At 71.7% G+C, this 53253-nt stretch carries 63 protein-coding genes, 1 pseudogene and 1 riboswitch (2 of these 65 running past the window's edge); of the genes and pseudogenes, 41 read left to right on the top strand and 23 right to left on the bottom strand.

Going from position 1 to position 53253, the window contains the following annotated elements:
- Both HQQ79_RS12785 and HQQ79_RS12780 read right to left on the bottom strand, forming a co-directional pair.
- On the bottom strand, nucleotides 1-523 hold the 5' end (the start) of the coding sequence (locus HQQ79_RS12785; protein ID WP_173034729.1) for an MDR family MFS transporter. The gene continues 959 nt to the left of window position 1, outside the view; 523 of the gene's 1482 nt are visible here — the first part of the coding sequence; its start codon is at nucleotides 521-523; its stop codon lies off the left edge, out of view.
- 166 nt (nucleotides 524-689) lie between these two features.
- Complete coding sequence (locus HQQ79_RS12780) at nucleotides 690-971, bottom strand: acylphosphatase (RefSeq protein ID WP_035808828.1); 282 nt, start codon at nucleotides 969-971, stop codon at nucleotides 690-692.
- A 144-nt stretch (nucleotides 972-1115) separates the two neighbouring features.
- Here HQQ79_RS12780 and HQQ79_RS12775 point away from each other — a divergent pair, with 144 nt between their 5' ends.
- From HQQ79_RS12775 to HQQ79_RS12745, 7 genes are all read left to right on the top strand, one after another.
- Entirely contained in the window at nucleotides 1116-1823 is a 708-nt protein-coding gene (locus tag HQQ79_RS12775) for an NUDIX domain-containing protein (RefSeq protein ID WP_035808830.1), read from the top strand.
- An 8-nt stretch (nucleotides 1824-1831) separates the two neighbouring features.
- The gene (nadA, locus tag HQQ79_RS12770) at nucleotides 1832-3103 is read left to right on the top strand and encodes a quinolinate synthase NadA (protein WP_173034727.1); all 1272 of its coding nucleotides are present in this window, start codon (nucleotides 1832-1834) and stop codon (nucleotides 3101-3103) included.
- A 32-nt stretch (nucleotides 3104-3135) separates the two neighbouring features.
- Nucleotides 3136-4872: an FAD-binding protein gene (locus tag HQQ79_RS12765; RefSeq protein WP_173034725.1), complete on the top strand. Its 1737-nt coding sequence runs from the start codon at nucleotides 3136-3138 to the stop codon at nucleotides 4870-4872.
- A complete protein-coding gene (gene nadC, locus HQQ79_RS12760; protein WP_173034723.1) occupies nucleotides 4869-5792 on the top strand; it encodes a carboxylating nicotinate-nucleotide diphosphorylase in 924 nt (307 codons plus the stop codon). Before HQQ79_RS12765 ends, nadC begins: the two co-directional genes overlap by 4 nt.
- A 2-nt stretch (nucleotides 5793-5794) precedes the next feature.
- Nucleotides 5795-6934, top strand: a complete 1140-nt coding sequence (locus tag HQQ79_RS12755) for a cysteine desulfurase family protein (RefSeq protein ID WP_173034722.1) — start codon at nucleotides 5795-5797, stop codon at nucleotides 6932-6934.
- Between the two features lie 79 nt (nucleotides 6935-7013).
- Nucleotides 7014-7280, top strand: coding sequence for a hypothetical protein (locus HQQ79_RS12750; protein ID WP_111233264.1), 267 nt, complete (start codon nucleotides 7014-7016; stop codon nucleotides 7278-7280).
- Nucleotides 7281-7498: 218 nt separating this feature from the next.
- Nucleotides 7499-7789, top strand: coding sequence for a hypothetical protein (locus HQQ79_RS12745; RefSeq protein ID WP_173034720.1), 291 nt, complete (start codon nucleotides 7499-7501; stop codon nucleotides 7787-7789).
- A gap of 22 nt (nucleotides 7790-7811) precedes the next feature.
- On the opposite strand, the gene HQQ79_RS12740 is transcribed toward HQQ79_RS12745, so the two are convergent.
- Nucleotides 7812-8279 carry an MSMEG_6728 family protein gene (locus tag HQQ79_RS12740; protein WP_071247521.1) on the bottom strand — a complete coding sequence of 156 codons (468 nt, stop codon included), beginning with the start codon at nucleotides 8277-8279 and terminating at the stop codon, nucleotides 7812-7814.
- An 88-nt stretch (nucleotides 8280-8367) separates the two neighbouring features.
- Between HQQ79_RS12740 and HQQ79_RS12735 the strand changes: the two genes are divergently transcribed.
- The gene (locus HQQ79_RS12735; RefSeq protein WP_173034718.1) at nucleotides 8368-8964 is read left to right on the top strand and encodes an NAD(P)H-dependent oxidoreductase; all 597 of its coding nucleotides are present in this window, start codon (nucleotides 8368-8370) and stop codon (nucleotides 8962-8964) included.
- Nucleotides 8965-9143: 179 nt separating this feature from the next.
- Here HQQ79_RS12735 and aroQ read toward each other — a convergent pair whose 3' ends face one another.
- Complete coding sequence (gene aroQ, locus HQQ79_RS12730) at nucleotides 9144-9587, bottom strand: type II 3-dehydroquinate dehydratase (protein WP_027466301.1); 444 nt, start codon at nucleotides 9585-9587, stop codon at nucleotides 9144-9146.
- 143 nt (nucleotides 9588-9730) lie between these two features.
- Here aroQ and HQQ79_RS12725 point away from each other — a divergent pair, with 143 nt between their 5' ends.
- On the top strand, nucleotides 9731-11401 hold the full coding sequence (locus tag HQQ79_RS12725) for a sodium:solute symporter family protein (protein ID WP_173034716.1): 1671 nt from the start codon (nucleotides 9731-9733) through the stop codon (nucleotides 11399-11401).
- 22 nt (nucleotides 11402-11423) lie between these two features.
- Nucleotides 11424-11759: a hypothetical protein gene (locus HQQ79_RS12720; RefSeq protein ID WP_071247515.1), complete on the top strand. Its 336-nt coding sequence runs from the start codon at nucleotides 11424-11426 to the stop codon at nucleotides 11757-11759.
- Between the two features lie 221 nt (nucleotides 11760-11980).
- Here HQQ79_RS12720 and HQQ79_RS12715 read toward each other — a convergent pair whose 3' ends face one another.
- Nucleotides 11981-12625, bottom strand: coding sequence for a DUF3800 domain-containing protein (locus tag HQQ79_RS12715; protein WP_139179221.1), 645 nt, complete (start codon nucleotides 12623-12625; stop codon nucleotides 11981-11983).
- Here HQQ79_RS12715 and HQQ79_RS12710 point away from each other — a divergent pair.
- Genes HQQ79_RS12710 through HQQ79_RS12700 form a run of 3 tightly spaced genes read left to right on the top strand, consistent with a single transcriptional unit; the run spans nucleotide 12606 to nucleotide 14418 of the window.
- Nucleotides 12606-13022, top strand: a complete 417-nt coding sequence (locus HQQ79_RS12710) for a VOC family protein (RefSeq protein WP_173034715.1) — start codon at nucleotides 12606-12608, stop codon at nucleotides 13020-13022. The genes HQQ79_RS12715 and HQQ79_RS12710 overlap by 20 nt on opposite strands.
- A gap of 37 nt (nucleotides 13023-13059) precedes the next feature.
- On the top strand, nucleotides 13060-13680 hold the full coding sequence (locus HQQ79_RS12705) for a DNA-3-methyladenine glycosylase I (protein WP_173034713.1): 621 nt from the start codon (nucleotides 13060-13062) through the stop codon (nucleotides 13678-13680).
- A gap of 57 nt (nucleotides 13681-13737) precedes the next feature.
- Nucleotides 13738-14418, top strand: a complete 681-nt coding sequence (locus HQQ79_RS12700; RefSeq protein ID WP_173034711.1) for a DJ-1/PfpI family protein — start codon at nucleotides 13738-13740, stop codon at nucleotides 14416-14418.
- 201 nt (nucleotides 14419-14619) lie between these two features.
- Here the strand turns inward: HQQ79_RS12700 and HQQ79_RS12695 are convergent, their stop codons facing one another.
- Together HQQ79_RS12695 and HQQ79_RS12690 are read right to left on the bottom strand one after the other, a co-directional pair.
- Complete coding sequence (locus HQQ79_RS12695; RefSeq protein ID WP_173034709.1) at nucleotides 14620-15114, bottom strand: GNAT family N-acetyltransferase; 495 nt, start codon at nucleotides 15112-15114, stop codon at nucleotides 14620-14622.
- Nucleotides 15111-15935 (bottom strand): LysR family transcriptional regulator substrate-binding protein, encoded by an 825-nt coding sequence (locus HQQ79_RS12690; protein WP_173034707.1) that lies wholly within the window; start codon nucleotides 15933-15935, stop codon nucleotides 15111-15113. Before HQQ79_RS12690 ends, HQQ79_RS12695 begins: the two co-directional genes overlap by 4 nt.
- Before the next feature lie 33 nt (nucleotides 15936-15968).
- Between HQQ79_RS12690 and HQQ79_RS12685 the strand changes: the two genes are divergently transcribed.
- A complete protein-coding gene (locus HQQ79_RS12685) occupies nucleotides 15969-16358 on the top strand; it encodes a DUF5997 family protein (protein ID WP_017888549.1) in 390 nt (129 codons plus the stop codon).
- Nucleotides 16359-16398: 40 nt separating this feature from the next.
- Nucleotides 16399-16905 (top strand): hypothetical protein, encoded by a 507-nt coding sequence (locus tag HQQ79_RS12680; RefSeq protein WP_017888550.1) that lies wholly within the window; start codon nucleotides 16399-16401, stop codon nucleotides 16903-16905.
- Between the two features lie 50 nt (nucleotides 16906-16955).
- On the opposite strand, the gene HQQ79_RS12675 is transcribed toward HQQ79_RS12680, so the two are convergent.
- Nucleotides 16956-17405 (bottom strand): phage holin family protein, encoded by a 450-nt coding sequence (locus HQQ79_RS12675; protein ID WP_173034705.1) that lies wholly within the window; start codon nucleotides 17403-17405, stop codon nucleotides 16956-16958.
- 174 nt (nucleotides 17406-17579) lie between these two features.
- Nucleotides 17580-19055: an MFS transporter gene (locus tag HQQ79_RS12670; RefSeq protein ID WP_071247493.1), complete on the bottom strand. Its 1476-nt coding sequence runs from the start codon at nucleotides 19053-19055 to the stop codon at nucleotides 17580-17582.
- A gap of 119 nt (nucleotides 19056-19174) precedes the next feature.
- Between HQQ79_RS12670 and HQQ79_RS18960 the strand changes: the two genes are divergently transcribed.
- Both HQQ79_RS18960 and HQQ79_RS19190 read left to right on the top strand, forming a co-directional pair.
- A complete protein-coding gene (locus tag HQQ79_RS18960; RefSeq protein ID WP_111022213.1) occupies nucleotides 19175-19741 on the top strand; it encodes a TetR/AcrR family transcriptional regulator in 567 nt (188 codons plus the stop codon).
- 9 nt (nucleotides 19742-19750) lie between these two features.
- On the top strand, nucleotides 19751-20278 hold the full coding sequence (locus HQQ79_RS19190; protein WP_027466312.1) for an Lrp/AsnC family transcriptional regulator: 528 nt from the start codon (nucleotides 19751-19753) through the stop codon (nucleotides 20276-20278).
- 16 nt (nucleotides 20279-20294) lie between these two features.
- On the opposite strand, the gene HQQ79_RS12655 is transcribed toward HQQ79_RS19190, so the two are convergent.
- Entirely contained in the window at nucleotides 20295-20726 is a 432-nt protein-coding gene (locus tag HQQ79_RS12655; protein WP_173034703.1) for a GNAT family N-acetyltransferase, read from the bottom strand.
- Nucleotides 20727-20837: 111 nt separating this feature from the next.
- Between HQQ79_RS12655 and HQQ79_RS18425 the strand changes: the two genes are divergently transcribed.
- From HQQ79_RS18425 to ribH, 5 genes and pseudogenes are all read left to right on the top strand, one after another.
- Nucleotides 20838-22157 (top strand): hypothetical protein, encoded by a 1320-nt coding sequence (locus HQQ79_RS18425; RefSeq protein WP_216852504.1) that lies wholly within the window; start codon nucleotides 20838-20840, stop codon nucleotides 22155-22157.
- An 87-nt stretch (nucleotides 22158-22244) separates the two neighbouring features.
- Complete coding sequence (locus HQQ79_RS12640; protein WP_173034699.1) at nucleotides 22245-23951, top strand: hypothetical protein; 1707 nt, start codon at nucleotides 22245-22247, stop codon at nucleotides 23949-23951.
- A gap of 128 nt (nucleotides 23952-24079) precedes the next feature.
- A riboswitch (FMN riboswitch) is annotated at nucleotides 24080-24214 on the top strand.
- A gap of 94 nt (nucleotides 24215-24308) precedes the next feature.
- The gene (locus tag HQQ79_RS12635; RefSeq protein ID WP_071247477.1) at nucleotides 24309-24962 is read left to right on the top strand and encodes a riboflavin synthase; all 654 of its coding nucleotides are present in this window, start codon (nucleotides 24309-24311) and stop codon (nucleotides 24960-24962) included.
- Nucleotides 24962-25594 (top strand): annotated as a pseudogene (gene ribB, locus HQQ79_RS12630) (3,4-dihydroxy-2-butanone-4-phosphate synthase); the annotation flags it as partial. The gene HQQ79_RS12635 and the pseudogene ribB, both read left to right, overlap by 1 nt.
- 53 nt (nucleotides 25595-25647) lie before the next feature.
- Nucleotides 25648-26127: a 6,7-dimethyl-8-ribityllumazine synthase gene (gene ribH / locus HQQ79_RS12625; RefSeq protein WP_027466317.1), complete on the top strand. Its 480-nt coding sequence runs from the start codon at nucleotides 25648-25650 to the stop codon at nucleotides 26125-26127.
- Between the two features lie 122 nt (nucleotides 26128-26249).
- On the opposite strand, the gene HQQ79_RS12620 is transcribed toward ribH, so the two are convergent.
- The gene (locus HQQ79_RS12620; protein WP_017888559.1) at nucleotides 26250-26420 is read right to left on the bottom strand and encodes a hypothetical protein; all 171 of its coding nucleotides are present in this window, start codon (nucleotides 26418-26420) and stop codon (nucleotides 26250-26252) included.
- A 66-nt stretch (nucleotides 26421-26486) separates the two neighbouring features.
- Complete coding sequence (locus HQQ79_RS12615) at nucleotides 26487-27035, bottom strand: TetR/AcrR family transcriptional regulator (RefSeq protein WP_027466318.1); 549 nt, start codon at nucleotides 27033-27035, stop codon at nucleotides 26487-26489.
- A 155-nt stretch (nucleotides 27036-27190) separates the two neighbouring features.
- Here HQQ79_RS12615 and HQQ79_RS12610 point away from each other — a divergent pair, with 155 nt between their 5' ends.
- From HQQ79_RS12610 to HQQ79_RS12590, 5 genes are all read left to right on the top strand, one after another.
- On the top strand, nucleotides 27191-29227 hold the full coding sequence (locus HQQ79_RS12610) for an aldo/keto reductase (protein WP_173034695.1): 2037 nt from the start codon (nucleotides 27191-27193) through the stop codon (nucleotides 29225-29227).
- Nucleotides 29206-30213 carry a LacI family DNA-binding transcriptional regulator gene (locus tag HQQ79_RS12605; RefSeq protein ID WP_173034693.1) on the top strand — a complete coding sequence of 336 codons (1008 nt, stop codon included), beginning with the start codon at nucleotides 29206-29208 and terminating at the stop codon, nucleotides 30211-30213. The genes HQQ79_RS12610 and HQQ79_RS12605 overlap by 22 nt, the downstream gene beginning before the upstream one ends.
- Before the next feature lie 213 nt (nucleotides 30214-30426).
- Complete coding sequence (locus HQQ79_RS12600; RefSeq protein ID WP_173034691.1) at nucleotides 30427-31950, top strand: MFS transporter; 1524 nt, start codon at nucleotides 30427-30429, stop codon at nucleotides 31948-31950.
- A gap of 236 nt (nucleotides 31951-32186) precedes the next feature.
- Entirely contained in the window at nucleotides 32187-32696 is a 510-nt protein-coding gene (locus HQQ79_RS12595; protein ID WP_027466322.1) for a flavin reductase family protein, read from the top strand.
- 44 nt (nucleotides 32697-32740) lie between these two features.
- Nucleotides 32741-33355, top strand: a complete 615-nt coding sequence (locus HQQ79_RS12590) for a superoxide dismutase (RefSeq protein WP_173034689.1) — start codon at nucleotides 32741-32743, stop codon at nucleotides 33353-33355.
- Between the two features lie 109 nt (nucleotides 33356-33464).
- On the opposite strand, the gene HQQ79_RS12585 is transcribed toward HQQ79_RS12590, so the two are convergent.
- On the bottom strand, nucleotides 33465-34088 hold the full coding sequence (locus HQQ79_RS12585; protein ID WP_173034687.1) for a TetR/AcrR family transcriptional regulator: 624 nt from the start codon (nucleotides 34086-34088) through the stop codon (nucleotides 33465-33467).
- Nucleotides 34089-34245: 157 nt separating this feature from the next.
- Here HQQ79_RS12585 and HQQ79_RS12580 point away from each other — a divergent pair, with 157 nt between their 5' ends.
- Nucleotides 34246-35217, top strand: coding sequence for a carbohydrate kinase family protein (locus HQQ79_RS12580; RefSeq protein WP_173034685.1), 972 nt, complete (start codon nucleotides 34246-34248; stop codon nucleotides 35215-35217).
- Between the two features lie 72 nt (nucleotides 35218-35289).
- Here the strand turns inward: HQQ79_RS12580 and HQQ79_RS12575 are convergent, their stop codons facing one another.
- The 5 genes from HQQ79_RS12575 to upp form a co-directional block, all read right to left on the bottom strand.
- Entirely contained in the window at nucleotides 35290-36762 is a 1473-nt protein-coding gene (locus HQQ79_RS12575) for a serine hydrolase domain-containing protein (protein ID WP_173034683.1), read from the bottom strand.
- Entirely contained in the window at nucleotides 36759-38108 is a 1350-nt protein-coding gene (locus HQQ79_RS12570) for a deoxyribodipyrimidine photo-lyase (protein WP_173034681.1), read from the bottom strand. Before HQQ79_RS12570 ends, HQQ79_RS12575 begins: the two co-directional genes overlap by 4 nt.
- Nucleotides 38105-38617 carry a MarR family winged helix-turn-helix transcriptional regulator gene (locus HQQ79_RS12565; protein ID WP_173034679.1) on the bottom strand — a complete coding sequence of 171 codons (513 nt, stop codon included), beginning with the start codon at nucleotides 38615-38617 and terminating at the stop codon, nucleotides 38105-38107. Before HQQ79_RS12565 ends, HQQ79_RS12570 begins: the two co-directional genes overlap by 4 nt.
- A gap of 258 nt (nucleotides 38618-38875) precedes the next feature.
- Entirely contained in the window at nucleotides 38876-39643 is a 768-nt protein-coding gene (locus HQQ79_RS12560) for a winged helix-turn-helix domain-containing protein (protein ID WP_173034677.1), read from the bottom strand.
- Between the two features lie 739 nt (nucleotides 39644-40382).
- The gene (gene upp, locus HQQ79_RS12555) at nucleotides 40383-41018 is read right to left on the bottom strand and encodes a uracil phosphoribosyltransferase (RefSeq protein WP_110861591.1); all 636 of its coding nucleotides are present in this window, start codon (nucleotides 41016-41018) and stop codon (nucleotides 40383-40385) included.
- Between the two features lie 76 nt (nucleotides 41019-41094).
- On the opposite strand from upp, the gene HQQ79_RS12550 reads away from it, so the two are divergent.
- The gene (locus HQQ79_RS12550; RefSeq protein WP_071247896.1) at nucleotides 41095-41529 is read left to right on the top strand and encodes a nucleoside deaminase; all 435 of its coding nucleotides are present in this window, start codon (nucleotides 41095-41097) and stop codon (nucleotides 41527-41529) included.
- Here HQQ79_RS12550 and HQQ79_RS12545 read toward each other — a convergent pair.
- Nucleotides 41510-42466, bottom strand: a complete 957-nt coding sequence (locus tag HQQ79_RS12545; RefSeq protein WP_027466331.1) for a cation diffusion facilitator family transporter — start codon at nucleotides 42464-42466, stop codon at nucleotides 41510-41512. The two genes, HQQ79_RS12550 and HQQ79_RS12545, sit on opposite strands and share 20 nt — an antisense overlap.
- A 64-nt stretch (nucleotides 42467-42530) precedes the next feature.
- On the opposite strand from HQQ79_RS12545, the gene proC reads away from it, so the two are divergent.
- Nucleotides 42531-43361, top strand: coding sequence for a pyrroline-5-carboxylate reductase (proC, locus tag HQQ79_RS12540; protein WP_173034675.1), 831 nt, complete (start codon nucleotides 42531-42533; stop codon nucleotides 43359-43361).
- 87 nt (nucleotides 43362-43448) lie between these two features.
- Here proC and HQQ79_RS12535 read toward each other — a convergent pair whose 3' ends face one another.
- Nucleotides 43449-44144, bottom strand: a complete 696-nt coding sequence (locus tag HQQ79_RS12535) for a TrkA family potassium uptake protein (RefSeq protein ID WP_216852501.1) — start codon at nucleotides 44142-44144, stop codon at nucleotides 43449-43451.
- The gene (locus HQQ79_RS12530; RefSeq protein WP_027466334.1) at nucleotides 44137-45570 is read right to left on the bottom strand and encodes a TrkH family potassium uptake protein; all 1434 of its coding nucleotides are present in this window, start codon (nucleotides 45568-45570) and stop codon (nucleotides 44137-44139) included. Before HQQ79_RS12530 ends, HQQ79_RS12535 begins: the two co-directional genes overlap by 8 nt.
- A 74-nt stretch (nucleotides 45571-45644) precedes the next feature.
- Here HQQ79_RS12530 and HQQ79_RS12525 point away from each other — a divergent pair, with 74 nt between their 5' ends.
- The 5 genes from HQQ79_RS12525 (at nucleotide 45645) to HQQ79_RS12505 (ending at nucleotide 47354) form a co-directional block, all read left to right on the top strand.
- A complete protein-coding gene (locus HQQ79_RS12525; protein ID WP_051596885.1) occupies nucleotides 45645-46160 on the top strand; it encodes a helix-turn-helix transcriptional regulator in 516 nt (171 codons plus the stop codon).
- Between the two features lie 159 nt (nucleotides 46161-46319).
- On the top strand, nucleotides 46320-46514 hold the full coding sequence (locus HQQ79_RS12520) for a helix-turn-helix domain-containing protein (protein ID WP_017888579.1): 195 nt from the start codon (nucleotides 46320-46322) through the stop codon (nucleotides 46512-46514).
- Nucleotides 46515-46623: 109 nt separating this feature from the next.
- Nucleotides 46624-46722, top strand: a complete 99-nt coding sequence (locus HQQ79_RS12515) for an AURKAIP1/COX24 domain-containing protein (protein WP_003792170.1) — start codon at nucleotides 46624-46626, stop codon at nucleotides 46720-46722.
- An 87-nt stretch (nucleotides 46723-46809) separates the two neighbouring features.
- Nucleotides 46810-47064 carry a glutaredoxin family protein gene (locus tag HQQ79_RS12510; RefSeq protein WP_071247435.1) on the top strand — a complete coding sequence of 85 codons (255 nt, stop codon included), beginning with the start codon at nucleotides 46810-46812 and terminating at the stop codon, nucleotides 47062-47064.
- Nucleotides 47061-47354: a Dabb family protein gene (locus HQQ79_RS12505; RefSeq protein WP_111038117.1), complete on the top strand. Its 294-nt coding sequence runs from the start codon at nucleotides 47061-47063 to the stop codon at nucleotides 47352-47354. Before HQQ79_RS12510 ends, HQQ79_RS12505 begins: the two co-directional genes overlap by 4 nt.
- Before the next feature lie 117 nt (nucleotides 47355-47471).
- Here the strand turns inward: HQQ79_RS12505 and aspS are convergent, their stop codons facing one another.
- Nucleotides 47472-48812 carry an aspartate--tRNA(Asn) ligase gene (aspS, locus tag HQQ79_RS12500; protein ID WP_173034673.1) on the bottom strand — a complete coding sequence of 447 codons (1341 nt, stop codon included), beginning with the start codon at nucleotides 48810-48812 and terminating at the stop codon, nucleotides 47472-47474.
- Between the two features lie 171 nt (nucleotides 48813-48983).
- Here aspS and HQQ79_RS12495 point away from each other — a divergent pair, with 171 nt between their 5' ends.
- Nucleotides 48984-49322, top strand: coding sequence for a hypothetical protein (locus tag HQQ79_RS12495; RefSeq protein WP_173034671.1), 339 nt, complete (start codon nucleotides 48984-48986; stop codon nucleotides 49320-49322).
- A complete protein-coding gene (locus HQQ79_RS12490; protein ID WP_173034669.1) occupies nucleotides 49319-49546 on the top strand; it encodes a hypothetical protein in 228 nt (75 codons plus the stop codon). The genes HQQ79_RS12495 and HQQ79_RS12490 overlap by 4 nt, the downstream gene beginning before the upstream one ends.
- Here the strand turns inward: HQQ79_RS12490 and HQQ79_RS12485 are convergent.
- Nucleotides 49523-49897, bottom strand: coding sequence for a MerR family transcriptional regulator (locus tag HQQ79_RS12485; protein WP_035809074.1), 375 nt, complete (start codon nucleotides 49895-49897; stop codon nucleotides 49523-49525). The two genes, HQQ79_RS12490 and HQQ79_RS12485, sit on opposite strands and share 24 nt — an antisense overlap.
- 68 nt (nucleotides 49898-49965) lie before the next feature.
- Between HQQ79_RS12485 and HQQ79_RS12480 the strand changes: the two genes are divergently transcribed.
- The 4 genes from HQQ79_RS12480 to HQQ79_RS12465 all read left to right on the top strand — a co-directional run.
- Nucleotides 49966-51459, top strand: coding sequence for a SulP family inorganic anion transporter (locus HQQ79_RS12480; protein ID WP_173034667.1), 1494 nt, complete (start codon nucleotides 49966-49968; stop codon nucleotides 51457-51459).
- A 67-nt stretch (nucleotides 51460-51526) separates the two neighbouring features.
- Nucleotides 51527-52183 (top strand): histidine phosphatase family protein, encoded by a 657-nt coding sequence (locus HQQ79_RS12475; protein WP_173034665.1) that lies wholly within the window; start codon nucleotides 51527-51529, stop codon nucleotides 52181-52183.
- Nucleotides 52180-52818 carry a TlpA family protein disulfide reductase gene (locus HQQ79_RS12470; RefSeq protein WP_367948097.1) on the top strand — a complete coding sequence of 213 codons (639 nt, stop codon included), beginning with the start codon at nucleotides 52180-52182 and terminating at the stop codon, nucleotides 52816-52818. The genes HQQ79_RS12475 and HQQ79_RS12470 overlap by 4 nt, the downstream gene beginning before the upstream one ends.
- Before the next feature lie 45 nt (nucleotides 52819-52863).
- A protein-coding gene (locus tag HQQ79_RS12465; RefSeq protein ID WP_173035302.1) for a cytochrome c biogenesis CcdA family protein crosses the window boundary here: on the top strand, nucleotides 52864-53253 show its 5' portion. 309 nt of this gene lie beyond the right edge of the window; 390 of the gene's 699 nt are visible here — the first part of the coding sequence; the start codon lies at nucleotides 52864-52866; its stop codon lies beyond the right edge, outside the window.

The following is a 53253-nucleotide window of genomic DNA, read 5'->3' as shown; positions in this document are numbered from 1 at the left end:
ACGCGTTGAGGATCAGGCCGGAGATCGTCGGGCCGATGGCCGGAGCGACCGAGATGACGATCGAGATGTTGCCCATGATGCGGCCACGGTGCGCGGGGTCGACGAGGGTCAGGACCGTCGTCATCAGCAGCGGCATCATGATCGCGGTGCCGCTGGCCTGCACGATGCGGCCGACGAGCAGGACGGTGAAGCCCGGCGCGAGCAGGGCGATCAGCGTGCCGACCGAGAACAGGCCCATCGCCCAGACGAACACCGGTCGGGTGTTGAAGCGCTGCAGCAGGAACCCGGTGATCGGGATGACGACCGCCATGGTGAGCAGGAAGCCGGTGGTCAGCCACTGGCCGGTCGCGGCGCTGATGTCCAGGTCGTCCATGAGCCGGGGCAGGGCCACGCCCATGATGGTCTCGTTGAGGATGACGACGAACGCAGAGACGAGCAGCAGCCCGATCACGAGTCGGGTCTCGGCAGCGGACGGCTGCGAGACGCTTCCCGTGCGGGGGGCGGAATCGACGGCCTGGGTCATGCGGGTGCTCCTGTGGGTCACGACGGGTGGAACGGGTGTGGCGCAGGACGCGCAGACAGGCCAACTCCCTGAGTGGATGCGATTATTCCGCTTCGCTCCGACATCCGCAGGTGAACGATCGGTGCCGAGCACGCCGAGCGCCGGCACCGCTCCCACGCACGTCCGCTCAGTGCAGGATCGCGAACCCGTCGGCGTCCCCGTGCGGCACGACCGACCGCAGGGTGACGTCGGTCACGGTCGCTGACGGCGGCCCGGTGCGCAGGCACTCGACCAACGAGTCCACAGCGACCGAGGGTCCCTCTGCCTCGACCTCCACCGTGCCGTCCCAGAGGTTCCTCGCGTAGCCGACGAGGTCGAGCCCGTCGGCCTTCCGAGCGGTCCAGTACCGGAAGCCGACCCCCTGGACCGTCCCCGACACCACGGCATGCACCCTCGTCACCGTCGTCATGTCCTCCACGCTAACCGCGGCGGCCTCCCGGGAGTTTTCGGCCCCGTGACGATCTGTTTCCGGCTCGTGACGAGCGCACCGCGTCGGCAGTGATAGTGTCATCCCAACCCGAACACTTCGAGTCAGATTGACACTATCTCCACCATGGACGAAGCAGGCATCCGCGTTGCGGTCTCCACCGTGATCGTCGCACTGCGCCCGCACCCCGATACCGGGGCCCCGGCGCTGTGGATGCCGCTCGTCCGTCGCGTCGCCGAACCGTTCGAGGGTTCCTGGGCGCTCCCCGGCGGCTGGGTCGGCGACGACGAGGGCCTCGAGGACTCCGCGGCCGCCCGACTGCGCGAGACGACGAACGTCCAGCCGCGGTACCTCGAGCAGCTGTACGCGTTCGGTGACGTCGGACGCTCCCCGAGCCGCGTGGTGTCGATCGTGTACTGGGCGCTCGTGCACCCGGACGAGGCGAACGTCGTGCCCGACGACTGGAACGTCCGGTGGTTCCTGGCCGACGAGCACCCGCCGCTCGCCTTCGACCACGACCGCATCGTCGAGTACGCCCTGTGGCGGCTGCGCAACAAGATGTCGTACTCGCGGATCGCGCAGGCGTTCCTCGGCGACCGCTTCACCCTCGCCGAACTCCGGGGCGTGTACGAGGCAGTGCTCGGCCGAGCACTCGACCCCGCGAACTTCCGTCGGCAGGTCGAGAAGACCGACGCGGTCCTGCCGACCGACGAGACCACGAGCGGGGGCCGGCACCGTCCGGCCCGGCTGTACCGCTCGAACCCCGACCTGGCCTACGCGGACAACGGCCCGCTGCAGACCGGGGCCGATCAGCACCAGCAGCGGAACCGATAGGAAACCCCGTGTCCATCGCCACGACGATCGAACTCATCTCCAACGGCAGGGCCGCAGGCAGCACCTGCACGCCCGACCTCGCGATGCCGACGTGGGACTTCGACTCCCGCCCCGGGTACGGCCCGGGGTCGTCGATGTCCGACGTCATCCCGACGAGTGCCCCGCGCCAGGGTGTCCTGCCCGACGAGTACAAGACGGCCCCGACCGACGAGCTCCACGAGCGCATCGAGCGGGCGAAGGCCACCCTCGGCGACCGGGTCGTCGTCCTCGGGCACTTCTACCAGCGCGACGAGGTCGTCCGGCACGCGGACTTCCTCGGCGACTCGTTCCAGCTCGCGAACGCCGCCCTGACGAAGCCCGACGCCGAGGCGATCGTGTTCTGCGGGGTGCACTTCATGGCCGAGACCGCCGACATCCTGGCGCGCGACGACCAGCGCGTCATCCTGCCGAACCTGGCCGCCGGCTGCTCGATGGCCGACATGGCCGACATCGACAGCGTCGAGGCCGCTTGGGCGGAGCTGACGGCGGTGTACGGCACCGAGCCCGACGCCGACGGCCGCGTCCCCGTGATCCCGGTCACCTACATGAACTCCGCCGCCGACCTCAAGGCCTTCTGCGGTCGGAACGGTGGCATCGTCTGCACCTCGTCGAACGCCGCGACGGTGCTCGAGTGGGCCTTCGAGCGCGGGCAGCGCGTCCTGTTCTTCCCCGACCAGCACCTCGGCCGCAACACCGCGAAGGCGATGGGCATCAGCACCGACCTGATGCCGATGTGGAACCCGCGGAAGCCCGGTGGGGGCAACACCGCCGCGGACCTGCTCGAGGCGAAGGTCATCCTCTGGCACGGCTTCTGCTCGGTGCACCGCCGCTTCACGGTCGACCAGATCGACCAGGCCCGCCGCGAGCACCCGGGTGTGCAGGTCATCGTGCACCCGGAGTGCCCGATGGCCGTCGTCGACGCCGCCGACCACGCCGGCAGCACCGACCTGATCCGGAAGACCGTCGCCGCGGCCACTCAGCCGACCACCTTCGCGATCGGCACCGAGATCAACATGGTGAACCGGCTCGCCGCCGAGTACCCGCAGCACACGATCTTCTGCCTCGACCCGGTCGTCTGCCCCTGCTCGACGATGTACCGGATCCACCCGGGCTACCTCGCCTGGGTGCTCGAGGCACTCGTCCGCGGCGAGGTCCTCAACGAGATCGTCGTCCCCGCCGACGTGCAGGCCGACGCCAAGGTGGCGCTCGAGCGGATGCTCGCCGCCAAGCCCCGCGGCTGAGACGCGGACCCGACCGAACGAGGGAGACCACCGTGCACGTCGTCATCGTCGGCTCCGGCATCGCCGGCCTGACCGCAGCGATCCGCGCCAGTGCCCTGCACGACGTCACCCTGGTGACGAAGGGGGCGCTCGCCGACAGCGCCACCGCGTACGCCCAGGGCGGGATCGCGGTGGCGCTCGGCGCCGACGACTCCGCGGCGCTGCACCAGGCCGACACCCACGTCGCCGCGGCGGGCAGCGCCGACGCCCGGGCCGTCGAGGTCCTGTGCACCGACGGCCCGGCCCGCGTCCGCGACCTGCTCGCCCTCGGGGTGCCCTTCGACCGGTCGTCGGACCCGGCGACCCTCGACCGGTACGGCGACGACCTCGCCCGCGGTCGTGAGGCCGCGCACGGCCGGTGGCGCGTCGTGCACGCCGACGGTGACGCGACCGGAGCCGCCATCGAACGCACCCTCATCGCGGCGCTGCACCGCCGACACGTCACGATCCTGGAGCGCACGAGCCTGACCGACCTGGTCGTCCGCGGCGGCGTGGTCGTCGGCGTCGACGTCCTCGACCTGCTCGGGGAACCCCGCCGGCTCGACGCGGACGCCGTCGTCATCGCGTCCGGGGGAGCCGGACACCTGTACCGCGAGACGACGAACCCCCTGGTCGCGACCGGTGACGGGGTCGCCGCCGCCTGGCGCGCCGGCGCCGTCCTCGCCGACCTGGAGTTCGTCCAGTTCCACCCGACGCGGCTGGCCGTCCCCGGTGGCGGCCTGGTGTCCGAAGCCGTCCGCGGTGAAGGTGCCGTCCTCCGCGACGCCGCCGGGCACCGCTTCATGGCGGACGTGCACCCGGACGCCGAGCTCGCCCCGCGTGACGTCGTCGCCCGGGGAATCGCCGCCGCGGTGCGCGACCAGGGCGGCGCGCCCGTGCTCCTCGACGCCACCGGCCTCGACGCCGGGTTCCTGGTCACGCGGTTCCCCGGACTCACCCGGGCCACCCGCGCCGCCGGGTTCGACTGGACCCGCGAAGGCGTCCCCGTCGCACCGGCCGCGCACTACTCGATGGGCGGCATCGCGACCGACGCCGAGGGCCGCACCAGCCTGCCCGGACTGCTCGCCGTCGGCGAAGCCGCCTGCACCGGGGTCCACGGTGCCAACCGGCTCGCGTCGAACTCCCTGCTCGAGGGACTCGTCTTCGCGGTCCGCGCAGCGGACGCGGTCGCCGCACCGCGACCCGGCCTGCTCCGCCTGCGCGGGGACGCCGGCCTCCTCGTGACCAGCGTGCCCCGAGCGGCCGACGCGATCCGCGCCTCTCCCCACCTGCTCGGCCGTCACGCCGCTCCGCAGGCTCCGCAGCGCGCCGGAACCGGTAGGCGTGGGCCCAGTCCGACCCTGCCTGGAGGCGCGACCCGCCTCGACGACGACGGTGCCGTCCGACAGGCGGTCCAGTCCGTCATGACGGACCGGGTCGGGCTGCTCCGTGACGCCGTCGGGCTGGCCAGCGCCCGCCGCGACCTCGACGCGCTGACGGCGCCGACCGGCGGCGGTGTGCGCGAGCACGAGGACCGTGCGCTCCTCGACCTGGCCCGACTCGTCGCGCTCGCCGCCGAGGCCCGCACCGAGTCCCGCGGGGCGCACGCCCGCACCGACCACCCGGACACCGACCCCACCGCCCCGGCCTCGTACGCCTGGGTCGCCGACCACCCCGACGCACACCCCGACGAGCACACGGACGAACGCGCCGACGGCTCCGCAACCGTCCCGCAGGAGGTACCCGCATGACCACCGACCCCGGCACCATGCCGCCGCACGCGCTCCGTCGCGTGATCGAGACCGCCCTCGAGGAGGACGCGCCCTGGGGCGACGTCACCAGCGAGACCCTGATCCCCGCGGAGGCGACCGCGACCGCGACCCTCGGTGCGCGCGAGCCGGGCGTGCTGAGCGGCGGGGCGGTGTTCGTCGCCGTGATGCACGCCGTCGACCCGTCGATCCAGGCCGTGGTCCACGTCGCCGACGGCACGCACTTCGCGGCGGGCGACGTCCTCGCGACCGTGACCGGGTCGGCGCGGGCCGTGCTGCGGGCCGAACGGGTCGCCCTCAACCTGGTCCAGCGGATGTCGGGCATCGCGACGACCACCGCGGCCCACGTCGCGGCCGCCGCGGGCACCGCTGCGCGGATCGTCGACACCCGGAAGACGACGCCGGGCCTCCGAGCACTCGAGCGGTACGCCGTCCGGTGCGGTGGCGGACACAACCACCGCACCTCGCTCTCCGACGCCGTGCTCGCCAAGGACAACCACCTGGCGGTGCTCCTGGCCGGCGGGATCGGCATCGGCGACGCGATCGCCCAGGCCCGCCAGCGGCTCGGGCACACCGTGCACGTGGAGGTCGAGGTGGACCGCATCGACCAGATCGAACCCGTCGTCGCGGCGGGGGTCGACACGATCATGCTCGACAACTTCACCCCGGACGAACTCGTGACCGGGGTCGGCATCGTCGCCGGGCGCGCGCTCGTCGAGGCCTCGGGAGGCGTGTCGCTCGACACCGTCGCGGCGATCGCGGCGACAGGCGTCGACGTCATCTCGGTCGGGGCGCTGACCCACTCGGCGCGGGCGCTCGACCTCGGGCTCGACATCGACGTCGCGGTGCCCGAGCACGTCGCGGTGCCGACGGAGCGCGTCGCGGTGCCCGTGCAGGACTAGTCGTGTTCTACCTGGACCGCGCCGCCACCACCCCGGTCCGCCGCGAGGTGCTCGAGGCGCTGTGGCCCTACCTGACGGGGGTGTTCGGCAACCCCTCGTCGACGCACGGCGTCGGGGACGAGGCCGCGCGGGGACTCACCGCCGCACGGGCCGCCGTCGCCGGGGTGCTCGGGTGCCGGCCCGCCGAGGTCGTCTTCACCACCGGCGGCACCGAGGGGGCGAACACCGCGATCAAGGGGATCGCCCTCGCCGCGCCCCGCGGTCGGCACGTCGTCACGAGCGCCATCGAGCACGAGGCGGTGCTGGAGAGCTGCGCGTACCTCGCCCGCTTCCACGACTTCGACGTCACCGTGCTGCCCGTCGGGCCGGACGGCCGCGTCGACCCGGCGGCGCTGCGAGCGGCCCTCCGCGCGGACACCACGCTCGTCTCGATCGCGCACGCCGACAACGAGATCGGCACCGTGCAGGACGTGCCGGCCCTCGCGGCGGTGGCGCACGAGGTCGGGGCACGGTTCCACACCGACGCCGTGCAGTCCGCGCCCTGGCTGCCGATCGGTCTCGGGGCCCTGGGCGTCGACGCGCTGTCGTTGTCGGGGCACAAGCTCGGCGCCCCGAAGGGCACCGGCGTGCTCGCCGTGCGCTCCGGCGTCCCGCTCGAGCCGCTGCTGCACGGCGGGGGACAGGAGCGGGGGCGGCGGTCCGGCACCGAGGACGTGGCCGGTGCCGTGGCGGTGGCGACCGCCCTCGGGCTGGCGGCGGAGACGGTGCGGTCGGGGGAGGGCACCGCGACCACCGTGCGCGACGCGGTGCTCGACGGCGTGCTCGCCGCGGTCCCCGGCGCGTTCGTCACCGGGTCGCGGGAGCACCGGCTGCCCGGGCACGCGTCGTTCTGCTTCCCGGGCGTCAACGGCGAGACCGTCCTGCTCGAGCTGGAGCAGCGCGACGTGGTGTCGTCGTCGGGCAGTGCCTGCGCCGCGGGCAGCACCGAGGCCTCCCACGTGCTCACGGCGCTCGGGATCCCCGAGGACGTGGCGCGCACCGCGCTCCGCCTGACGTTCGACGCGGCCCTGACGGCCGACGACGTCCCGGCCGTCGTCGGGGCCGTGGCCGACGCCGTGGCGACCGTCCGCGCTCTCGGCTGAGGTGTACTAGACGTTCTACTCCATCTCTGGGTACGTGTCCCCCCTTCTGCGGACAACCGATCTGCGTCAGAGTGTCGTCATGGCAAACGCGATGATGACCCGGACACGACGGGACGACCGCTTCCGAGCGGTGCAGCTCCTGCCGGCGCCGGCCACCCTCGTCGCGCTCGCCCTGGCAGCGCAGCACGACCTCGGCACGGCCCCGCTCGGGATCATCGCCGTGGTCGGAGCGCTCGCGACCGCCGGGAGCGCCCTGCTCCCGATGGTCCGGCCAGCCGCCGCCCACCGGTCGATGCCCGCACCGACCGAGACGGACCGGTACCGAGAGGACACCGAACACCCTTGAGGTCCACCACCGTGCGGTTCCCCTGAACCGAGCCGCGCGGTGGACCCAGACCGGATGTCGACCCCCTGATCGACGTCCGGCGCGGGGCGCGACGTTCCCCCTGTCGTCGTGTCCCGCCGTACACCGCGATCCCGCCGTGGGTCGACGTCCGCACCCCTGAGCGGCGTCGGTTCCCCTGCAGCCCACGGCGGGATCCGGTTCCCCGGTAGCGTCGTCGCATGCCCTCGTACCGCGTGACCCTGGCGATCGGCGCCCTCGCGCCCGGCACGGCACCGGACGCCGTCCTGCCCGCCGCTGCCGCCCTGGTGCGCGAACACGCCGTGGTCGAGGCCGAGGACGTCCGGCTGCTCCGTGGCGTCCCGTGCGCGGTCGTGCGCTTCGAGGCCGAGGACGACCGTGTCGCCGCGGGCGTCCGTGACGCCGCCGTCGACGGGTTGCGGGACGTGGTCGAGATCCGCTCCGACGTCGTCACCCGGCGCGAGGGTGGTCACTGGATCCCGGTCGCCTGACGGTCGGGCGCTTGCCTGACGGTCAGACGGTGTGCGTCGCCGGTTCGGGGGTCCCCGGCCAGACGTAGTCCAGGTCGTCCGGTACGTCGGGGAACAGCTCCCGGTAGTGCTCCGGCGCCTTCTGCACGAGCTTCGACCGGTGCGAGACGTGCAAGGCCTCGTCGTCGTTCCACGGCGGGATCGGCACGTCGCCGCGCTCGTACGCCGCCAGGTCCTCCGGTACGCGGCCCAGGTCGAGCAGGGTCTTCTCGAGACACGTGTCGGCGTACCCGCGCTCCGCCCAGACGCGGCACGTGGCCTCCTGGTACGCCATCAGCGCCGGACGGTAGCCGCGCCACATCGCCGTCACCGGGTGGTGCTGCCAGCCGTAGTCGGGGAGCGTCAGGGCGCGCATCACCTGCAGGGTCTCGACCCGCTGCTTGCCGAGCCGCCGGTCGTCGAGGACCTCGGCGGATGCCCGGAAGTCGGCGTACGGCAGGAAGGTCTGCATGGCGCGGACGCTACCCCGACCGACTGGCACCCGACACATGTCGTCACGAACGTGCCGCCCGCCCCGGTAGCGTGTGAGCATCGACCGCATGAGCGGAGAACTGGTCGTCGGCGTCAGTGGCAGCCCATCGGACCCCTCGCGGACCTCGACCCTGGTCGCGGCGACGGTGGCCCGGTTGGCCGAGGAGATCGACGGCGCCCGGACCGAGACGATCGAGATCGGGCCGCTGCTGGCCGACCTCGGAGCGGCGTCGGGTCGCGAGACGATGTCCGACCGCACGCGCCGGGCCCTCGAGACGGTGGAGGCCGCGGACGTGCTCGTCGTCGGCAGCCCGGCCTTCCGGGCGGCCTACTCCGGTGCCTTCAAGCTGTTCTTCGACTGGGTCGGCCAGTACGACCTCGTCGACACCCCGGTGCTCCTGACCGCGACCGGTGGCAGCGACCGGCACGCCCTGCTCGTAGAGCACCAGATGCGCCCGCTGTTCGGGTTCTTCCAGTCCACCACCCTGCCGCTCGGGGTGTTCGGGAACGAGCGGGACTTCACCAAGCGCGAGGGTGGCTACGACATCGCGAGCGTCGACCTGGAGCTCCGCATCGACCAGGCCGTGCGCCGGGCCGCGCCGCTCATCCGCGGCGGCTTCGCCACCGCCGGCCTGACCGACGTGCGGCGTCCCGCCGAGTTCTGATCAGCGTGCCCGCGCCCGGCTCTTCCGGGCATACCGGGTCGGAACTCCTCATCAGGGACGCCCGGAACCACCAGGCATCGCGCGTGGAATGGGAAGGAACGGGCGCGACCCAGCGTGACCAGCAGGCGGACTGGAGGCCCGTGGCGACGCCGCCACGGGCCTCCCGTTCGGTCGTTGGCTCAGCCGAGCAGGGACGCGACGTGCGCGACCGCCAGGCGGTAGCCGTCGGCACCCGCGCCGGCGATGACCGCCGTCGCGGCGGTCGCGACGTGGTCGACGTGGCGGAACGGTTCGCGCTTCCACGTGTTCGACAGGTGCACCTCGACGACGGGGACCCACAGGGCCTCCACCGCGTCGTGCAGCGCGACCGAGGTGTGCGCGTAGGCGGCGGGGTTGATGACGACCGCGGCGAAGTCGTCCAGCGCCTCGTGCAGCCACTCGACCAGCTCGCCCTCGCGGTTCGTCTGGCGGAAGTCGGCCTCGAGCCCGTGCACGGCCGCCTCGGTGTGCACGATCGCCTCGATCTCGGCGAGCGTCACGGTGCCGTACTGCTCCGGGTCGCGGCGCCCGAGGATGTCGAGGTTCGGGCCGTTGAGGACGAGGATGCGCGACGCGTCGGTCATGGGCCGAGCGTAGCGAACCGGGGGGAGCGCTGCGCGGCTCGGACGATGCATGCGCTGGCTATGTGAACGGTCACAAATCGGTGTAACGTCTCCGTCCGGGTCGGCAGAGTTGTCGACTGCAACACACTGACGTGGAGATGTGAATGGTTCTCGCTGCAGCGAACGAAGGGATCCGGCTCGACTTGGGCTGGGTCGACTACCTGATGATCATCGTGTACTTCGCGGTCGTCATCGGGATCGGGTTCACCGCCCGCAAGCAGGTCCGGACGAGCATGGACTTCTTCCTGTCCGGGCGCTCGATGCCGGCGTGGATCACGGGCCTGGCGTTCGTGTCCGCGAACCTCGGTGCGACCGAGATCCTCGGCATGGCGGCCAACGGTGCCCAGATCGGCATGGCCACCCTGCACTACTACCTCGTCGGCGCCGTGCCCGCGATGGTGTTCCTCGGCCTCGTGATGATGCCGTTCTACTACGGCTCGAAGGTCCGCTCCGTGCCGGAGTTCATGCTGCGCCGCTTCGGCAAGGCGCCGCACCTGGTGAACGCGATCGCGTTCGCGGTGTCGAACGTGCTCATCGCGGGCATCAACCTCTACGCGATGGCCATCGTCATCGAGGCCATGCTCGGCTGGCCGGAGTGGCTGGCGATCATCGTCTCCGCCGGCTTCGTGCTCGTCTACATCACCCTCGGCGGGCTCTCGAGCGCGATCTACAACGAGGTCATGCAGTTCTTCGTGATCATCGCGGGGCTCATCCCGCTGACGATCGTCGGTCTGCACCGCGTCGGCGGCTGGGACGGCCTGTCGAAGGCCATCACCGAGACCCAGGGCGTGCAGCACCTGCAGGCCTGGGCCGGCACCGGCTTCGGCAACGTCACCAACCCGATCGGCGCCAACTGGCTCGCCATCGTGCTCGGCCTGGGCTTCGTGCTCGGGTTCGGGTACTGGACCACGAACTTCACCGAGGTGCAGCGCGCGTTCTCGGCGAAGAACATGTCCGCGGCCCGCCGCACCCCGCTCATCGCCGCGATCCCGAAGCTCTTCATCCCGGCCATCGTCGTCATCCCCGGTCTCATCGCCGCGGCCGTGGTGGGCAACCAGTTCGCCGACGGCACGCTGACCTACAACGACGCAATCCCGAAGCTCATCCAGATGTACCTGCCGACCGGTGTGCTCGGCATCGCGGTGACCGGCCTGCTGGCGTCCTTCATGGCCGGCATGGCGGCGAACGTCTCGTCGTTCAACACCGTCTTCACCTACGACATCTGGCAGCGCTACATCCGCCCGAACATGCCCGACCTGCACTACCTGAAGACCGGCCGCTGGGTCACCGTCGTCGGCGTCGTGGTCGGCATCGCGACCGCGTTCATCGCGGCCCAGGCGTCGAACATCATGACGTACATGCAGACGCTGTTCTCGTTCTTCAACGCACCGCTGTTCGCCGTGTTCATCCTCGGCCTGCTGTGGAAGCGCATGACGACGCAGGGTGCGCTCTGGGGCTACGTCCTCGGCATCGTGACCCCGACGATCACCTGGATCGCCTACCTGGTGAACCCGGACCTGTTCGCCACCGCGACCGCGGAGACCCTGTACGGCGCGATCATCTCGTTCGTCACCGTGCTGATCGTCGGCTTCGTCGTCTCGATGCTCACCAAGCCGAAGGACGAGAAGGAGCTCGGTGGGCTCGTCTACGGCGTCGGCAAGATCGACCTGCACGGCGACTCGGTCGCGACGGACACCGCCTGGTACCGCTCGCCCGCCCTGCTCGGCACCGTCGCGCTCGTGCTGTGCGTCGTCCTGTACCTCCCGTTCCTCTGATCCGCGAAGGAGACCACTTCTCATGAGTGACACCACCACCCCCGGCGCGATGACCGAGGAGCAGAAGGCAGCCCTCGTCCGCTCCACCCGCCGACTCGACCTGCGCCGCATCCTCGGCGGCCTGTTCGTGCTCTACGGCGTGATCACGACCATCGTCGGGATCGTGCACTGGAACACCGACCCCGAGAAGACCGGCGGGATCCACATCAACCTGTGGGTCGGGATCTCGCTGCTCATCGGCGGCGGCCTGTTCTTCCTCTGGGACCGCCTGAACCCGGTGCCCGCCGAGGACATCATCGGCCAGGCCGAGGCCGAGTCGCACCAGCGTGCCGCTGGCGAGGGACGCGAGCTGGCCTGACGCCGCTCGGGTCGGTCGTCCCCGGGCTGACGCGGAACGACGAAGTCGCTGTCGGACGACAGCGACTTCGTCGTTTCCGGCCTGGGCTGCGCACGCCTTGACCGGAGCGGAGCACGGCGGGTAGCATTGATATGTCGATCGGGTGCTGCTCGGTCGAAAGTGATCCTCGGATGTCCTGCAGCCAGCGCGGGCCCGAGGATTTGCGCTTTCGGGGGCGTGCGTCAGGAAACCAGGATCGGGCTCGTCAGTCCGTGATCCCCGGCGAGGCCGGCAACATGAGCCCCGCAGGCGATGTCGGCCAACGCGAGGAGCGGCTCTTCGGACGGGTTGAGGTGCTCGAACCGCACTCCATGACCGACTCCACGATCGCGGAGCGCATCGAACATCGCCCGGTCATCCTTGTCCCGGGCGGGTCCGCGCGTCTCGAGGACCACGTGGCCGACCTTCCGCAGCTCGAGTTCGTGCACGAGGCGTTCGATACACCGTCTTCGCCGACGTTCCGTCCGTGCCACGGCGCCGTCGTACCGGACCACGATGACGGTCACCGCACGCCGGAGGAGATCGAGCCACGAGATGCGCTGAGCTGGCAGTGCCTCGTACCAGTGCAGCTTCCGCATGCGCCGAGGGGTCGCCCGTCGAACCGCCTCGCGAGCTTCTTCCTCGCCGTTGATCCGCATGATCACCGCGGCGAGGACGTACGCGGTGTGGTCCCGCCCACCACCCGGTTCTGACTCGTCCACGTAGGCCCGCATCACGCCAGCATATTGTGTACCGGTTGGTTCCCCCACGAAACGGTTGCGCGCTGCTCCAGGTGGGTCCAGGTTGAGCGTGACGAAAGGAACCGCCATGGACACGATGGTCTTCATCAACCTGCCCGTCACGGACCTCGAGCGCTCGAAGGCGTTCTACGAGGCACTCGGGTACTCCATCAACCCGGCCTTCAGCGACGACACCGCGGCGTGCGTGGTGGTGTCCGACACGATCTACGTCATGATCCTGACGACGGCGAAGTTCGCCGAGTTCACCGACAAGACGATCGCCGACGCCGACACGATCGAGGTCATCAACTCGCTCAGCGCCCCGTCGAAGGAGGACGTCCACCGCGTCGTCGACGCCGCGGTCGCTGCCGGCGGCACCGAGGACCGGCCGGAGATGGACCTCGGCTTCATGTACCAGCGGAGCTTCACCGACCCGGACGGACACCGCTGGGAGTACGTGTGGATGGACGAGCAGGCGACGCAGGACGGCCCGCCCGCCGAGTGAGCCAGGCGCTGTCGGCGGCGCCCGCCAGGATGGATGCATGAGCACCGAGCCAGTCGACGCCCCGCCCGTGCCCGACCTCGTCACCGGCGACGACGGCCTCGCCCGGCCGGTCTGGGCGTCGTCGGACGAGCTCCTGCGCGAGTACTACGACACCGAGTGGGGCATGCCCGTCCGCGACGAACGCGGGGTGTTCGAGCGGCTCTCGCTCGAGGCGTTCCAGTCCGGTCTGTCGTGGCGCACGATCCTCGCGAAACGACCGGCGTTCCGTACCGCCTTCGCCGACTTCGACGCCGACACCGTCGCGGCCTTCGGCGAGGACGACGTCGCACGGCTGATGGCCGACGCCGGGATCGTCCGGAACCGCGCGAAGATCCTCGCGACGATCACCAACGCGAACGCCACGATCGCCCTGCGGCAGGACGGTGGGCTCGCCGACTTCGTGTGGTCGTTCCGGCCGACGACCACGCCCGAGCCACGGTCCTCCGCCGAGGTCCCGACGAAGTCGGACGAATCCCTCGCCCTGTCGAAGGCGCTGCGGAAGCGCGGCTTCGCCTTCGTCGGACCGACGACGATGTACGCCCTGATGGAAGCGCTCGGCATCGTCGACACCCACCTGATGGGCAGCCACCGGCGCGGGACCTCCGGCGTCTGGAGCTGACGGGCAAGCCAGCGAGTACGAGAACGGGAACGGGAACGCCGGGACTATGGTCGCGACATGGCCGACGAGATCCGGATCGCGTTCCTGCTGTTCCCGCACCTGACCCAGCTCGACCTGACCGGTCCGGCGCAGGTCCTCAGCCGCGTGCCCGGCGCACGCGTGGAGTACGTGGCGGCGACGCTCGACCCGGTGCCGAGCGACTGCGGCCTGTCACTCCTCCCGACGACCACGATGAGCGATGCCCGAGCGGCGGACGTGCTCGTGGTGCCTGGTGGTGACGGTGCCTTCGACGCGATGCTCGACCCGGACGTCGTGGCCTTCGTGCGGCGCCAGGCCGAGCACGCGACGTGGACCACCTCGGTGTGCACCGGTGCCTTCGTGCTCGGCGCCGCCGGGCTGCTCGCCGGCAGACGCGCGACGACCCACTGGGCCTCGAAGCCGATGCTCGAGGCCTTCGGAGCGCAGCCGGTGGACGCCCGGATCGCCCGGGACGGCGCCGTCGTCACCGCCGCCGGGGTGAGCGCGGGCATCGACATGGCGCTGTGGCTCGCGGCCGAGCTCGCCGGACAGTCCGCGGCCGAGGCGATCCAGTTGCAGATCGAGTACGACCCGCAACCGCCGTTCGACCATGGATCGGCTGAACGCGCAGACGCCGTCGTCGTCACCCGGGCCCGCGCAGCAGCCGAGGAATCGCGCGGCGCGAGGGTGACCCGCGCCGCCGCAGCCGTCCTGCGCTGACGCGGACCTTCGGACGGTCACGAATCCCCGCTGGCCTCCGCCGAGTGGTCACGACACGTCGTTCCGGGCGCGGCAAGTCGACACTTCGTGACCGCTCGGGGCCATGCACGCGGGGTGTTGTGACCGGGCGGACCCGAGCCGCCGCGTCAGCCGCAGCAGCCGCCGCCGCCGCCGCCGCCGCAGCCGCGCCGCCGCCGCGCGCTAGACCAGCGGCTTCCGCATCTGCGCCGACGTCACCCGGTACCCGAGCGCCGCGTAGAGCTCCTGCGCCCCGGTGTTGTAGCCGAACACGTTCAGCCCGATACTCGTCGCACCGTTCTCAGCGGCGGCGCGGTGCCCGAGTTCGAGCGCTCGACGTGCGTGCCCGCGGCGCCGGTGTGCCTCGTCGATCTCAACGTTGAACACCCACCAATCGGTGCTGCCCGGCGTGAGCGGTCCGATCCACAGGTACCCGATGACGGTGTCGTCCTGGTCGATGACGTCCCACACGAGGTGCCCGTCGGCGGGAGACCCGCCCGGGAACCAACGGTCCCGCGACTGCTGCTCGTTCGCCTCGGCCTGCTCACGGGTCTCGCCCGCCTGCATCCGTGACTCGACGTACTCGGCCATCGTGCGCCGGAGCCAGGCCGGGAGGCGCGTGGCCGGCATCGGTGCCAGCCGCGTGTCCGTCATCGGTGCCAGCCGCGTGTCCGTCATCGGTTGCCCTTGGAACCCCGGCTCGGCTTGCCGCGCATCTTGCCGCGACCGGGCGTGGGTCCCTTGCCGGTGTTCGACTTCTTGCCGCTGCCGGACTTCCCGCTGCCGGGCGACTTCGCCTTGGCCTTGCCGCCGGCGCCGCCGCCGCCGGCCGAGCCGCCCTTGGAACCCGACGCACCCGACCCACTCGACGAACCGGACGCACCCTTGGCGGCCGACCCGGTCTTGGTGCCGCCACGAGCCGGACGCGAGCCGTCGTCGTCGTCGCGATCCGGGCCTCCCGGCTGGCGCGAACTGTTGGCGGTCCGCCCGCGCACCACGCCGATGAACTCCTCGGTGGTCTCGGTGGTGTCCTCGTCCCGCCAGACCAGCGCGATGCGCGTGCCCTCGGCGTTCATGAGCGGACGACCCACCAGGTCCTTGCGGCTGGCGGCGCGGAACAGCGACTGGGGGAGCACGACGACGCCGACGTTCGCCTCGACCAGGTCGAGCGATCCGTCGATGTCGGCCGGAACCGGGCCGGCGTCGATCACGTGGACCTCGGCGTCGGCGAGGTCGACCTCGGCGAGTTCGGCGAGGGGGGAGTCCTTGGGCATCGCGACGACGGCCGTCTCGGTCCAGAGCGGGATGGCGTTGTGCTGCTCGGACACGGGCATGCGCGCGAAGACCATGTCGGCCTCTCCCGCCAGCGTGTCGTCGACGTCGTCGGCGCCGATCGGCCGCAGCCGGAGCTCGACGGAGGGGAAGCGTTCCCGCCAGACACGGGCCCACTTTGCGGGGGAGACCCCCGGCACGAAGGCGATGGTGAGAGCCGCGGTCATGCAGACGAGCATAGGGGCCGTACCCTTGTCCTCATGGCGCAGGAACAGACCATGAAGCCCGAGACGGCTGCGAAGAAGCTCGGCATCTTGCTGACGGCCGCTCCGGAGTCCTTCCAGAGCGCTCCCCTCACGCGGACCGCCTTCGACGAGCTCCGGACCGAACCCCCGACCTGGCTCGAGGACCTCCGACGCGACGGCCCGCACCCGCGACCCGTCGTGGCGCAGAAGCTCGGGATCTCCATCTCCGGCCTGAGCCGTGCGGGGATCGACGACGCACTGACGACGGCGGACATCAAGACGCTGCTCGAGCAGAAGCCCGAGTGGCTCGTCCGCGAGCGCGCGACGCAGGCCGCCGTGCACGCCGAGAACGCCCGCGTGAAGCAGGAGCGCGCCGCCAAGGCCGCTGCCCGCGCCGAGGACTGACCCCACCCCGCACCACTCCGCCGCACCGAGGACGCCCCACGTGCACGAGACCGTCGCCGACGCCATGCTCGTCGTGCCGCAGTTCGCGTCGGTGTGCTGCATCGTCGGTGACCGCTACCGACCGCGCCCGGGCGTGATCGTGCCGGCGGGCGTGATGCTCGTCGCGATGCTCATGCCCGTCGTCGACGCCGGTGCGGTGTGGACCCTGTTCGCCGCGACCCTGCTGCTCCTGCTCGCGCCGTTGCCCGTGATGCGGCGCCGCCGCGCCGACGGTCGCCGCGCGGAGCCGATGGACGTCCACCGCGCGCTCTCCGCCGTCGTGATGGCCGGGATGCTGCTGATGGGCCACGCCTCGGGCGTCGCCGGCGACCACGCCGGGCACGGCATCGCCCTGTCCGCGGTGCTCGGCGCCGGCGTGATCGGCTACTGCGCGTTCAGCGGCTGGCTGCTCCGGTACGAGTGGGGCCGCGAGGACCGGCGGGCCGTCCGCAGCGGCGAGGTCTTCGCGATGACCGTCGCCGTGGTCGGCATGACCCTGGCGATGTAGCGGAGCCCGCCCCGGCGGTCACGGCCCCCGCAGCCGGTCCGTCGAGTCCGTCAGTCGCGCGCGACGCCGTCCGTCCGGGCGTCCGTCGCGTGCGTCACCCGCTGCTTCGCCGCCTGGATCGTGTCCTTCGGCACCGGCGGCACACCCCGCCGGATCCCGCGCAGGCCGACGACGAACAGGATCGCGGTCACGATCGCGAACACGACGAACGTGATCCCGGTCGCCGCCCACAGCGGCAGCGCGAGGGCGAGCAGCGCCACCGCGAAGCCGGCCAGCGCGACCAGGGTGGTCAGGGCGAACCCGACGGCCACCCCGGTGAGCACCAGCCCGGTCTTCGCACCGCTCGCGCGCTCGCCGATCTCGCGCCGCGCCGAGGCGACCTCGTCACGGACGGCGCGCAGCACCGGTTCGAGGGCCTTCTGCACGAGTCCGGCGGTCACCGTGTCGCGGAACGACGGGCGTCCGGGAGCGGTGGTGTCGTCGTGGTCGGTGCTGCTCATGGGGTCTCCTGTCCGGGCGCGGCGGTCCGCGTCCCCTGACGGGACGCGACTGGTCCGATGATCGTCACGCCGGCTCGGATGCGCCCGGTACGTTCCCAGGTTGTGCGACGGACGGGAGGCCCGCCCCGCGTCGACGACGCTGGACGGGCCTCCCGGGTGGTCGGGACCAGGGCCCTACTCGGTGACCTCCTCGAGGTCGTCGATCCCACGGGCGGCGGCCGCTGCGCGGCGGGCGCGCATCGACGGCGCGGCGAGCGCGGCGAGCACGGCCACGACCGCCACGCCGGTGCACGCCCAGAACCCGATGGTGAACGCGTCGTCGGTCGGCAGTCCCTGCGGCGTGCTGTGCGAGGTGATCAGCGCTGCGATGACGGCGGTGCCGACGCTCGAGCCGATGGTGCGGACGACCGTGTTGGCGCTGATGGCCTCACCGGTCTGGTTCGCGGGGACGCTCTCGATGATCGCGTTCGAGCAGGCGGCGAGGGCCATGCCGATGCCGATGCCGGTCAGGACGCCGGAGGCCACCACCTGCCACAGCTCGGCGTGTGCGATCGCCGGCAGCACGAACGCGGCGACGATGGCGAACCCGCCGATGAGCATCGGCGGCTTCGGGCCGACCTTGCGCACCAGGATGCCCGCGATGGGCCCGGCGACGACCATCATCACGACGGTCGGCAGCAGGAAGAGACCGGCCTGGGTGACGTCCTTGCCGAAGCCGTAGCCGAGCGCCGTCGGGAGCTGCAGGAGCGTCGGCACGAGGACGAAGGTGCCGAACATCGCGAACCCGAAGACGAGTGCGACGACGTGGGCGGTCCAGACCCCGCGGACCGCGAAGAGCCGGACGTCGATGAGCGGCTCGGCGACCCGGAGCTCGACGAGGACGAACACGACCAGAGCGACGGCGCCGAGGACCAGCAGGCCGATGGTCTTGCCGTCGCCCCAGCCCCAGGTCTCGCCCTCGCTGACGGCGAGCAGGATCGCGACGAGCGACACCGCCAGGACGAACGTGCCGGCCATGTCCAGGCGGCCGGGCTTCCGCACCGGGGACTCCGGCATGCCGAAGACCGCACCGAGCAGTGCGATGACGACGAGCACGGCGGGGAGCCAGAACAGCCAGTGCCAGGACAGGTGCTCGACGATGGGTCCAGCGGCGACGATGCCGACACCGGCGCCGATGCCGAAGATCGCGGACAGCAGGCCGATCGTGACACTGACCTTCTCCTTCGGCAGCTCGTCACGCACGATGCCGATCGACAGCGGCATCACGGCTCCCGCGGCACCCTGCAGCGCGCGCCCGACGATCAGGACGCCGAGGTTCGGTGCGAGGGCGGCGAGCACGGCGCCGACGAGCAGGATCGACAGCACCACGATCAGGACCTTGCGCTTGCCGATCATGTCGCCGAGGCGACCGAGGATCGGCGTGAGCACCGAGGCGGAGAGCAGGTAGGCGGTGAGTACCCAGCTCGTCGCACTGGTGGAGGCGCCGAGGTCCTGCCCGATGGTCGACAGTGCCGGGGCGACGAGCGACTGCAGGACGGCGAAGGACAGGCCGCCGAGGGACAGGTAGACGATGATCGCCGTGCTGTTCGGCCGGCGTCCGTCGGTGGTGGGGTGCGAGCCGGTCCGTGGGCTCTGCATGGTGTCGGTCATCGTGCTCCGTGTCGTCGTGGTCGTCGATGTAAACAATTGCTGACATGACGAGCGTACGCGCTCGGGGGAGCATGTCAACGCTTGCTTACATCTCTGTGAGGACCGGTAGGCTGCGCTCCATGAGTAAGGACGCCGCGGCCACCCGACTCCTGCTCGTGCAGGCCGCCCGGCGTCGGTTCGCCTTCGACGGGTACCGCGCGACGACGGTGCGCGACATCGCCGGGGACGCCGGGGTGAACGTCGCCCTCATCAACCGGTACTTCGGCTCGAAGGAGGGGCTCTTCCGCGCCTGCCTCGACCGGGTCGTCCGCGACCTGGGGGCCGAGGAGACGAGCGAGCAGGGCCTCGAACGGGCGCTGACCGGCATCATCACGCACATCGTGCGGGCCCCGACCGACGACGACTCACTGCAGCTCATGCTCCTGCTCCGGTCCTCCGGCGACGACGGTGCCGATGCCATCCGCCGGGAGACGCTGCGCCGGTACGCCGAACGGCTCGCGGGCACGGTCGGCGGCGCGGGGTCAGAGGAACTGCTCGTCCGTGCCGAGATCGCGCTGGCGGTGGTGCTCGGGATGTCGATGCTCCGTCAGTCCACCGCGGTGGAACCGCTGGCATCCGCCGACGACGCCGTCGTGTCGGCCGCGCTCGAGGACGCCCTCCGCGCCCTGCTCGCGCCGCCGCGGTAGCGTCGAGCCGTGTCCGACCGTCCCGCACGTCGCCCCGACCCCGCTCCGCGCCTCGACGAGGTCGACGAGCGCATCCTCTGGACCCTGTCGGCCGACGCCCGGATCCCGAACAACCGGCTCGCCGCCGCCGTCGGCATCGCGCCGTCGACCTGCCTGGCACGGGTCCGCGCGCTCGAGGACGCCGGGGTGATCCGCGGCTACCGGGCCGAGGTGGACGTCGCCCGGCTCGGGTTCTCGATCGAGGCGATGGTGTCCGTCCGGGTGCACGCCGCGGCCCGCCACGAACTGCGGGACTTCGCCAAGCGCCTGCTGCGGGTGCCCGTCGTGCAGGACGTGTCGTTCCTGGCGGGGGACAAGGACTTCCTCGTGCACATCGCGTGCGAGTCGACCGAGCAGCTCCGCGACTTCGTCGCCGACGAACTCAGCGGCGACCCCTCGGTGGCGACGACGCAGACGAACATCGTGTTCGAACGCCTCGTCGCCGACCGGGCCACCCAGGGCCGCTCGTTCGACGAACTGCGGCGCTGGCGGGCCTGACGCGCGGAACCCCGGGTCAGCGCTTCCGGGTCATCGGGATGTGCGGGATGCGGTCCTCCAGGTACTCGTCCCCCGAGCGCACGAAGCCGAAGCGGCCGTACCACTGCTCCAGGTGCGACTGGGCACCGAGGGCGATGCTCGGCGAGCGGGACTCGGCGATCGCGGCTTCCATGAGCTGCCCGCCGAGTCCCTGGCCGCGGGCGTGCTTCGCGGTGGCGACCCGGCCGATGCGCTCGGTGCCGTCGGGCTCGCGGAGCAGGCGGAGGGTCGCGTCCACCGAACCGTTGCCGGCCCAGAACTGCACGGTGCCCGGCTCGAGGTCACGGCCGTCGATGTCGCCGTACGCGGCCTCCTGCTCGACGACGAAGACGTCCTGGCGGAGCCGCAGGATCTCGTGCAGCGTGACGATGTCCAGGTTGCGGGTCGGAGCGTTGAAGATCGAGACCACGGACGGCCCTTCCTGAGAATTTCTTCCGAAACGGGGTGTGTTCCGGACCGGATCGGCGTACATTGCCGGTCAACCACTCTACGTGCGCAGCCGAGATCAGGAGGTGAGCGCATGGACCACCCGTTGCGCGCACCCTGGCGCGCCGCACTCCGCATCGTCCTGCTGGGCGTCGGGACCCTCGCCGCCCTCGTGCTGCTGTCCCTGCTGCTCGGCGCGCGACCGGCCTCCGCCGCGACGACCTCGGCCGTCCCGACCGAGCAGCGCGGCCTCGTCGGCAGCGTCGTGGACGGCGTCGGTGGCACCGTGCAGGGCGTGACCGGCGAGGTCGGCAAGGTCGTCGGCGGCGTGACGGCTCCCGTCCGCAAGGCCGTGGCACCTGCACCTGCACCTGCACCTGCACCTGCACCTGCACCCGCACCTGCTCCTGCTGCGCCCGCTCCGGCCCCCGCGCCCGCACCCGCTCCGGTGCCCGCGGCGCCCGCACCTGCCCCGGCTCCCGCGCCCCCCGCCGCACCGTCGAGCCCCGCTCCGGCCGCGACCACCCCGGCTGCCGCGCCCACCACGACCGCCCCCGCGGCCGGCCCGGCCACGCGCCCGGTGCGACAGGTCGTCGACCAGGTGACCAGTGCCTCCCGGCCGGTCACCGACACCGTCGCGAACGTCCTGCGCCCCGTCACCGGCACCGTGGAACACGTCACCGACACGCGCCCCGTGACCGCCGTCGTCGACACCGTCTACGACGTGGTCGGCAGCGTCCCGGTGGTCGGCACGGTCCTCGGCGACGACACCCTCGGCACCGTCACCGGCCCGGTCGCGGGCCTCGTCGACGACACGCTCGGCTCGGTCGGCACGACCGTGGGCACCGTCCCCGACGTGGTCGGGGGCGTCGTCCCGTCCGTCGGCGGCACCCTGCCAGGAGGCACGGCCCCCGTCGTCGACGTCCCCGCGCTCCCGGTGGGCGGCGGTTCGAACCCGTCCGCCGGGCCCGTCCCGTCGGTGCCGGTCGCGAACGCCCCCGTCCGGCCCGGAACGGTCCCCGCGCAGGGCACCTCGGCGCCCGCACGCGCCGTCGCCGCCGGTGCCGTGGGCCACCGGTCCGCCGGGCTCCGCCCGTTGGAGCCGGTCGCCGCAGTCGCCACGACGGCCACGGTCGGCCCGCTCGTCGCGGCCGTCGAGGCGCAGGACGCGACCCTCGGTGGGCGCGCGCTGCTCGTCCCCGCGGACGGCGAGGGCCACGGGCTCCCGTTCGACGGAGCCGACGCCGGTGTGCTCGGCGGCAGTGCCTCCTCGACCTCCGGCGGCGCAGCAGCCGTCGGCATCGTCGGCTCGACCGACGACATCGTCTCCCTCGCCGCGGGGTCTCGCGGCACGCTCTCCGACGACGCGGTCCCCGCATCCGTCGTCGGCGAGCACGACGTCGCCCCTGACTGAGATCGGTGCGCCTGTCCGCCACGGCAGGCACGCACACATCCCGGCTGCGTCCGCGGTCGGTGACGATCTCGATCAGGGAGTACGACCATGAACAAGTACGTCTCCAGAGGGCTCTGGTTCGCCCTCTTCGTCGGCGGGCTCACGCTCGGCGGCACGGCTGCGGCGAACGCGGCCACGACATCCGGTGCCGACGGCATCGTCTCGGGCACCCAGGTGGCCCCCGCCGTGGACGCCCCGGTGTCCCTCGGCGGCAACGCGATCGCCGTGCTCGGCGACGCAGTGTCGACGGCGACCGGGTCCACGCCCGCCGCTCCGGCTCCGGCTCCGGCCACGACCGCTCCTGCCCCCAGCACGTCGGGCGAGGACGGCACGCTCTCGGGCACGCAGGTGGTGCCGGACGTCGCGGCACCGGTGACGGTCGGCGGCAACGCCGTGGCCGTCGCCGGTGACGCCGTCTCGGCCACCGCACCCGCGGCAGCTCCGGCGCCTGCAGCACCGGCACCGGCTCCGGCTCCGGCGCCTGCCGCCCCTGCCGCTCCTGCCGCTCCGGCTCCGAGCACCTCGGGCGAGGACGGCACGGCTTCCGGCACCCAGGTCGCCCCGACCGTGACCGTCCCCGTGACGGTGGCCGGCAACGGGATCGGCGTCCTCGGCGACGGCACCTCGACGTCGACCGCCCCGGCGGCGGCCACTCCGGCGCCGGCTGCCGAAGCACGGTCGGCACCCAGCACCTCGGGCACCGACGGACTGCTCTCCGGCACCCAGGTGACCGGCCTGGTCGACGTCCCGGTGACGATCGGTGGCAACGGCCTCGGCGTCCTCGGTGACGGGACCGCGACGGGCACGACGCCCGCCGCGGCCACGGGTACCGGGACCGGGACTGCACCGGCGGCCGGTGGTTCGACCTCGGGTTCGGACGCGACGGCCTCGGGCACGCAGGTGTCCCCGGTGGTCTCGATCCCGGTCACGGTGGCGGACAACGGCATCGGGCTGCTCGGGACGGGCACCGCGACGGGCACGGCGCCCGCCGCGGGCACGGGGACCGGGACCGCTCCGGCGGCCGGTGGTTCGACCTCGGGTTCGGACGGCACGGCCTCGGGCACGCAGGTGTCCCCGGTCGTCGACGTCCCGGTGACGATCGGTGGCAACGGCATCGGCGTCCTCGGCGACGGCACGAGCACCGGCGGCACGACGGCTCCGGCCACCGGCACCACGACCCCGACGACCGGCGGTTCGACCTCCGGCGACGGCGGCCTGCTCTCCGGCACCCAGGTCACCCCGGTGATCAGCCTGCCGATCACCATCGGCGGCAACGGGATCGGCATCGTCGGTGACGGCACCAGCACCACTCCCGGCACCGGCACCGGCACCGACCCCGGTACGGACCCGGGCACGGACCCCGGTACGGACCCGGGCACGGACCCCGGTACGGACCCGGGCACGGACCCGGGCACCGACCCGGGCACGGACCCGGGTACGGGCCCGGGAACCGTCCCCACCGACGGGACGGGCACCGACACCGGCACCACGCCCGGCACGGCGACCATCCCGGTCGGCGTGGTCGGCGTCGTCGAGCCGACCCGGGCCTCCACGGCGGGTGTGGTGACCACCACGACCGCTGCCACCGGCGGGGCCCGGGCGAGCGCCGCGACCGTCGCGGCTGCCGCCACTGCCGGTGACGGCCAGCCGGAGCTCGCCTACACGGGAGCCGGCTCGCCGGTCCTGCCGGCCGGGTTCGCGCTCCTGCTGCTCCTCGCCGGAGCGGGCACGCTCGTGCTCCGTCGCCGGCACTGACCAGCGGGTGACCGAGGGGCGTCACACCGTGGCGCCCCTCGTCACCATGCCCGGGGGAGACGCCCGGTTACGACGGCGCTGCCACCGTGGCGCGGCCGTCAGCGGCCTGGGGTATCGTTCCGACTACGCAAGCGCTCCGGGGTCGGTGTAATTCCGAGCCGGTGGTGACAGTCCACGAACTGATGACGGGTGCGAACCCGACAGAGGTTGACCCGGTGGAATTCCGGGACCGACGGTGAAAGTCCGGATGGGAGGCGCGCTGGGCGGACAGGACGACCCCACGACCCGTGGGGTGCGACCCGTCCGTCGATGCCGACGATCGTCGAACGCCCCCGGAGTCCCGTTGAGAGGACACCAGTGTTCACCGGCATCATCGAGGAACTCGGCACCGTCACCGCCGTCGAGCAGCAGGGCGACTCCGTCGCGCTCACCGTGCACGGCCCCGTCGTCGTGCAGGACGCCCGGCACGGCGACTCGATCGCGACGAGTGGTGTCTGCCTGACCGTCGTCGAGCAGACCCCCGAGACCTTCACCGCCTTCGTCATGAAGCAGACCCTCGACATGAGCGCCCACGGCGCACTCCGGGTGGGGGACCGCCTGAACCTCGAGCGCGCCGCCTCGGTGGGCGACCGCCTGGGCGGGCACATCGTGCAGGGTCACATCGACGGCACCGCCACCGTGCTCGAGACGGCCGACGGTGACGGCTGGCGGCGCGTGCGGTTCTCGCTCGCGCCGGCGCTCAGCCCGCTCGTGGTCGACAAGGGTTCCATCGCGCTCGACGGCGTCTCGCTCACGGTCAGCGCGGTCTCGCCCGAGGACACCGCGCCCGACGCGGCCTGGTTCGAGGTGAGCCTGATCCCCGAGACGCTCGAGGCGACGACGCTCGGGCTCCGCGTGCCCGGTGACCGGGTGAACGTCGAGACCGACGTCCTGGCCCGGCACGTCCGCCGCATGCTGCGGCTCGACGCAGCGGCGCAGTCGCTCGAGACCGTCGGATCGGAGGCCCGGTGATGGTCGCCGAGGTCGGTGCCGCCCCGCAGGCACTCGGGTTGTCGAGCATCGAGACCGCGATCGCGTCGATCGCGGCCGGTCGCCCGGTGATCGTCATCGATGACGAAGACCGCGAGAACGAGGGCGACGTCATCCTGTCCGCCGAGCTCGCCTCGCCGGAGTGGATCGCGTGGACCGTGGCGCACTCGTCCGGGTTCATCTGCGCGCCGGTCAGCACCGAGATCGCCGACGCCCTCGACCTGCCGCCGATGGTGGCGCACAACGAGGACGTCCGCGGCACGGCCTACACGGTCACCGTCGACGCCGCCGTCGGCGTGACCACGGGCATCAGCGCCCACGACCGCGCCCGCACCCTGCGGGTCCTCGCCGACCCGACCTCGGTGCGCGACGACCTGCACCGCCCCGGACACGTGGTGCCCCTGCGTGCACGACCGGGCGGGGTCCGCGAGCGCGCCGGGCACACGGAAGCAGCGATCGAGCTCGTCACCGCGGCCGGACTCCGGCCCGCTGCGGCGATCTGCGAGATCGTCGACGAGGACGGCAGCATGATGCGGCTGCCGGCGCTCGTCGGACTCGGGGCGCGCGAGGGCGTGCCCGTCATCACCATCGCCGCGCTCGCCGAGTGGCTGGACGCGGCAGACCGGGCGGCGGCAGCGACCGCAGCGCCCACGGAAGGAACGACACGATGAGCGGAGCAGGCGCGGCGGACCGCGACCAGGTCGACGGCACCGGGATCCGGGTGGCCATCATCGCCGGACAGTGGCACGACACGATCGCGGCGGGCCTGCTCGCCGGGGCGCAGCGCGAGGTCGAGCGGCTCGGGGCGACGGCCGACGTCATCCCCGTCCCCGGTAGCTTCGAGCTGCCCGTGGTCGCGAAGACCGCGCTCGAGGCCGGGTTCGACGCGGCGGTCGCGCTCGGCGTGATCATCCGCGGTGGCACCCCGCACTTCGAGTACGTGTCGGGCGCGGCGACGAGCGGCCTGACGCAGGTCGCGATCGACACCGGCAAGCCCGTCGGGTTCGGTGTGCTCACGCTGGACGACGAGCAGCAGGGACTCGACCGCGCCGGACTGCCCGACTCCAAGGAGGACAAGGGCGCCGAGGCCGCACACGCGGCGATCAGCACCGCGGTGACGCTGCGGTCCCTGCGCGTCCTGGTCTGAGGCGCCGGACACCCCACACAGAACGGCCCCGCACCGGTGAGGTGCGGGGCCGTTCTGTGCTTGCTGGTCAGTGCTTGCTGGTCAGTGCTTGCTGATCAGCGTTGCTGGTCTGTGCTTGCTGGTCAGCGCTTGCCGAACACGTGGATCGGCAGGAAGAAGGAGAGGCTCATCAGGAGCACGCCGGCCATGAAGACGAAGGCCTGGCCCGACTCCACCTGGAAGGCGAACCCGAACAGGTACATCGACACCAGCAGCAGCAGGATCGAGAAAACAGCGGCGATGACGCGGCCCACGGGATACCTCCGGGTGTCGACGAGTGGATCGTTCCCCAGTCTATCCCCAGCCGGGGGTGTGCCGGTTCACGCTCCCGGTCGCGTCGCGATCAGACGGTCGACGACGGTGAGCAGGGTCTCCATGTCGACGCTGCCCCGCTTCGGTCGCACCTCGCTCGCGGCACCGAGTGAGGCCTGGTGGTACAGCCCGTCGCCGAGGAGCTTGACGGCCTGCGCGGTCGGCTCGTCGCCGAGGGCGTCGACGAGGGTCGCGAGCCAGGCGTTCTCGGTGTCGTCGAGGGTCCGTCCGGCCTCTTCGTAACCGGCCTGCTGCAGGCGGCTCGCTGCGAGCAGGGCGAGGTCCAGCTCGCTGCCGACGAACAGGCAGTTGCGGACGAAGTAGCGCGCGGCGCCGTCCTCGGCCTCCTGCATGCGCTCGACGTCGATCGCGGACAGGTCCGACAGCCGTTCGCAGAGCCCCTCGACCAGGGCGGCCTTGGAGCCGAAGTGGTAGAGCAGCCCGCCCTTCGAGACACCGGCGCGCGCGGCGACGGCGTCGAGCGTGGCGGGACGCTCACCTTCCTCGCACACGATGGCGACGAAGCTGTCGAGGACACGGTCGCGGGCACTGGCCATGCCGAGAGTCTAGGAGCAGTTCCGGGGGGCGCGGACGCCAGCTCCTCCGTGGTCGCCGTGAACGCTCACGAAATGCCGCGGGACCGTTGCTCATCGTTCCCGCACCGGCTAGCGTCGAGCCGACCGTGAAGGTTCACGAGACGACAAGGATCCGCATGTCAGCGCAGACGGCGAACACCGCCACCACCCCGACCTCGACCACCGCCGAACGCCCCGGGTGGGCCGTCCTCGGCCCCGGCAGCATCGCCCGACGCTTCCTCTCGCAGCTGCCCGCCAGCGGGGGTGTCCTGGTCGCGGCCGGCAGTTCGTCCGCCGAGCGGGCGCAGGGCTTCGCCGACGAGGCCGCCGGGTTCGGGTTCGCGGACGTGACCGCCGGGACCTACGACGAGGTCCTCGCCGACCCGCGGGTGGACGCCGTCTACGTGTCGACCGTGCACACCGGGCACGCCCGACTCGTGCTCGCCGCACTCGAGGCCGGCAAGGCGGTCCTCTGCGAGAAGCCCCTCGCCGTGAACCACGGCACCGCGATGGCGCTCACCGACGCCGCACGCCAGGCCGGCCTGCCGCTCGTCGAGGCGTTCATGTACCGCTTCCACCCGCAGACCGCGGCGCTGCTCGAGCTGATCCGCGACGGCGTGATCGGCGACGTGACACACGTCGACGCCTCGTTCGCCTTCCGGACGGGCGAGCGCACCGGTCGCCTGTTCGACGTCGACACCGCCGGCGGCGGGATCCTCGACGTCGGCGGGTACCCGGTGACGATGGCCGCGGCGATCGTGCAGGCCGCCACCGGGGTCGCCGTCGCCGAGCCGGTGGACCTCACCGCCACGGGCACGCTCGGGCCGACCGGGGTCGACGAGTGGACGGTCGCGCAGCTCACCTACAAGGGCGGGACCACGGCGACGGTCCGGACCGGCGTCTTCGTGCAGGACGACAACGCCGTGTCGGTGTACGGCTCGCGCGGTCGCATCGTGCTCACCGACCCGTGGACCCTCGGCGACGACCCCACCATCGAGATCCACACCGTCGACGAACCCCCTCGCTCGCTGTCGTTCGCGGGTGAGCACCCCTACGCCCGAGAAGCCGACGCCACCACCGACGCCCTGCGTGCCGGCGGGGTCGAAGCGGCGCAGATGACCATCGACGAGACCCTCGCCACGGCCCGCACGCTCGACCGGTGGCGCGCGGCGATCGGCCTGCGCTACCCCTTCGAGGCCGAGACCGCCGACATCCCGACGGTGTCCGGCCGACCGCTCACCGTGCAGGACGGCAACCCGATGCGCTACGGCGAGGTGCCGGGCGTCGGCAAGCGGATGTCCCGCCTGGTGATGGGTGTCGACAACCAGCCCGACCTGGCACACGCCAGCGCGATCTTCGACCTGTTCGTCGAGCAGGGTGGCAACGTGTTCGACACCGGGTACATCTACGGCGGCGGGGTGCTCGAGGGCAGGCTCGGCAGGTGGATCCAGAACCGGGGGATCCGCGAGGACGTGGTCGTCATCACGAAGGGCGCCCACACCCCGCACTGTGACCCGGAGTCGATCACCCGGCAGCTGCTCGAGAGCCTCGAGCGCCAGGGAACCGACTACGCGGACATCTACATGATGCACCGCGACAACCCCGACATCCCGGTGGGGGAGTTCGTCGACGTGCTCGACGAGCACCGCCGAGCCGGGCGCATCCGCGTGTACGGCGGCTCGAACTGGACCCCCGCACGGTTCGACGAGGCGAACGCCTACGCACGGGCCAACGGCAAGCACGGGTTCGAGGTGCTCAGCAACCACTTCGGTCTCGCCGAGGCGTACGACGTGCCGTGGGACGGCTGCGAACACGCGACCGACGCGGCATCGAAGGCCTGGCTCGAGGAACGCCAGGTCCCGCTGCTGCCGTGGTCGTCGCAGGCCCGCGGGTTCTTCACCGGCCGCGCGACGCCCGAGGACACCAGCGACGCCGAACTCGTCCGCTGCTACTACTCGGACGACAACTTCGAGCGGCTCCGGCGTGCGCGCGAACTCGGCGAGCAGTTCGGTGTCCCCGCGACGGCGATCGCGCTGGCGTACGTGCTCAACCAGCCGTTCCCGACGTTCCCGCTCTTCGGACCCCGTACGATCGCGGAGGCCCGGTCGTCCATGACCGGCCTCTCCGTCGACCTCTCCCCGGAACAGGTGGCATGGCTGGACCTCCGCGCCTGACCCCGGGCGGCCGCGCGACGATCATCGACGTCGCCGCGGCCGCCGGGGTGTCCCGGCAGACCGTCACCCGCGCGATGAACGGCATGTCCGGCATCAGCGCGGCGACCAAGGACCGCGTGCTCCAGGCCGCGGCTGCGCTCGACTACCGTCCGTCACGGTTCGGCCGCGGGCTCGTCACGGGTGGCGACCACCAGCTCGGGCTCGTCGTCAACGACCTGCGGAACCCCTACGCACCGGCACTCGCCTCCGCGGTGCTCGGCCTGGCCGCCGCCCGCGGGTGGAACGTCATGCTCGCCGACGTCGGGCTCGCGAGCGACTCGGACCGGATGGTGGAGTCCCTCGGCGCGCAGACCGACGTCGTGATCGGCTACCTCGGGTCCCGTGCGCCGGAGTGGATCGAACGGCTCGGCTCGGTCCCGGTCGTCGAACTCGACCCCTCGGGGCCGGTGACCCGCGCCGCGGTCCGGATCGACCCGACCTCCGCGATCGAGGACCTCGCCGACCACCTCGTCGACGTCGGGGTGAAGCACCCCGTCGTGCTCGACGCCGCCGCCGACGGCGTGCCGAGCCAGCGCGGGGAGCACATGGTCGCGGCACTCCGGCGTCGCGGGTACCTGCCCGACCTCGTCATCGCGTCCGCACCCACCGCCGAGGCCGGCGCCGGACAGACGGAGCGGATCCTCGCCGAGCACCGCCGGGTGGACGCGGTCCTGGCCTTCAACGACGTGCTGGCCCTCGGTGTGCTGTCGGCCTGCCGTCGTGCCGGCGTCGACGTCCCCGGTGACGTCCGCGTGGTCGGCGTCGACGGCCTGCCGCTCGGGACGCTCGTCGCGCCGACGCTCACCACGCTGGCCGTCGACCTCGACGAGGTCGCGGGCCAGGCCCTCGACCTGGCGCTCGGCATGCTCGCGGGCGAGCTGCCGCGCTCGGGCGAGGCCGTCGAGCGCACGGTGCGCCACCGGTTGCTGCTCCGCGAATCGGCGTAGGCCCGACGACGCGACCAGTGGACCGTCGCAAGGCCCGTGGCGGGACCGCCACGGGCCTCCCGGCCGTCGTCAGTTGCATTTGCAACCAAAACCGTCCGGACGGTACACTAATGGAGTCCTGACGGGGCGCGTGTCCATCCCGCGTCCCGTCTCGTCTGCCCCACGTACCACCCGCCGTCGACCTGGTCCGGCTCGAAGTCCCAGGAGTCCGCCGTGTCCGCACTGCTCACCAGCCCCGTCGCCACCCGCGTCACCGGGAGCCGCGCCCGACGGTTCCTGGCGCTCGCCGTGCTCATGCTGCCGGTCCTGCTCATCTCGGTCGACAACACCATCCTGAGCTTCGCGCTGCCGTCGATCAGTCGCGCGCTGAACCCGGACGCCACCACGCAGCTCTGGATCGTGGACGCGTACCCGCTGGTGCTCGCCGGCCTGCTCGTCGTCATGGGCAGCATCGGTGACCGCATCGGCCGACGGCGGATCCTGGTGATCGGCGCGACCGGCTTCGCACTGTTCTCGGTGGCCGCGGCCTTCGCGACCGACGCCTGGATGCTCGTCGCGGCCCGCATCGCGATGGGCGTGTTCGGCGCGATGCTCATGCCCGCCACGCTCTCGATCATCCGCAACGTGTTCGTGGACGCGGGGGAGCGGCGGATGGCGCTCGCCGTGTGGTCGACGATGTTCGCGGCCGGCAACGCGCTCGGGCCGCTCGTCGGCGGCGCGCTGCTCGCGCACTTCCACTGGGGCAGCGTGTTCCTCGTCGCGGTGCCGATCCTCGTGCTCATGCTCGTCGGCGTGCCGTTCTGCGTGCCAGAGTCCCGCGACCCGATGCCCGGGCCGGTCGACCTGCCGAGCATGTTCCTGTCCCTCGGCGCCCTCGCACCGATCGCGTGGGCCATCAAGTCGGTCGTGCACCCCGAGGAGCGCGGCCTCGCGATCGCCATGCTCGCGGTCGGTGTCGTCTGCGGCATCGCGTTCGTCCGTCGGCAGCTGCGGTCCCGCACGCCGATGCTCGACCTGCGGCTGTTCCGCAGCACCGCCTTCACGGGCAGCGTGCTGATGAACCTGGCGGCGATGTTCTCGCTCACCGGTTTCCTGTTCTTCATCGCCCAGCACCTGCAGCTCGTGGCCGGGCTCGACCCATTCGCATCCGGCGTCGTGCTCATCCCGGGGTCGGTCCTGACCATCGTCGCCGGGCTCGCGGTCGTGCCGATCGTGGCGCGGGTCGCCCCACGCTGGGTCGTGTCGGTCGCGCTGCTGTTCTCGGCGGCGGCGTACGCCCTCGTCGCGGTCCTCGGACACCACGCCTCCATCGCCGCCCTGGCGTTCGCGTTCGTGCTGCTCGGCATCGGGATCGGGGCGTCCGAGACGGTGACGAACGACCTCATCATCTCGACGGCTCCGGCGGACAAGGCGGGTGCGGCGTCGGCGATGTCCGAGACGGCGTACGAGATCGGCGCCGTGCTCGGGACCGCGGTGCTCGGAACGATCCTGGCGACGACCTACCGGGCACACGTCGTGGTGCCCGACGGGTTGTCCTCGGCAGAGCACGTCGCGGCCCAGGAGACCCTCGGCGGCGCGGTCGCCGCGGCGGGGCAGCTCGGCGGCAGCGCCGGGCAGGTGCTGCTCGAGTCGGCGCGGGCGGCCTTCGACTCCGGCGTGACGATCACGGCGGGCGTCGCCGCGGTGCTCATGGTGGTGGCGGCCGTGGGTGCGCTCGTCATGCTCAAGCGCCGCTGAGCGGCCGAGCGGACGCACTGCGGGCGCGAGCTGCGCTTCGTGAGCTGCGCTTCGTGAGCAGGAATGGTCGGGTCGCCGTGCGTGACCCGACCATTCCTGCTCACGAAGTGCCACCGCGGCGCGCCCGGCCGCGCCCGAACCTGTGAATCGTTGACCTCAACCAGGGTTCAGGTCATACGTTGGGTGACAGCCGCCGAGTGACGGCAGCCCCTCCCGAAGGAACGACCACGATCACCATGCCCGACGAAGCACCGGCAACCATCGCCGACGCGTACAAGTCCGCCTTCCGCGGGCACCCTGCCGGCGTCGCCGTCATCACGGCCGAAGGCCCGGACGGACCGACCGGCCTCACCGCCTCGAGCGTCGCGAGCGTGGCCGTCGACCCGCCCGTGCTGGTCTTCTCGCTCTCGACGAACTCCGGCTCGGCCGGGGTCGTGCTCGGTGCGCCGTTGTTCGTCGTGCACCTGGTCGACTCCCTCGGGGTCGCACTCGCCAAGCGCTTCGCGTCGACCGGCAGCCCGGCCGCCGACGACCCGATCTGGGGCACCCTGCCGTCCGGCGACCGCTACCTGCCGAGTGCGGCGAGTGCGCTCCGCTGCCGACCGCTGTCGACGACGCCCATCGGCAGCTCGACCGTCGTCGTGGCCGAGGTGCTCGACATCATCGTCGGTGCCGACCGCGGCGAGCCGCTGGTCTACCACAACCGGGAATTCCACTCCCTCACCGATCGTTCCCGGCTCTCGTGAGCCGCGGAGCCGCGTCCACAACCCACTGATCGAAAGGACCTCACATGGCTGAGTACACCCTGCCGGAACTGCCGTACGACTACGCCGCGCTCGAGCCGCACATCAGCGGCAAGATCATGCAGCTGCACCACGACAAGCACCACCAGGCCTACGTGACCGGTGCCAACACCGCGCTCCAGCAGCTCGGCGAGGCCCGTGAGTCCGGCAACTTCGGCGCGATCAACAAGCTCGAGAAGGACCTCGCGTTCCACCTCGGTGGCCACGTGAACCACTCGATCTTCTGGACCAACCTCGGCCCGGACACGAAGGTCCCCGAGGGCGAGCTCGCCGCGGCGATCGACGAGTTCTTCGGTTCGTTCGAGAAGTTCCAGGCGCAGTTCGCCGCCGTCGCGAACGGCATCCAGGGCTCCGGCTGGTCCGTGCTGGCCTGGGACACCGTGGGCCAGAAGCTCACCACGTTCCAGCTCTTCGACCAGCAGGGCAACATCCCGTTCGGTCTCGTCCCGATCTTCATGCTCGACATGTGGGAGCACGCCTTCTACCTCGACTACCTGAACGTCAAGGCGGACTACGTCAAGGCCGTCTGGAACGTCGTCGACTGGGAGAACGTCGCCGCTCGTTTCGAGAACGCGAAGTCGCAGCGGTTCGTCACGCTCTGATCCGCGTCGGCGGGTCACCACGGTGACCACCTGACGAACGGGAGGCACGGTGCCAGCTGGCACCGTGCCTCCCGTTCGTGGTCCGGGTGCCGTTCCGGACCGCACGCCGTCACCGGGTCCGCGACCGGTCCTCGGACGCGGGCACGGTCGCGCTCAGCGCGGGGTCGGCGCCGGTCGTGCTCGAAGCCAGGTCGTGGGCGATGCGACGCAGTGCGGCGTCGGCCTCGGTGTGCGCGCGGTCGACGAGCGCGCTCCACTGGGCTCCGCGGGCGGCCATCACCGTGTCCTGGGCCGCACGTTCGGCGAGGACGGGGTCGGCGCCGTGCGCCCGGCACCACGCCCGGATGGCCGCCACGTGGCAGCGGTGTGCACGGCGCTGGCGGTCCCGCCCGTCGAGGGACTCGACCGAACCGAGTTCGAAGGTGAGTCGCGCGGCCAACGCGCGGTGTGGGTCGTCGAGCCCGCCGAAGGCCGCGACCAGGTGATCGGCGAGGGCGTCCGCGTCGGCGTCCGGCTCGAGTGTCGCCACCGGCCGCGAGGCCGCCAGGTGATCGACGACGGAGTCGATCAGGGCTTCGCGTGAGCCGAAGTGGTAGACGACCGGGTAGGCGCTCGTCCCGAGCACGCGGCCGAGGCCCCGGACCGTGACGTCCTCGATCTTGGTCTCGACGAAGTGGTCGACGACCTTTTGGAGGATCGCGGGCTTGCGGGTGGGGTCGGGCTTCCTGGGCATGGCATCTCCGTCGTCGGGGCGGTGGTCGCGCGACCGCCCACATACTAGCAGGTGGTATTTCAGTGGCACCATGGTCGTCGTGTGTGATCTCTCCGCGAAACCTCCGTTTTCACCGATAGAAACGGAGAAAAACTCGGCTCCGGGTACACTGTTTCGGATGTCCATGCCGTACGAGGGCGCTCCGCCGCCGTCCCGGCCCGAGGGGACCCGCGCCGGACGGGTGGTCACGGGCCGCCGTCGTGGCGCCGGAAAACGCTTCCTGGTCGTCGGCGACGTCCTGGACGGTGTCCTCGTGCACACCACCGCACAGCGGATCGGGGTGCACGACCCCGCTGCGGAGATCCGCCACCGTCCGACCGGCGCCGGTGGCAACACGGCCACATGGCTCGGCTGGCTCGGGGCCGAGGTCGACGTCGTCGCCCGGGTCGGGGTCGACGACGTCTACCGCCACGAGCGCGCGCTCGAGGACGCCGGGGTCCGCGCCCACCTGCGGTACGACGCGATGATGTCCACCGGTGTCGTCGTCTCGGTGCGCAACGACCACGGTCGCACCGCGATGTCCGACCCCGCCGCGAGCGGGAAGATCAGTGCCGCCGACGTCCCGTCGTCGGTGGTCGCCCGCGCCGACATCGTGCACCTGACCGGGGCCGCCATGCTCGGCGGCGGGGCCGACCGGCTCGAAGACCTGGTGGCGTGCGCCCGGACGGGCCCGGCGCGCGTGGCGGTGGACCCCTCGTCGGTGGCGGTGATCGAGACGATCGGTGCCGACCGGTTCCTGCAGGCCCTGCGGGGGGTCGACGTGCTCTTCCCCGACCAGCACGAGGCGCTCGCCCTCGGCGGGGGCGACGACCTCGATGCCGCGGTGCGGCGGTTGACGGAGCACGTCCCACTGGTCGTCGTCACGGCCGGGGCCGACGGCGCGCTCATCGGGCGCCGTGGCCGCAGCATCCACCGGGTCCCCGCGACACCTGCGACCGTCGTCGACACCATCGGCGCCGGGGACGCCTTCGTCGCCGGGTTCGTCCGTGCGTGGGCGACGGATCCGATCCGCGTCGGTGCGGCGGCCCGCGAGGGCACCCGGGTCGCCGCGCGGGCACTCGGCTTCGTGGGCGGTCGACCGCCGGTCTGAGCCGACGGGTTCTCGGTCTGCACCCCCGGTCAGCGCTCCGTCGGGTCAGTGCTCGGTCAGCGCTCCGTCGGGTCAGCGCTCCGAAGGTTCGGGGATGACGTTCAGGGTCTGGACGCGCCCCGCGGCGGCGGGCGCGAGTCGGATCTCGACGCGCAGTCGCCCGCAGGTGCCGGGGAGCCACCAGCGCAGGTGCGACGGTGCCGCCGAGTACTCGGACACCGGTGCGGCACCGAGGTCGGCGCCGACGTCCGCGACGGCCTGCGCCACCGCCCGCCGTCGGCGGTCGTAGGGCACGTCCATGGCCACGTTCGGTGTGCAGATGGTGTCCGCCAGGTCGTCGCTCCAGTCGGCCAGGAGGCGCGTCACGGCGGCCTGGGCGGCTCGCGTCGCGCGGGTGGTCGCCGCCACCCCGCTGGTCGCTCCGGCCACGTCGGTGCCGGCTTCCGCCGGGTCGGGCGCCCGGGCCGTCAGTGCCGCGTCGAGCACGAGGTCGTGCGCCTGCTGCGCGGCCGCGGAGACCTTGGCCTGCGTCGCGTTCTCGAACGCGACGACCCCGAGGCCGTCGCGCACGGACCACCGCATGTGCGCGGAGAAGCCCGGGTAGCCGCCGGAGTGCGAGACGAGCTCGCCGAAGCGGTCGTCCTGCTCGACGAACAGCCCGAAGCCGTACGCCGTCGCGCGGGCCGAACCCGGGACGACGGACGACGGGACGACCCGCATCGCCTGCTGCATGAGCCGGCGATCGGCGGGGGAGACCGTGCCGGGTTCCGGCGCTGCGGAGAACGCCGAACCGAGGTGCGTCGCCCAGCGCGCCAGGTCGCGGACGGTCGAGAAGAGCCCGCCGATCGACGAGAACGCGCCGGGGCCCGTCATCGGCAGGGGTTCCCAGTCGCCCTCGTGTCCGCGGACACCGGTGACGACGAACCCGGTGGACTCGTCGGCGCTGAACACCGTGTCGTTGAGCCCGACGGGACGGAGCACGGTCTCTTCGGCGGCCGCGGTGAAGGGCCGCCCCGACACGACGGCGACGACCCGGCCGAGCAGCGCGTAGCCGAGGTTCGAGTAGGCGAAGCGGGTGCCGGGCAGCGAGTCGAAGAGCAGGCCGCCGCGCAGGACCTCGTCGAGCTCGGCGTCCGAGATCGACTCCTGCCGGTCGGCCCAGGGATCGTCGGTGGGGAAGCCCGCCGACATCGTCAGCAGCATCCGCACCGTGGGGACGGGGGAGTCCGGGGTCGGCAGGGTGACGGCGCCGAACGCCGGCACGAAGTCGGTGATCGGCGCGTCGAGGTCGAGCGCACCCCGTGCGACGAGGGTCAGCAGGGTCGCGGCGGTGACGCTCTTGGTGCAGGAGGCGATGCGGTAGACGGTGTCGGCGTCCGGTCGACGGCCGTCCCCGCGGTCGCCGTGCCCACCGGACGCGACGAGCCCGGAGCGGTCGAACACGCCCCACACGCTGCTCGGCGCGATGCCCTGTTCGACACGAGCACGGAACAGCTCGTCGACCTGGTCGACGACGGCGGCGACCGCAGGGTGCGACCCGGTCACGATCGCCGCATCCGTTCGTAGGCGTCGAGCGCCCGCTGCCGCGACGCCTTCAGGTCGACCATCGGCTCGGGGCGCAGCTCGTCGGCGGGGACCCAGCGGTGGACGTACTCGCGGTGCGGGTCGAAGCGCTCGAGTTGCCGGTCGGGGTTGAAGACACGGAAGTACGGGGCGGCGTCGAAGCCGGAGCCCGCGACCCACTGCCAGTTCGCCGCGTTGTTGGCGGGGTCGGCGTCGACCAGCGTGTCCCAGAACCACTGTTCCCCGACGCGCCAGTCGACGAGCAGGTTCTTCACGAGGAAGCTCCCGGCCGCCAGCCGCACCCGGTTGTGCATGGCGCCGCTGTGCCAGAGCTCGCGCATGCCCGCGTCGACCAGGTCGAAGCCGGTCAGGCCCTGCCGCCAGCGGTCGAGCTCTGCCGCTTCCGGGTCACGCCACGGGAACGCGTCGAAGTTCCGACGGACGTTGACGGTGGCGATGTCGTCACAGTGGAAGTACTCGTTCCAGTTGAACTCCCGCCATGCCAGCTGCCGGAGGAACGCGGCGGCGTTCTGGCGCTGCGCGGGCTCGAGCCGCTCGTGCAGGCGGTGCCACACCTGGTACGGGCTGATCTCGCCCCACCGCAGGAACGGCGACAGGCTGCTGGTGGCTTCCATCGCGGGCTCGTCGCGCTGGTCGTAGTCCTCGAGCGCGTGCTCGACGAAGTGCTCGAGCTGCTGCTGCGCGCCGTGCTCACCCGGGGTCCAGGCGTCACGGAGCCCGCCGGCCCAGTCGGGCTTCGTCGGCAGCAGTGCCCAGTCGGCCAGGGCATCACCGGTGACGTCGGCCGCAGCGGGCAGGTCGTCGGGGTCGGGCAGGGGGTGGCGCGGTTCGGGCAGAGCCTGGACGGCGTTCCAGAACGGGGTGAAGACCTTGTACGGCTCGCCCTGCCCGGTGAGCACGGTCCACGGTTCCCAGAGCAGGTTCGCGGCGAAGCTGTGCGCCTCGACGCCACGGTCGTGCAGGGCCGCCTTGATGCCGGCGTCGATGTCCCGCTCGACGGCACCGTACCGACGGTTCCAGTACACGGCGTCCGCCCCGGTGTCGGCGACGAGCTGGTCGATGACCGTCGCCGCGGCACCGCGTCGGAGGACCAGCCGAGAACCGCGCTCGCGCAGGTCGGCATCGAGGGCGGTCAGCGATCGGTGCAGCCACCAGCGGCTCGCGGCACCGATCGGACGGAGCCCCGGGGACTGCTCGTCGAGGACGACCACCACGGTGACGTCGCCACCGTGGTCGATCGCCGCACGGAGCGCGGGGTTGTCCGACAGCCGCAGGTCGTCACGGAGCCAGACGATCGCGCCGGTCACACCGTCGCCGCATCCGGAGCGGCCACCGGGCGGGCCGTCGACCGCCGGCCCGGTGCGGTGCCGACCGCCAGCCGGAGCTTCGTGCAGAGTTCGGTGAGGGTGCGCAGTTCGGGGTCGGACAGCCCGGCACCGACCTGCTGCGCGATGCTCGCCGCGTGCTGCACGGCGACCTGCCGGTAGACGTCGAAGCCGTGCGGGGTCAGCGCCACGATCACACCGCGGGCGTCGGTGGGGTCCGGCTGCTTCTCGACGATGCCGCGGGCGAGGAGTCGGTCGACCAGGCGGCTGACGCTCGGCTGGGTGAGGAGCAGGTGCCCGGTGAGGTCGCGCATCCGGCAGCGGCGGCCGGGCTGGGTCGACAGGTTGAAGCAGACGTCGTACTCGTTGAACGAGATCTCGTCGCCGGGGAAGTCCGCGTTGAGACTCCGCATCACGGCGACCTGGGCGCGGAAGAGCGCTTCCCAGGCGGCGACGGCGGTCGCCTTCTCACTGCGGCGTGTCTCGCTCACGTTCGCGTTCCCTCCGGTCGTACGGTCTGACCACACTACCGACGGGGTCCGACAGGAACCGGGCGACATGCACGAGGGCCGGCCGCCTGTCGGCGACCGGCCCTCTCCCTTGCACCAAGAGTTTCCTGCAATCACATTCCGCAGGCGGTGCCACAGCAAACACCGTCTGCACCACCGACTGTATAACGAAGCGGTAACGGCGCGCCAGCCTCTCCGCGGCCGGTTCGCTGCGAGTTCACCAAGAGCAGTCGATCAGGCTCAGAAGAGGTCGGGCGACGGCGTCGACGCGTACCGGACGGCGACGTCCGCGTGCCGGTCGAAGCGGTAGCCGACGCCCCGCACGGTGCGGACGATCTCCTCGAACGCGCCGAGCTTGGAGCGGAGCCGACGCACGTGCACGTCGATGGTGCGCTCGTTCGGGGTCTCGTCCTCGCCGTCCGACCAGAGGCCCTCGATGATCGCGGAACGGTCGACGGTCTGGCCCTCGCGGAGGACCAGGAACTGCAGGAGTTCGAACTCCTTGTAGGTCAGGGGTGCCGCTTCGCCGTCGAGGGTCACGCGCTTCCGCGAGATGTCGATGACGACACCGGTCTCCTCGGGCTCGGGCTTCTCGGCCTGCTTGCGGGCGGCCACCGCGGAGCGGTCCTGCAGGGCGAGGCGGACGACGTCGACGTCACGGCCACCGGAGTGCTCGGCGGCGACGGCGACGGCCGCGTAGGTCTCGGACGACGGGACGAGCTGCGCGGTGAGGGCCTTCAGCTGCTCGACCACCGCGGCCAGGGTCGTACCGGCGGCTGCGGCCTTCGCTTCGTCGATGCCGACGTACAGGGCGAAGCCACGGGCCTCGGTGCCCTCGGGGAGCGCGCGGTTCCGCTGCGGAGCGACCACGGGGCTCGTCGGCACGGAGGCCGGTCCGGTCGCTGCCGGGGAGGCCGGGCGCGGGCGGATCGGCGTCACGGTGCCGAGGTCGGTCGGGGCCGGTGCGGTGCGGAGCGCGGTGCGGGGCTGGGCGATGGTGAGCGACATGGTGGTTCTCCGGGCGGTGTGGCCGGTGCGCGGGTGGCGCGGCGGCCGGTGTCGAATGCGTCATCCCGGGTACGGCGGTACGCCGATGTGCCCTGCGGTCCTGCTGCGGACCGGGGCCGACCCGGGGGAACGGGAGACAGACCTCGTGACGTGGTGCGCGTCGCCGACGGTGTCCGTCACCCGGGGATCACGCGCTCGCGACGGGGGTGGTGTCGCGGGGGATCCGGCTGGAACGGGTGCCGATCAGGCACACATTCGACAACGCATGACCGGCATGGTCGGCATCATCACGCCGACGGTCCCCACTGCCCCTGCGGAGGAGCACGCCTCGGAGAGGACGCGGGTGGACACGGTTGCAGTCATGTGACGAGTATCTGCGGTATACCAACGCGGTGTCAACCGTCCGCGCGGACGGTGCGGTGGGCGCGACCGCCCGGGCGTCGAGTGCCACGCCCGTTCTTTCCCAATGCGCACGCGATGGAAAGTCGAATTGGGCGTACCGGGTCGAAAGAACCGACCTGGTACGCCCGGAACGACCTGCAACGCCCGGAACGGGCAGGTACGCCCGGAACGGGCGGGTACGCCCGGAACGGACAGGTACGCCCGGAACGACCGGGTACGCCCGGAACGGGCAGGTACGCCCGGAACGGGCGGGTGCGGTGGGCGCGACCGCACGGACGACAGGAGGCGCGGTGCCAACCGGCCCCGCGCCTCCTGTCCGAGACGTGTCGGGTCTGCGCTACTCGGCCAGGCCGTAGAGGCGGTCACCGGCGTCGCCGAGGCCCGGGACGATGTACCCGTTCTCGTCGAGCTTCTCGTCGAGCGCACCGAGGACGATCGAGACGTTGCGGTCGCCGACGGCCTGCTCGACCATGGCGAGCCCCTCGGGGGCACCGAGGATGCACACGCACGTGACCTCCTGCGCACCGCGGGCGAACAGGAAGTCGATCGCGGCGGCGAGGGTGCCACCGGTGGCGAGCATCGGGTCGAGCACGAAGCACTGCCGACCGGACAGGTCGTCGGGCAGGCGCTCGGCGTAGGTCTGCGGCTCGAGCGTCTCCTCGTTGCGGGCCATGCCGAGGAAGCCGACCTCGGCCGTCGGGACGAGCTTGACCATGCCCTCGAGCATGCCGAGCCCGGCGCGGAGGATCGGGACGACGAGCGGCCGCGGCTTGGCGATCGCGACGCCCATGGTGTGCGCCACCGGCGTGTCGATCGGCGTCGCCGTGACCCGGACGCCCCGCGTGGCCTCGTACGCGAGGAGCGTGACGAGTTCCTCGGTCAGGGCGCGGAACGTGGGGGAGGGCGTCGTACGGTCGCGGAGCACCGAGAGCTTGTGGGTGATGAGCGGGTGGTCGGCGACGTGGACTCGCATAGGGTCGAGCCTAGCGTGCCGACGACCGTCAGGAGGTCCCGTGGAGGAGCCCGCAGCCCGCCCGTTCGTCCCGGCGATGGAGCGTGCGCTCGACGAGGCCCGACGGTGCCTGGAGACCGACGACGTACCGGTCGGCGCGGTGGTGCTCGACCGCGACGGCGTCGTGGTCGCCACCGGCCGGAACGAGCGCGAGGCGCGGCAGGACCCGACGGCCCACGCCGAGGTCCTGGCGCTGCGTGCTGCTGCGGCGGTGACGGGGGACTGGCACCTCGAGGAGCACACGCTCGTCGTGACGCTCGAGCCCTGCCCGATGTGCGCCGGCGCCGTCATGGCCGCACGCGTGCCCCGGGTCGTGTTCGGCGCGTGGGACCCGAAGGCGGGCGCCAGCGGCAGCGTCTACGACATCGCCAGGGACCGCCGGCTGCCGCACCGCTCCGAGGTCATCGGGGGCGTGCTCGAGCAGGCGTGTGCCGAGCTGCTCGACGACTTCTTCAGTCCGCGGCGAGGATGACGATCGCCTCGGTCGGCGGCTGCGGCCCGGTGCGCAGGACGTCCGGTTCGACGTAGATCACCCGGGCGATCGGCACGGCGCTCCGGACACGCTGCTCGACGGTGTCGATGCCGGCGGCGACGTCACCGAGTCGGCGGTCCCCGTCGACGGCGACCTTCACACCGACCATCAGCTCGTCCGGTCCGAGGTACAGGGTCTTCAGGTGGATGATCGCGTCGACCTCGGGGCCGTCGAGCACCGCCTGCTTGATGCGCTCGACGTCGGCGGCGGTCGCGCCCTCGCCGACGAGCAGGCTCTTCGTCTCGATCCCGAGCACCACCGCGACCGCGATGAGCAGCGCCGCGATGAGCATCGTGCCGATCGCGTCGAACACCCCGTTGCCGGTGATCGCCGTCAGGCCGACGCCGAACAGGGCGAAGACCAGGCCGAGCAGGGCCGCGGTGTCCTCGAGCATCACGACGGGCAGCTCGGGGGCCTTCGCACGGCGCACGAACTGCACCCAGCTCTGCGAACCCTTCTGCGGTCGGGCCTCGTGCAGGGCGGTGCGGAGCGAGAAGCCCTCGAGACCGATGGCGATGACGAGCACGACGAGGGGGAGCCACCAGTTCTCGAGCGGGTGCGGGTGGGCGAGCTTCTCGATGCCCTCGTAGAGCGAGAAGACACCGCCGACCGAGAACAGGATGATGGAGACGACGAACGCGTACACGTAGCGTTCACGCCCGTAGCCGAAGGGGTGTTCCTGGTCCGCCGCTCGCCGGGCCTTGCGGCCACCGAGCAGCAGCAGGAGCTGGTTCGCGGAGTCGGCCAGGGAGTGCACGCCCTCGGCCAGCATCGACGCCGATCCGCTGATCGCCGCCGCGATGAACTTCACGATCGCGATGCCGATGTTGGCACCGAGTGCGGCGAAGATCGCCTTCGTGCCTCCGGAAGCGCTCACAGCTGTCCCCTTCTCGTGGTCTGCGACACGATCCTAGGCGGGTCGCGTCGGTAGGGTCGGGAGCATGACGATCGACCTGCCCCGCACCGCCCTGCTCGGCGTCGGCTCCATGTCCGGCGCGGTCCTCGACGGCCTGCTCGCCGCGGGACTCGACCCGGCCACCGTGACCCTCACCACGAAGTCGGAGGCGTCCGCTGCTGCCCACCGGGAGCGCGGCCTCGACGCCACCGCGAGCGACACCGACCCCGACGCCAACCGGGCGGCCGTCCGTGGCGCGGCCCTCGTCGTGGTCGGCGTGAAGCCCTACATGATCGCGGACCTGCTCGACGACGTCGCCGCCGACCTGGAGCCCGGTGCCGTCCTGGTCAGCGTCGCCGTCGGCACCACGACCGCGAGCATGGAGGCTCGGGTGCCCGCCGGCGTCCGGGTCGTCCGTGCCCTGCCGAACACCCCGATCGGCGTCGGCCACGGCGTCACCGGCATCAGCGCGGGCACCTCGGCCGACGCCGAGGCCGTCGCACTGGCGTCGTCGGTGTTCACCGCCTCGGGCGAGGTCATCGAGGTGCCGGAGGAGCAGCTCGACGCACTGTCCGCCGTGTCCGGCTCCGGCCCCGCCTACGTCTTCCTGCTGGTCGAGCAGTGGCAGCGTGCCGCCGAGGAGCTCGGGTTCACCCACGAGCAGGCGGCGACGATGGTGCAGGGCACCGTCCGCGGCGCGGTCGAGCTGCTCGAGCGGTCGGGCCGTGAGCCCGCCGACCTGCGCCGTGCGGTGACGAGCCCGAAGGGCACGACGGAACGTGCCGTCGCGGTGCTGCAGGACGCCGACCTGGCGGACACGCTGCTGCGCGCATCGCACGCCGCGATCGCGCGTGCCGAGGAGATCGCCGCGTCGTAGACGCACACCGCGTCGTGGACGCAGCCACAGTGCGGACGGGAGGCCCGTGGCGGCGTCGCCACGGGCCTCCCGTCCGTCCGGTGGTCGCTACTCGTACGCGGCGAAGCGCTCCAGGTCGGTCTCGGAACCCGAGACGATGATGACGTCGTCCTCACCGATGACGCTGTCCGGCGTCGCCGGCACGAAGGGGTTGCCGGGCGGCTTGATGCCGAGCACGGTCAGGCCGAAGCGGGTGCGGATCACGGTGGTGGCGAGGTCCTTGCCGCGGACCGCGCGCGGCGGGAACATCTTGACCACGGCGAAGTCGTCGTCGAACTCGATGAAGTCGAGCATCCGGCCGGAGACCAGGTGCGCCGTGCGCTCGCCGGCCTCGCGCTCGGGGTAGACGACGTGGTTGGCGCCGATGCGGGACAGGATCGTGCCGTGCGAGCGGCTGATCGCCTTCGCCCAGATCTGGGGGACGCCGAGGTCGACCAGGTTCGCCGTGATGAGCACGCTCGACTCCAGGTCGCTGCCCGTGCCGACGACGGCGATGGCGAAGTCCTGCGCGCCGATCTGCCGGAGCGCGTCGATGTCGGTCGCGTCCGCCTGCACCGCGTGGGTGACCCGGTCGGACCACTTCTGCACCAGACCGGCGTCGGTGTCGACGACGAGCACCTCGCGGTCCTGGCGTTCGAGCTGCCCGGCGGTGGCGGCCCCGAAGCGCCCGAGCCCGATGACGAGGACGGGAGCGTCGTGACTGATGGCACCGTGCTGGTGCGACGAACGGGTGCGGTCAGCCAACGATCGGCCTCTCCTCGGGACGGCGGAACAGTTGCCGGCTCTGGCTGGCGGCCAGGGCAGCGGCGATGGTCACTGTACCGACCCGGCCGAGGAACATGGTGGCGGCGAGCACGTACTTGCCCGATTCCGGCAGGTTCGCGGACACGCCGGAGGACAGGCCACTGGTCGAGAACGCCGAGATCACCTCGAACAGCACACGGTCGAGCGAGTCGTCGGTGATCTGCAGGAGCACCACGGTGGCGACGGCCACGATCGTCGCTCCCCAGAGGACGATGGCCACCGCGACCCGCAGGACGTCACTCGGGATCCGGCGACCGAAGGCCTCCATGCTCTGGCGGCCGCGGGCCTCGGCGACCGCGGCCAGGAACAGCACCGCGAGGGTCGTCACCTTGATGCCGCCGGCTGTCGAGGCGGACCCGCCACCGATGAACATGAGCATGTCCGTGACGAGCAGGCTCGAGCCGTTGAGCTGGTCGAAGTCGACGAGCGAGAAGCCGCCGGAGCGGGTCATCGTCGACAGGAAGAGCGCCTGGAACGCGGTGCGCCCGGCTCCTTCCTCGCCGAAGGTCGTCGGGTTCGACGCCTCGAGGGCGGTGTAGACGACCGCGCCGCCGAGGAGCAGGACCGCGCTCGTCGCCAGGGTGAGCTTGACGTGGATCGGCCAGCGCCGCGGGGTGCGCAGCTGCTTCGTCAGGGCGCGGATCACCGGGAACCCGATGGACCCCGCCACGACACCGATCATCAGCAGCGTCAGGAACCAGTAGTCGTGGGCGAACGGGTCGAGGCCGTCCGCGTTCGGCGAGAACCCGGTGTTCGTGAAGGCCATCGCCGCGTAGTAGAAGGAGTCGCCGACCGCGGTCCAGAACGGGATGCCGGCGATGAGCACCGACGGCAGGAGCAGCAGGCCGAGGACGATCTCGATCGACAGGGTGCTCACCGCCACCGTCGCGAGCAGGGTGCCGACCTCGCCGAGCCGGACGGCCTGCCCCTCGGGCACGGCGCCGTGGTGCGTGCGGAGCGGGTTCGAGTCGCCGGCCGCCATGAGCTTCGCGCGCAGGCCGAGCTTCCGGGTGACGAACAGGCCGAGGATCGACGCGAAGGTCAGGACCCCGACGGCACCGATCTGGGTGCCGATGACCACCAGGACCTTGCCGAACACCGACCAGTGCGTCGCCATGTCGACCGTGGACAGCCCGGTGACGCAGACCACCGACGCCGCGGTGAAGAGGGCGTCCGCGAAGTGGGTGCTGCTGCGGTCCGCCGTGGCCCACGGCGTCATGAAGGCCACCGTGAACAGGAAGATCAGCGCGATGAACACGACGATCGCCAGTCGGGACGGCGACGAGCGCAGCACCGTCGCGATCCGGCTCGCTCGCCGTCGGCCGACACTCACGTGGTGCGGGATCGGCTCGGTTCGGTCGAGCATGCGTATGCCTCCGAGGACATGGGCCGGGACGGTTCGTCATGGTACATCCGTGGTGCCCCGGCTAGCCTTGCCCCATGGCCGACATCTTCTCCGTCGTGGCGGACCCGACCCGGCGCGAGCTGCTCGGCACGCTGTTGTCCGCCTACGGTTCGGACGTCACCGGCGGGGAGCTCAGCGTCGGCCAGCTCGTCGAACGCCTCGGGGTCAGCCAGCCCACGGTGTCGAAGCACCTGCGTGTCCTGCGCGACATCGGTCTCGTCACCAGTCGCGAAGAAGGACAGCACCGCTACTACCGGCTCGACCCGGAGCCGCTCGTGCACCTGGAGGACTGGGTCCTGCCGTTCACGGGCGCGGTCGACGCCGACGGCACCCCGGCCACCACCGCGTGGACGCCGGACGGCCAGCCGGTGTCGATCCGCCGGAACGGCACGGCCGGCAAGGCGACCGTCGAGGTGGGCACCGAACTCGGCCGTGTGATGGCCGAGGCGTCGTACCGTGCCACCGCGGCCATCTCCGGAGCGCAGCAGGGCTGGGAGCGCGTCGTCGACCGCAGTCGCAAGCGCTTCACCCGCCGGGGCGACGAGGACTGAGCCCTGCCGCACGGGTTTCTGAGCACGGGGCGCGGCCGGTGCGCACCGGGCGTGGACTGATCCTGGACACCGGGTCGCACGCGCCTCTACAGTTGCCACTGACCACACAGGTCACACCACTCCCGTGCGCAGCGCGCGTGCGAGCCCCGAAGGCGGACCATGACCGGCAGTTTCGACGACGTGCGCTTCCTCACCGTCGCTGAGGTCGCCGAGATGATGCGCGTCTCGAAGATGACCGTGTACCGGATGGTGCACGCCGGTGAGCTCCCCGCCATCCGCTTCGGCCGCTCCTTCCGCGTCCCCGAGTCGGCCGTCGCCGACGTGCTGCGCGGTGGCGTGGCGGACGTCGGCTGAGCGCGCGTTCGACATCGCAGCGGGCAGCCGGTAGACTCGGGCAGGTTGATTTTCCGCGGTCTCTTCGGCCCGGTGTCCGTACATCAGCATCAGTCCGAGCGAGGTCCACATGGGTTCTGTCATCAAGAAGCGTCGTAAGCGCATGGCGAAGAAGAAGCACCGCAAGCTCCTTCGCAAGACGCGTCACCAGCGCCGCAACAAGAAGTAGACCCTCACAGGTCTGCGCAGGTCGGAGGACCTGCACGAGAAGCCCCGGTTCGCCGGGGCTTTCGCGTTCCCGGACTACGCTGGGACCATGCCCGCAGTGACGTTCCTGACGAAGCCCGGATGCCACCTCTGCGACGACGCCCGACCCGTGGTCGAACGCGTCGTCGCCGACCACCCGGGGGTCACCCTGCAGGAACGCTCGATCCTCGACGACGACGCCCTCCGCCAGGAGTACGCGGAGGACATCCCGGTCGTGCTGATCGACGGGCGCGTCCACAGCAACTGGCACGTCGACGCCGACCGGCTCGCACGTGCGCTCGAGAAGGCCGAGGCCCGCGCATGATCTCCCACGTCGTCTCCTGGTCCCTGCGGACCGACCTCGACCGCACCGCGTCGATCGCCCGCATCCGCGAACTCCTGACCGGTCTGGTCGGCACCGTCGAGTCGATCCGCTCGCTCGAGGTCGTCGAGAACGTCGCCTACCCGGACAAGAACCACGACGTCGCCGTGGTCGCCAGCTTCGACGACCTCGCCGGGCTCGATGCGTACCAGGTGCACCCGGAGCACCAGGCCGCGGCAGCGGAGATCCGTGAGCTGGTCACAGCGCGGGCCGCCATCGACTGGCAGAGCTGAGCCGGGCCTCCCGTCCGCGCGCGCTCGTCGCTTCGTGAGCAGCAATGGTCGCCTCCCGCATCGGGAGGCGACCATTGCTGCTCACCATGTGCGCGGCGGTGCCGCGCAGCGCGGGACCTACGGGGTCAGGCGCGTCGGGCCACGGAACAGGTACGTGACCTCGCGGATCGACGGCTCACCGAGCATGAGCATCAGCACGCGCGCGAGGCCCATGCCGAAGCCGCCGTGCGGCGGGACGCCGTAGCGGAAGAAGTCGAGGTACCAGCCGAGCTCCTCCGGGTCGAGGCCCTTCTCGACGGCCTGCGCCTCGAGCACGTCGACGCGGTGCTCACGCTGGGCACCCGTGGAGATCTCGGCACCGTTGAAGATGAGGTCGTAGCTGTTGGTGACCGACGGGTCGCCGGGCTTCCGCATGTGGTAGTACGGCCGGATCGAGGCGTCGTACTCGGTGACGAACACGAACTCGGAGCCGTGGTGCTCCTTCGCCCAGGCGGCGACGCGGCGCTCGCCCTCGGGGTCCAGGTCACCGTCGGCGCGGACGACGTCGTAGCCGCTGTCGGCGACGATCTTGCGCGCCTCGGCCAGGGTCACGCGGGGGAACGGCGTCGCGGGGACCTGCAGCTCGAAGCCGAAGACCTCGGCGATGTCCTTGCCGTACTTCTCCTTGACGGCGGTGATGCCGGCGACCAGGACCTCTTCGTGCATCGCCATGACGTCCTCGTGGGACTCGATCCACGAGAACTCGGCGTCGACGCTGGTGAACTCGGTCGCGTGGCGGCTCGTGAACGAGGGGTCGGCGCGGAAGGCGTCAGCGATCTCGAACACGGCACCGAAGCCGGCCGGCTGTGCCATCTGCTTGAAGTTCTGCGGCGACTGGGCCAGGTAGGCGGTCGTCTCGAAGTACTCGAGCTGGAACAGCTCGGCGCGCGACTCGGACGCCGAGGCCATGAGCTTCGGGGTGTGGATCTCGATGTAGTCGCGGTCGACCCAGTACGTGCGGAACGCGTGCTCCAGCGTCGTCTGGATGCGGAAGATCAGGTTCTGCTTGCGGTTGCGCAGGTCGAGGAAACGCCAGTCGAGACGCTTGTCGAGCGACGAGTCGTCCGCGATCGGGGTCTCCGGTATCGCAGCGCTCACCACCTGCAGCGCACTGATCTTGACCTCGAGCCCGCCGAGCTTCACGCGCTCGTCGTGCTTCAGCGTGCCGGTGACGTGCACGAAGGTGCCGTGCGCCAGACCGGAGATCTCGTTCGTGGTCGCGAGCGCGGACTGTGCGGCGTCGTCGCCGTCCTCGGCCTCGCGCGTCGCCGGGTTCACGAGCTGGACGGCGCCGGTCTCGTCGCGCAGCACGACGAACTGCACCTTCTTCTGGTCTCGGACGGTCTCGACCCATCCGGCCACGGAGACGGGACCGTCGGGGAGGGCTGCCAGGTCGGCGATGCGGGTGCGTTCGATCACGGTGGTCGAGTCTAACCGCCTGCGTCCGGGGGCGTGGGCGGCAGGGTTCCTCCCTCCACAGGGCCGCCTGCGTCCGGCGTTCTCCACCGATGGCCGGGAGGCCCGTGGCGGCGCGCGTGGACTCCGTAGCGTTCTCGACGTGGCCGGGTCGCGGGACGAGAGGGGGACCGGGTGGGGACGGGGACAGGGGAGCTCGCGACCTGGCCGCCTGCGGCGGTCGCGGTGGTGGTGGCGGCACTGTGCACGACGGCGTTCACGCTGCTCGTGGCGTTCGTCGGTGGGCTGTGGGCGGTCATCCGGTGGCGGCGGGACGTCGCGCGGGAACAACGGGACCGGGCTTGGTCACGATTCGTCTGGGTGGTCGACCACGTCACGGATGCGGACGTGGGTCGTGTCGAGATCGGGAGACTCGTCGCGGGAGCGATGTACAACATGCAGGTTCTTCGCGAGGCCGACGAGGTCATCGGCAAGCTCGTGCTGGAACTGGTGACGGAAGAGGAGCAGACATGACGCAACCGGACCCGGTGAAGGCCTTGTTCGTGCGGCGGGACGAGGAGTGGAAGGCGAACGTGCGCAGACGGCACTGGCTCCGGCCATGGCGAGCACGTCGGGTGATCGCCGAGCACGATCGGCTGCGGGAGATGATGGAGGAGATGGCCGAGGCCAAGCGGGAACGGAGTCGCCTCATCGCGGCCGGCGTGCTCGAGGGCTCAGGGGAGCGAAGCGCGGAGTGACCCGAGCGTGCCGATGAACTCCTCGGCCATGCCGGCCCGCTCGACGAGCTTGGCGTGGCGGGCTCGGGCGTCCTCGAGGTACGCGTCGAGGCGGGCTGCCAGCGCTGGTTCGTCCTCGGGGTCCTTCGTCGCGAGGGCGTCGACCACGCGGAGCAGCTCGGCCATCTCGTCGAGGGTGAACCCGAGCGGCTTCATCCGGCGGATCACGAGCAACCGATCGAGGTCCTGCGCCGTGTAGACCCGGAACCCGCCGGTGGTGCGGCCGCTCGGTACGAGCAGCCCGACCTCGTCGTAGTGCCGGATGGTGCGCAGGGACATGCCGGCGCGGTCGGCGAGTTCGCCGATGTGCATCGTGTCGGGGACGTCGCTGGTGCTCACGGGTACGACTCTACCCTCACGTGAGGGTAGAGTTCCGATCGATGTCCGTGATCACACACGCGCCGACGGCCCCGAGCGTCCTCGCCGCCCTCCGCTCGCCCCGCATGCTCACCCGAGAGGTCCTGGCCGGCATCGTCACCGCGCTGGCCCTCATCCCCGAGGCGATCTCGTTCTCCGTCGTCGCCGGGGTCGATCCCGCGGTCGGTCTGTTCTCGAGCGTCGTCATCGCGATCGTGATCTCGATCGTCGGCGGTCGCCCGGCGATGATCTCCGCCGCAGCCGGCTCGGTGGCGCTCGTCATCGCCCCGCTCGTCCGGGAGCACGGGATCGAGTACCTGGTGCCCGCGATCGTGCTGGGTGGCGTGTTCCAGCTCGTGCTCGGGTTCCTCGGGGTGGCACGGCTGATGCGCTTCATCCCGCGCAGCGTCAACGTCGCGTTCGTGAACGCCCTGGCCATCCTCATCTTCACCGCGCAGCTGCCGAACCTGCTCGGCGACGACGTCCCGTTCGTCGTCTGGCCGCTGACGGCGCTCGGCATCGCGATCATCGTCGGCTTCCCGTTCCTGACGAAGGCGATCCCCGCACCGCTCATCGCGGTCGTCGTCGTCACTGGCCTCACGATGGTGTTCAGCATCGCCGTGCCGACGGTCGGCGACGAGGGCGCCCTGCCGACGGCGCTCCCGGGCTTCGGCGGCATCACGACGCCGTTCACCTTCGAGACGCTGCAGATCATCGCCCCGTACGCGTTCGGTGTCGCGATCGTCGGCCTGATCGAGACCCTGCTCACCGCGCAGCTCGTCGACTCCATCACGGAGACGGGCTCGAGCAAGTGGCGCGAGTCGTGGGGTCAGGGCGTCGCGAACATCGCGTCCGCCTTCTTCGGCGGGACCGGCGGCTGCGCGATGATCGGCCAGACGGTGATCAACGTGAAGACCGCGGGTGCCCGGACCCGCGTCTCGACCTTCGCGGCCGGGGTCTCGGTGCTGGTCCTGACGATCGTGCTCCACGACCTCGTGGCCCAGATCCCGATGGCGGCACTGACGGCGGTCATGCTCATGGTCTGCGTCGCGACCTTCGACTGGCACAGCATCCGTCCGCGCACCCTCCGACGGATGCCGCTCGGCGAGACCGCGGTCATGCTCGTCACCGTCGTGGTGGTCGTCGTGACCGAGAACCTCGCCACCGGGGTGCTCGTCGGCGTGGTCGTGGCGGCCCTGGTCTTCGCCCGACGGGTGGCGCACGTGGTGACCGTGGTCCGCGAGCCGGTCGACGACCGCACCGTGCGGTACCGGGTCCGCGGGGCGCTGTTCTTCGCCTCGTCGAACGACCTCGTCACACGGTTCTCCTACGCCGAGGACCCGGAGCACGTGATCATCGACCTGGCCGACGCCCACGTGTTCGACGCGTCCACCGTCGCGGCGCTCGACGGGGTCGAACAGCGGTTCGCGAAGCACGGGTCGACCGTCGAGGTGGTGAACCTCGACACGGGGTCGATCGCGCTGCACGGGCGGCTCTCCGGTGAGCTCGGCGGCTGAGTGCTTCCGCATCCGGTGAATCACCTGAGGGGGCGGTGGGAACCGCGGGCGACCTACACTGGAACCCATGCCCGCGACCCGTCTCCACCTCGTCCGGCACGGAGAGGTGCACAACCCGGGCCGCGTCCTCTACGGCCGGCTCCCGGGCTTCGGGCTGAGTGACCTCGGCACGCGGATGGCCCAGGCCTCCGCCACCGCCTGGAAGGACGCCGGCATCGACGTGCGTCGGATCGTCGCGTCCCCGCTGCAGCGCACGCAGGAGTCCGCCGCACCCTGGTCGGCCGCCTACGGGCTCGACGTGACGCTCGACGAGCGCCTGATCGAACCGACGAACCGCTACGAGGGGCAGCCCCCCGGGTTCACGAAGCGCTCGCTCGGCCGCCCGGCGGAGTGGCCGTGGATCGCGAACCCGCTGCGTCCCAGCTGGGGCGAGGCGTACGAGTCGATCGCCAACCGCATGCTCGCGGCGATGACCACGGCGTGGGAGAGCGTGGACGAGGGCGACGTCGTCCTGGTCAGCCACCAGCTGCCGATCTGGATGGTCCACCGGAAGCTCGCGGGGGAGCCCCTGTGGCACGACCCGCGCAAGCGCCGCTGTGACCTGTCGAGCATCACCACCGTCGAACGTGTGCCCGCCACGTCGACCGGTCGGTTCACCGAGGTCGGGTACGCGGACCCCGCGCAGGAACTGCGCGCGAACGCCGTCGACGAAGGAGCAGTGTGAACAGCACGAAGCGTGCGCGCGTCATCAGCAAGCGGTTCGCGGTCCTCGCAGCGACGGCCGTAGCCGCCGTCCTGGTCCTGTCGGGCTGCTCGTCGGACAGCGGCGGCATCGCGAAGCAGTACGGCAACGGCACGACCCAGAACTACATCTCCGGCGACGGCGCCGTGACCGAGGTCTCCGCGAAGGACCGCACCGACCCGGTCACCTTCCGGGCCGAGGACTCGAACGGTGACACCGTCTCGTCGAAGGACCTCCGTGGGAAGGTCGTCGTCCTGAACTTCTGGTACGCCAGCTGCCCGCCGTGCCGTGCCGAGGCGAAGTACCTCAACCAGGTGCACGACGAGTACGCCGACGCCGACGACGTCGCGTTCATCGGTGTCAACGTGCGTGACGAAGCGGCGACCGCGGCCGCCTTCGAGCGCACCTTCGACGTGCGGTACCCGACGGTCCTCGACCAGCGCACGGGCACGATGCAGCTGGCGATGTCCGGGCAGATCGCACCGAACGCGGTGCCCGCCACGATCGTCCTCGACACCAAGGGCCGCGTCGCCGCCCGGGTGCTCGGCGCGATCGACGGCACGAGCATCCTGCAGACCCTGGTCAGCGACGAGCTCGACGCCGGCAAGGCCTCCTGACCCGTGACCTCCAATCCCTTCGCCGACGCGATCCTGAGCGGCCAGATGGCCGTGGCGCTGCCCGTGGCGGCGCTCGCCGGGCTCGTGTCGTTCCTGTCCCCGTGCGTGCTGCCGCTCGTGCCGGGGTACCTCGGGTACGTCGGCGGTGTCGCCGAGGGCGGGCAGCGTCGGGGCCGTGTGGTGCTCGGCGTGCTGCTGTTCATCGCCGGGTTCACCGCGGTGTTCGTGGCGTACACGACGGTGTTCGGGGCGCTCGGCTTCTGGCTCGTCCGCTGGCGCGACCTCATCACGCAGGTCCTCGGGGTCGTCGTGATCGCGATGGGACTGGTGTTCGTCGGACGGTTCACGTTCCTGCAGCGCACCATCAAGCCCAGCTGGACCCCGGCCACCGGGCTCCTCGGTGCCCCCCTGCTCGGCATCGTGTTCGGCCTCGGC

This window comes from Curtobacterium sp. VKM Ac-2852 (assembly GCF_013205045.1).
Classification (GTDB): domain Bacteria; phylum Actinomycetota; class Actinomycetes; order Actinomycetales; family Microbacteriaceae; genus Curtobacterium; species Curtobacterium flaccumfaciens.
This window is presented reverse-complemented; position numbering and strand designations above follow the sequence as displayed.

What these genes read in the sequence shown, in the direction of transcription:
- HQQ79_RS12780 (WP_035808828.1), bottom strand. Translation starts at nt 971, where the DNA reads ATGACGACGGTGACGAGGGTGCATGCCGTGGTGTCGGGGACGGTCCAG.
- HQQ79_RS12775 (WP_035808830.1), top strand. Translation starts at nt 1,116, where the DNA reads ATGGACGAAGCAGGCATCCGCGTTGCGGTCTCCACCGTGATCGTCGCA.
- nadC (WP_173034723.1), top strand. Translation starts at nt 4,869, where the DNA reads ATGACCACCGACCCCGGCACCATGCCGCCGCACGCGCTCCGTCGCGTG.
- HQQ79_RS12750 (WP_111233264.1), top strand. Translation starts at nt 7,014, where the DNA reads ATGGCAAACGCGATGATGACCCGGACACGACGGGACGACCGCTTCCGA.
- HQQ79_RS12745 (WP_173034720.1), top strand. Translation starts at nt 7,499, where the DNA reads ATGCCCTCGTACCGCGTGACCCTGGCGATCGGCGCCCTCGCGCCCGGC.
- HQQ79_RS12740 (WP_071247521.1), bottom strand. Translation starts at nt 8,279, where the DNA reads ATGCAGACCTTCCTGCCGTACGCCGACTTCCGGGCATCCGCCGAGGTC.
- HQQ79_RS12735 (WP_173034718.1), top strand. Translation starts at nt 8,368, where the DNA reads ATGAGCGGAGAACTGGTCGTCGGCGTCAGTGGCAGCCCATCGGACCCC.
- aroQ (WP_027466301.1), bottom strand. Translation starts at nt 9,587, where the DNA reads ATGACCGACGCGTCGCGCATCCTCGTCCTCAACGGCCCGAACCTCGAC.
- HQQ79_RS12725 (WP_173034716.1), top strand. Translation starts at nt 9,731, where the DNA reads ATGGTTCTCGCTGCAGCGAACGAAGGGATCCGGCTCGACTTGGGCTGG.
- HQQ79_RS12720 (WP_071247515.1), top strand. Translation starts at nt 11,424, where the DNA reads ATGAGTGACACCACCACCCCCGGCGCGATGACCGAGGAGCAGAAGGCA.
- HQQ79_RS12710 (WP_173034715.1), top strand. Translation starts at nt 12,606, where the DNA reads ATGGACACGATGGTCTTCATCAACCTGCCCGTCACGGACCTCGAGCGC.
- HQQ79_RS12715 (WP_139179221.1), bottom strand. Translation starts at nt 12,625, where the DNA reads ATGAAGACCATCGTGTCCATGGCGGTTCCTTTCGTCACGCTCAACCTG.
- HQQ79_RS12705 (WP_173034713.1), top strand. Translation starts at nt 13,060, where the DNA reads ATGAGCACCGAGCCAGTCGACGCCCCGCCCGTGCCCGACCTCGTCACC.
- HQQ79_RS12700 (WP_173034711.1), top strand. Translation starts at nt 13,738, where the DNA reads ATGGCCGACGAGATCCGGATCGCGTTCCTGCTGTTCCCGCACCTGACC.
- HQQ79_RS12695 (WP_173034709.1), bottom strand. Translation starts at nt 15,114, where the DNA reads ATGACGGACACGCGGCTGGCACCGATGACGGACACGCGGCTGGCACCG.
- HQQ79_RS12690 (WP_173034707.1), bottom strand. Translation starts at nt 15,935, where the DNA reads ATGACCGCGGCTCTCACCATCGCCTTCGTGCCGGGGGTCTCCCCCGCA.
- HQQ79_RS12685 (WP_017888549.1), top strand. Translation starts at nt 15,969, where the DNA reads ATGGCGCAGGAACAGACCATGAAGCCCGAGACGGCTGCGAAGAAGCTC.
- HQQ79_RS12675 (WP_173034705.1), bottom strand. Translation starts at nt 17,405, where the DNA reads ATGAGCAGCACCGACCACGACGACACCACCGCTCCCGGACGCCCGTCG.
- HQQ79_RS12670 (WP_071247493.1), bottom strand. Translation starts at nt 19,055, where the DNA reads ATGACCGACACCATGCAGAGCCCACGGACCGGCTCGCACCCCACCACC.
- HQQ79_RS18960 (WP_111022213.1), top strand. Translation starts at nt 19,175, where the DNA reads ATGAGTAAGGACGCCGCGGCCACCCGACTCCTGCTCGTGCAGGCCGCC.
- HQQ79_RS18425 (WP_216852504.1), top strand. Translation starts at nt 20,838, where the DNA reads ATGGACCACCCGTTGCGCGCACCCTGGCGCGCCGCACTCCGCATCGTC.
- HQQ79_RS12640 (WP_173034699.1), top strand. Translation starts at nt 22,245, where the DNA reads ATGAACAAGTACGTCTCCAGAGGGCTCTGGTTCGCCCTCTTCGTCGGC.
- ribH (WP_027466317.1), top strand. Translation starts at nt 25,648, where the DNA reads ATGAGCGGAGCAGGCGCGGCGGACCGCGACCAGGTCGACGGCACCGGG.
- HQQ79_RS12615 (WP_027466318.1), bottom strand. Translation starts at nt 27,035, where the DNA reads ATGGCCAGTGCCCGCGACCGTGTCCTCGACAGCTTCGTCGCCATCGTG.
- HQQ79_RS12610 (WP_173034695.1), top strand. Translation starts at nt 27,191, where the DNA reads ATGTCAGCGCAGACGGCGAACACCGCCACCACCCCGACCTCGACCACC.
- HQQ79_RS12605 (WP_173034693.1), top strand. Translation starts at nt 29,206, where the DNA reads ATGGCTGGACCTCCGCGCCTGACCCCGGGCGGCCGCGCGACGATCATC.
- HQQ79_RS12595 (WP_027466322.1), top strand. Translation starts at nt 32,187, where the DNA reads ATGCCCGACGAAGCACCGGCAACCATCGCCGACGCGTACAAGTCCGCC.
- HQQ79_RS12590 (WP_173034689.1), top strand. Translation starts at nt 32,741, where the DNA reads ATGGCTGAGTACACCCTGCCGGAACTGCCGTACGACTACGCCGCGCTC.
- HQQ79_RS12585 (WP_173034687.1), bottom strand. Translation starts at nt 34,088, where the DNA reads ATGCCCAGGAAGCCCGACCCCACCCGCAAGCCCGCGATCCTCCAAAAG.
- HQQ79_RS12580 (WP_173034685.1), top strand. Translation starts at nt 34,246, where the DNA reads ATGTCCATGCCGTACGAGGGCGCTCCGCCGCCGTCCCGGCCCGAGGGG.
- HQQ79_RS12560 (WP_173034677.1), bottom strand. Translation starts at nt 39,643, where the DNA reads ATGTCGCTCACCATCGCCCAGCCCCGCACCGCGCTCCGCACCGCACCG.
- upp (WP_110861591.1), bottom strand. Translation starts at nt 41,018, where the DNA reads ATGCGAGTCCACGTCGCCGACCACCCGCTCATCACCCACAAGCTCTCG.
- HQQ79_RS12550 (WP_071247896.1), top strand. Translation starts at nt 41,095, where the DNA reads ATGGAGCGTGCGCTCGACGAGGCCCGACGGTGCCTGGAGACCGACGAC.
- proC (WP_173034675.1), top strand. Translation starts at nt 42,531, where the DNA reads ATGACGATCGACCTGCCCCGCACCGCCCTGCTCGGCGTCGGCTCCATG.
- HQQ79_RS12530 (WP_027466334.1), bottom strand. Translation starts at nt 45,570, where the DNA reads ATGCTCGACCGAACCGAGCCGATCCCGCACCACGTGAGTGTCGGCCGA.
- HQQ79_RS12525 (WP_051596885.1), top strand. Translation starts at nt 45,645, where the DNA reads ATGGCCGACATCTTCTCCGTCGTGGCGGACCCGACCCGGCGCGAGCTG.
- HQQ79_RS12520 (WP_017888579.1), top strand. Translation starts at nt 46,320, where the DNA reads ATGACCGGCAGTTTCGACGACGTGCGCTTCCTCACCGTCGCTGAGGTC.
- HQQ79_RS12515 (WP_003792170.1), top strand. Translation starts at nt 46,624, where the DNA reads ATGGGTTCTGTCATCAAGAAGCGTCGTAAGCGCATGGCGAAGAAGAAG.
- HQQ79_RS12510 (WP_071247435.1), top strand. Translation starts at nt 46,810, where the DNA reads ATGCCCGCAGTGACGTTCCTGACGAAGCCCGGATGCCACCTCTGCGAC.
- HQQ79_RS12505 (WP_111038117.1), top strand. Translation starts at nt 47,061, where the DNA reads ATGATCTCCCACGTCGTCTCCTGGTCCCTGCGGACCGACCTCGACCGC.
- HQQ79_RS12490 (WP_173034669.1), top strand. Translation starts at nt 49,319, where the DNA reads ATGACGCAACCGGACCCGGTGAAGGCCTTGTTCGTGCGGCGGGACGAG.
- HQQ79_RS12485 (WP_035809074.1), bottom strand. Translation starts at nt 49,897, where the DNA reads ATGCACATCGGCGAACTCGCCGACCGCGCCGGCATGTCCCTGCGCACC.
- HQQ79_RS12480 (WP_173034667.1), top strand. Translation starts at nt 49,966, where the DNA reads ATGTCCGTGATCACACACGCGCCGACGGCCCCGAGCGTCCTCGCCGCC.
- HQQ79_RS12475 (WP_173034665.1), top strand. Translation starts at nt 51,527, where the DNA reads ATGCCCGCGACCCGTCTCCACCTCGTCCGGCACGGAGAGGTGCACAAC.